Source organism: Actinomadura fibrosa, from assembly GCF_900659615.1.
In the GTDB taxonomy this organism is placed as follows: domain Bacteria; phylum Actinomycetota; class Actinomycetes; order Streptosporangiales; family Streptosporangiaceae; genus Spirillospora; species Spirillospora fibrosa.
Genome location: NZ_CAACUY010000005.1, coordinates 1 through 53,744 on the forward strand (window position 1 = coordinate 1; position 53,744 = coordinate 53,744).

Genomic DNA, 53,744 nt, shown 5'->3' on the forward strand with positions numbered 1-53,744 from the left:
CTCCGCTCCGCGCTGGCGGCCTTCGAGCGGCTCGGCGCGGCGCCGTGGGCCGCACGGGTCCGCGCCGAGCTGCGCGCCACGGGCGAGACCGCGCCCGCTCCGCCCCCGGACGGCGACCCGCTCGGCCGGCTCACCCCGCAGGAGCTCCAGATCGTCCGGCTGGCGGCGGCCGGGGCGAGCAACCGAGACATCGCCGCGCGGCTGTTCCTCAGCCACCGGACGGTCGAGTACCACCTCTACAAGGCCTATCCCAAGCTCGGCGTCGCCTCCCGCGCCGAGCTGGCCCGCTTCGCCGCCCCGTGAGCACCACCCCGTGAGCACTACGGTGGCGCCACGGATTCGGGCCCGCGCCACCGCCACCTAGCTTCGTGATCACTGGAACCACCGATCAGGGAGCACGCGATGAGCAGAGTGATCGTCTTCGACGCGCCGGGCGGGCCGCTGCGGCTCGCGGAGGTACCCGAACCGCAGGCCGGCCCCGGCGAGGTGCGGGTCAGGGTCAGGGCCGCCGGCGTCCAGCCCTTCGACGTGGCCGTCGTCGGGGGATGGCTGCCCGCGGGCGCGGACGCCCCCTACCCGCGCACGCCGGGCAACGAGTTCGCCGGGGTCGTCGACCAAGTCGGCGCGGACGTGGCGGGCTTCACGCCCGGCGACGAGGTGCTGGGCTTCGGGCTGCTGAACGCCTACGGCGAGCACCTGGTCGTCCCGGCCGCGCAGGTCACCGCGAAGCCGCCGGAGATGCCGTGGGAGGTCGCGGGCGGTTTCAGCGCCGCGTCCCAGACGGCCCGCAACGTGATCGAGGCCCTGGAGGTCGGCGAAGGCGAGACCCTCCTGGTGCACGGCGCGGCCGGCGCGGTCGGCACCGTCGCCGTCCAGCTCGGACGGCACCGCGGCGCCACCGTGATCGGCGCGGCGCGCGAGGAGCAGCACGACTACCTGCGCTCCCTCGGCGCCCTGCCCGTCGCCTACGGCGAGGGCTTCACGGCCCGCGTCCGCGAGCTGGCCCCGGGCGGGGAGGTCCACGCGTCCCTGGACAGCGTCGGCGGAGCCGCCCTCGACGCCACCCTGGAGCTGGTGAAGGACCGCTCCCGCGTCATCACGCTGTACGACCACGACCGCGCGGCGGCGCTCGGCGTCGGCCTGAGCCCGGCGATCCGCACCGCCGAGCGGCTGGCCGAGCTCGCCGCCCTCTACGCGCGCGGCGAGCTGAGATGGCACGTGCTGCGGACCTTCCCCCTCGAACAGGCGGCCGAGGCCCACCGCTTCTACACGGCGGGCGGCATCCGCGGCAAGATCGTCCTCACCGTGGACTGACGGCGCGGGCCGCGCGCGCCGCCAGGTCGCGGATGTGCGCCACCAGCTCCGGCGGGTCGTGCACCTCGAACTCGCAGCCGAGCATGAACAGCCGCGCGGCGAGCCATTCGAGGGTGTCGGGGCGCCCGCTGAGCAGGCACCGGCCGGCACCGAGCGGCCGCACCTCGCCGGGCGCCGCGCCGAGCCGGGCCATGACGTCCGCCGCGGGCATGTGGACGGTGACCTCGGCGCTGTAGATCGGCGCCGCGGCGTACGCCTTCTCCCTGAAGTACGCGGCGGCGTCGCCTCCGGGCACCTCGCGCTCGGTGCGGCGCTGGCCGGTCGGGCGCGGCTCGTCCACGCGGTCGACGCGGAACGTCCGCCAGTCGTCGCGGTCGAGGTCGTAGGCGACGAGATACCAGCGGCGGCCCGCGGCGACGATGCGGTGCGGCTCGGCCAGCCGCCGCGAGTCGGCGCCCCCGCCGGACCGGTAGGCGAACCGGACCCGCTCGCGGTTCGCGATGGCCGCGGCGAGCACGGCCAGATGCGCCGGGTCGACGGTCGGGCCGCCGTCCGGGACCAGCGGGACGGTCGCGGCGCCGAGCACGCCGACGCGGCGCCGCAGCCGGGACGGCAGCACCTGCTCCAGCTTGGCGAGCGCGCGGGCCGAGGCCTCACCGATCCCGTCCACCGGATGTGCGGCGGCGCCGCGCAGCCCGACCGCGATCGCGACGGCCTCCTCGTCGTCCAGCAGGAGCGGCGGCATCGCGGCCCCGGCGACCAGGCGGTACCCGCCCTCGGGCCCCTTGGTCGCCTCGACGGGATAGCCCAGCTCGCGGAGCCGCTCGATGTCGCGCCGGATCGTCCGGCCGCTCACCCTCAGCCGCTCGGCCAGCTCGCCGCCCGGCCACTCGCGCGGGGTCTGCAGCAGCGACAGCAGGTTCAGCAACCGGATCGAGGAGTCCGCCATGCGCCCAGCATGCCGCAGATATAGGACGGAACCTGACCTAAAGCCCGCCCCGACCGGCGAGCAGGTCGAACCGGTGGCGCCCGAGGACCTGCTCGTCACTCTCGGGCCCGCCCAGATGCGCCTTCATCTCGGGGATGTTCACCCGACGCAGCAACTCCAGGTCGCGCTCCGCCCACGGCTCGATCCGCACGTCCACGCGTTCCTCCCTGAGGGCGGGAGCCCTGCGGATCCGGGGAGCGTCAGGAACCGACGGGGCCATGAGCAGCCATTACCCGGCAGAACGGATCGTTAACTGGTCAACGAACTCCCCTGGTCCTCGCCGGTCCGGTAAGCGGTGAGCACGTCGAAATGGCGGATGAGCGGATCGGAGTCGAGCAGCACGGCCCGCGCCGCCGGCGTGACGTGCTCGCGCTCGTACCCCTTCCCCGCAAAGCTCCTGACGGCGTCGAGGGACTCGAACAGCGTCACCGTCTCGATGCCCACCGCGTCACCATCGCTCCGGGCCAGCAGGTAGGCGCCGCGGAAGCCCTCTATACCCCGCAGGCTGGTGAGCACCTCCGTCTGGAAAACCCGGCGGTACTCCTCGGTGGTCCGCGGACCGCTGGTCCGGGCCTGCCATACTCTCGCGATCATGCTGGGCACCTTCCCGCGCCGTCTGGATCGGACCGACGACCCGAGTGTGGGCCCGCGCGCCCGTCCGGCGCTTGAAGATCCTTGCTCAGTCCGGCGCCGCCAGCAGGGCCCGCAGCGCCCGCGGCGTGCGGCCGCACTCGTCGCGGACCGTCCGGGTCAGATGGGCGTGGTCGGCGAAGCCGAGCTCGGCCGCCAGGCCCGCCAGATCGGCCCGGCCCGCCTCGATCGCCTCCAGCGCCATGTGCACGCGGACGCGGGCGCGGTACCTGGTCAACGTCATGCCGGTCTCATCCCGGAAGGTCCGGCTGAGGTGGAAGGGAGAGCATCCGAGGCGCCGGGCGACGTCCCGGAGCCCGAGCGTGCCCGGTTCCCCGGCGAGCAGTTCCTTGGCCCCGCCCGCCAACGCGCGCCGGGCCGCAGCAGTCGCCGCTCGTCCCACCGCACGTGGCGAGGACGGTGCCGCGAGGACGCGTCCTGCCAGCCGGACGGCCATCTCGGCCACCTCGAAGGAGTCGCACCGACGCGCCCTGGCCGCCAGCACGCGATGCGCGACGGCGAGATCACCCGTCACCGGAACAGGACCCCCTACCGGCGCCCCTCGATCCAGCTCGGCCATGAAGGGATCCGACATCAGCAGGGCCGTGCACGTGTCCTCGCTCCCCGGCCGATGGGCGATGCTCTGCTCCTGCGCCGGGCCGCCGAAGTAGGCGACCGTCGGGTCCGCCACGAGCGTGCGGCCGCCGACCCGCGCACGGAACACACCACGGCGCACGAACGTGAGCTGATGCCCGTCCGGGATCTCCGGATCGGACCACGACTCGGCCCGAGCGCGAATCGCTATCCGCTTGAGCGAGAACCCGTCGCCGTCCACGATCGGCGTGACCACGCGCATGCCGCGACGATACGCCGACCGGAAGGACAGCCGTGACGTTCGGACGACCTTCGCCCGGCGTCCCACCAGAGCGGCTGCGGCACGTCTACTGGATCGGCGGTGGCAGCGGCTCAGGGAAGTCCACCATCGCCCGGCGCCTTGCCGACCGGCACGGGATGCGCCTGTACGACACCGACGCCGCCATGCCCGACCACGCGCGCCGCCTCCCCGCGAACGAGGCCCCCTACCTGGCCCGATTCGCCGCCATGGACATGGACGAGCGCTGGGTGACCAGGAGCCCGCGCGAGATGCTCGACACCTTCCACTGGTACCACGGCGAGGGTTTCGACCTGATCCTCGACGACCTGCTCAGCCTGCCCGCCGACCGTCCGGTGGTCGCCGAGGGATTCCGGCTGCTCCCCGGGCTCGTCCGCCCCCTGCTCGCCGACCCGGACCACGCCGTGTGGCTGCTGCCGACGCCCCGTTTCCGCGAGGCCGTCTTCGCGGACCGCGGCGGTGCGGCCTGGAGGCTCGTCGCGAAGACCAGCGATCCGCGGCGTGCGCTGCGGAACCTGCTCAAACGCGACGCCCTGTTCACCGACCAGCTGTCCGAACAGACCCGCCGACTCGGCCTCACCACCAGCACGGTGGACTCCGCGATGACCGAGGAGACGCTCACACGACGCGTCACCGAACAGTTCAAGCTCGCCCCGTCCTGAGCACGCGTCGCGGTGCGGCGTTCTACTCGGCGGCGTCGTCGCCGAGCAGGAGGACGGTCGCGAGGATGCGGCGACGGCGGCCGGGCCGCGGCGGGTTGGCCAGCCGAGGCCGGAGCACCCGGGCGAGTTCGCGGCGCAGCTCGGCGAACTCGTCGTCGTCGAGCCACATCCCGGCGAGGCGGTAGCTCACCTGGTCGCGGAGCAGGTCGATGTCGGTCCTGGCGGCGTACCGGTCGAACGCGTCGAGGAGCCCGGCGACATAGGCCGTGAACGCCTGCCGGTGCTCGTCGGGGCTCATCGCGTCGACCTCGTCCAGGCCGATGCTCGCCGCGCTCAGCCGCAGCACGTAGGTGCGCTCGACCGTGCCGCGCACGCGCCGCTCGGCGGCCACCGCCAGCACCCCGGCGTCGGTGAGGCGGGCGATGTGCCGGTAGAGGCTGGTCGTGGGGACGTCCGCGAGCTCGGTCTTCAGCTCGTTCGTGGTCAGCGCCCGGTCGCCGAGCAGCGCCTGGACGATGCGCAGGCGGACCGGGTGCAGGAGCAGGTCGGCGGACGTCACGTTGACAAAGCTACCAGTTTCGGCAATGTTCCCACTTATGGAAATGATCGCTGAGGAACGACTCCGCTGGATGGTGGACGGCTCGGCCCGCGCCCCGCTCGACGACGCGGAGATCGAGCGGCACGTGGCTCCCGCGCTGCTCGCCATGAGCGGCGGGCCGGGCGCGGTGAACGCGGCGATGGCCGCGCTGGGCCCGGTGACCCTGCGCAGGATCACTTCGTCGCAGCCCGACCGCGCGCAGGCCGCGGTGCGCACCGGAAGCGGTGACCACCTGCTGACCGTCCAGGTGGACGCGGCCGGGCTCGTGGCCGACATGCAGCTCACCTCGGACGAGCCGTCCCCCGGCTCGTGGACCGACATCGACCGCCGGCTCGCCTCGCTCGCGGCGCGGGTGTCGTTTGCGGCGGCGACGATCGGCCCCGGCGGCACGTGCGCGCAGGTGCACGGCGTGGCCGCGGAGACGCCGAGACCGATCGGTTCCGCGTTCAAGCTGTACGTGCTCGGCGCGCTCGCCCAGGCCGCCGCTGAGGGAAAGGCGTCCTGGCAGGAACCGCTGGCGATCCGGGATGACCGCAAGAGCCTCCCGTCCGGCCGGATGCAGGACGTCCCCGCCGGCACCGCGTTCACGCTGGCGGAGTACGCCGACGCCATGATCTCCCTCAGCGACAACACCGCCACCGACCACCTGATGGGGCGGCTCGGCCGGGACGCCGTGCAGCGGCAACTCGTCCTGTTCGGGCACCGCACGCCGGAGGCGAACATCCCGTTCCCGACCACCCGGGCTTTCTTCCGGCTGAAGTTCGACTCCGCCCGCGCGGACGAGTACCTGGCCTTGCCCGAGGACCGCCGCGCCGCCGAGCTACAGGCCCTGGAGGATCTGCCGCTCCCCGATGCGCCGGAGGCTTGGAGCCGTCCCGAACGCATCGACCAGATCGAGTGGTTCGCTTCGCCGATGGACATCGTCCGGGCGTTCGCCGGCCTCTACCGCTTCGACATGCCGCAGGTCGGCCACGCGCTCTCGCTCAACGACGACGGGCTGGCTCTCGACCCCTCACAGTTCCCCACCGTCTGGTACAAGGGCGGCTCGGAACCCGGCGTGGTGACCCTGAACTACCTGGCATGCACCGCCGATGGCCGCGTGCTGGCCGTCAGCCTGATGGTGTCCGACCCGCGGACGGCGTCCAGCGGCCTGGAGATGAGCCTGAAGTGCCAGCCCATCATCCGCGGAGCGTTCGAGCTGCTCAAACAGTGCAGCGACGGCGCCGCGGCGCCCACGGACCACCATCCCTAGGTCGCACGCGGACGGCAGTGAGATCAGCCGCCCAACACCACGCCGCGTCCGCGCGGAGCACGGACCAGGCTCGCGCTCAACCGCTTGCGCGCCGCGGACCCGGCACATCGGCTCGGCCCCTTGCTCCGCAACCCCGGCAAACCCGGCGGCCCGGGCACCGACACCGTCGCGTGAGGCGGGACGATGCTCGGCAGCACCGAGTCGAAGCCGCTTCGTGAGCGCTTCGACCTGATCGGGTTCGAGTCGACGCGACCCGCGCGGCCCTCGGTGAGCGCAGGATCTCCTGGCTCGGCGTCTCGTACGGCACGGAACTGGGCGCCTCCTGCGCCCGGCTGTTCCCCCGGCGGGTGCGGGCGATGGCGCTGGACGGCGCCATCGACCACAGCCGTTCGGTGGAACGCGACGCCCTGGACGGGTCCGCCGCCACCGAGCGGCAGTTCGGCCGGTTCGCAGCGTGGTGCCGGACCACGACCGGCTGCCCGCAGCACGGCCGGAACATCGCCCGCGACGTCGACGCGCTGACCGCGCGCGCTCGTGGTCGGTACCACGGGCGATCCGGCGACAGAGTGCCGGCGATCCGTCTCGGGCAGGACGCGCGTCAGCCCAGTGCCTTCCGAAGCAGCGCCGTCAACTGGTCCTGTTCGTCGGGTGAGAGCCGTCCGACCGCCGTGCGGGCGAAGGTGAAGGCCGTGGCGAACCGCTGGTTGACCTCGTCCCCTTGGGGGGTTCGCGCGACGAGCCGCGAGCGGCGGTCCCGGGGGTTCGGCTGGCGGACCGCGAGGCCGAGCGCTTCGAGGCGCACGACGATCTGGGTGATGTTGGACGCGTCGCAGCCGAGCTCCTCGGCGAGGGCGCCCATGCCGCGCGGCTCGTCGAGCCGCCCGAGTACGCAGGCCTGCGCCGTGCTGAGCGACAGCTCGGCCGCGGCCGCCTCGTAGGCGCGGTCGTAGACGTCGACCAGGTCGAACATGGCGGCCTCGGCCTCGGACGAGGTGGTCGCGGGTTTGTTCGGCAGCGCCATGGCACCCAGTCTAGACGAGCTACTTGATTCACTCAAGTAACCGTGCTTCCATGATGCTTGATTCACTCAAGCAATCAGGAGGGCCGATGGACAGCCGAGTCGAGCACACAGTCGGCGGCACCCGCGTGGAGCAGCAGATGCGAGCGGTCGTTCTTGACCGGTTCGGCGGAATCGACGAGCTCACGTCGCGCCGGATACCGCTCCCGGAGGTCGGCGACGACGACGTCCTCATTCGGATCGAGTTCGCAGGGGCCGCGTCCTGGGACGCGGTCGAGCGGGAGGGGCACTACGACGGCGCCTTCGGCATCGCGTCGACCTTCCCCTACGTCCTCGGCTGGGACGCGGCGGGCACGGTGGCCGCGGTCGGACGCAACGTCACCCGGTTCGATGTGGGCGACCGCGTCTACGCCGCGACGATGCCGGTGCCGCGCGGCGGCTTCTACGCCGAGTACGGCGTCGTCGAGGCGGAGTTCGCGGCGCACGTGCCCGACCGGATGCCGACCGACCAGGCCGGCGCGATGGCGTGGGACGCCCTGACCGCGCTGAGCGGCCTCGATCTGCTCGACCTCCGGCCGGACGACACGCTCATGGTCTTCGGGGCCAGCGGAGGTCTCGGGCACATGGCCGTCCAGCTGGCGCGGCACAGCGGCATCCGGGTGCTCGCCGTCGCTTCCGGTGATGACGGTGTCGCCCTGGCCCGTCGCCTGGGCGCCGACCACGCCGTCAACGGCCGCGAGGTCGACGTGCTGGAGGCGGCCTCGAAGTTCGCGCCGGGCGGGCTCGATGCGGCTCTGGTCACCGCAGGGGGCGAGACCGCCGAGCGAGCTCTTCGCGCGATCAAGACGTCCGGGCGGATCGCCTGGCCGAACGGCGTCCTGCCCATGCCTGCGACGTCACCGAGCGCGACGGTGTCCCAGTACGACGGGGACCGGAGCCGCACCGCCACCGATCGGCTGAACGCGATCATCGAGGCGAGCTCCTTCGAGGTCCACGTCGCCCGGACCTTCCCGTTGGAGCGGGTCAAGGACGCGCATCGCGCCCTGACCGATCACTACGTCGGCAAGCTGGCCCTCCAGATCGGCTAAGCGCTCCGGGGGCCGTCCGCCAATCACCTCCGGTCGGCGTGTGTGTGCGTCACAGTGGCGAGATGGAGCAGACGCTACGGATGACCGTCATTGGATCCGGTGACGCCTTCGGCAGTGGAGGCCGCTTACAGACCTGCTTGCACCTGCGGGCCTCCGGTGACGAGGGAACGTTGCTCATCGACTGCGGAGCCACCGCGCTGACCGGCCTCAAACGCTACGGATGCGATCCCGCGGAAGTGGCGGTCGTCGCGGTCTCGCACCTGCACGGCGACCACTTCGCGGGACTGCCGTTCCTGATCCTGGACGGCCAGTTCCGCCGCCGGACACGGCCGCTGCACCTGGTCGGTCCGCCGGGCCTGGACGACCGCCTGCACCAGGCCATGGAGGTGCTGTTCCCCGGCTCGACCTCGGTGACGCGCCGGTTCGCCGTGCACGTCCACGAGACGCCGCCCGGCTCCGACCTCACCCTGGGCACCTGCCACGTCCAGGCCTTCGCGGTCGATCACCAGGCCGGTGCCCCCGCACTGGCGCTCCGGGTCACCCTGGCCGGCAGGACGATCGCCTACAGCGGAGACACCGCGTGGACCGACACCCTCCTCACCGTGGCCGACGGCACCGACCTGTTCGTCTGCGAGGCCTACACCGCCGACCGCGCCGTGCCCGGTCACCTGCATCTGCCCGACCTGGTCTCCCACGCCGCCCAACTGCGCTGCCGACGCCTCCTCCTGACCCACGCCGGACCCAGCGTCCTGGACCAGCCGCTCGCACCGCACCTCACCCTCGCCCACGACGGCATGACCATCGACCTCTGACAGGGCGAGGGTGGGGGCGGATGTACGGTGACCGCCGGGCGACGCGAACCCAAGATGCCCTGTCAGCGTTCTTCTGCGGCGTGCCAGATTTTGCTGTGCAGGTCGGTCCCTCTGATTACCTGAATGCGCCAGGGCTCCAGGCGGAGGACGTGCAGTTTCGGATCGCCGGGCCCGCCGCGCCAGAAGTTGCCCAGGTCGTAGCCGGCCCCCTTCGGGCTCGTGCGCCGGTACAGGTCCCACACGTGCCGCTTGACCTCCAGGTCGTCGACCCAGGCGGCGACGGCGTCGACGCTCACCGCGTTCTGCCGTGGCGTCCAGTAGGAGAACGTGGTGTGCGGGTTGCCCGCCAGATGGGCGGCCTTGACGGGCGTCTTGTAAGTGGCCAGCCAGCCCACGGGGGTGCCGTCGACGGTCTCCCAGACCGGGATCAGGACCCGTGCGCGGGGCCGTCCCTTCTTGTCGACGGTGGTCATGGTCGCGTAGACGATGTCGCCGATGTAGGCGTCGAACTGGCTCTTGATCGTCGCGAAGGACGTCACGGAGGTGGCCATCGGTCCTCTCCTTCCCTGCTCAAGCGGCGGTCGTGGTGGACTCGGCGGGGATGGCCGTGGTCGGCGGCGAGTCGTCCCGGCCGGTGGGCGCACGGAGACCGAAGGCGAGAACGATCGCGCCGAGTGCCGCCGCGGCGACCGGCACCATCAGCGCGGTGCGCAGGGCGTCCAGGCCCGAGCCGGCGGCGACGCTGACGGCGGTGACGGCCGACAGGCCGAGCGCCGTGCCGAACTGGATGGAGGTGTAGAGCAGACCGCCCGCCAGGCCGTGCTCGTCCTCCGCGACGCCGTCGGTGGCGGCCATGGTGAGCGGCCCGTACGCCAGCGAGAAGGCCAGGCCGAGCAAGAGCAGCGCGGGGAGCATGGCGAGATAGGTCCAGTCCATCCCGACGGGCAGGAACAGCGCGTACGCGACCGCCGCGAGCACGATGCCGCCGAACAGCACGCGGGCGTTGCCGAAGCGGTCCACCAGTCGCGGCGTCAGGACGGGCGCGAGGACGGTGTCGATGCCGATCACGAGCATGGCCAGGCCGGTCTGCATCGTGCTCCAGCCGCGCAGCTCCTGGAAGTACAGGGTGGCCAGGAACTGGAAGCCCGCGAACGCGGCCAGGAAGAGCAGCGCGGCCAGGTTGACGCGCACCAGCGGCGCGGTGCGCAGGATCCCGAGCCGCACCAGCGGGGACGGCGACCGCCGTTCGACCGTGGTGAACATCCCCAGCAGCGCCAGGCCCGCGGCGAACACGCCGACGGTCACGCCGGGGCCCTCGCCGGGATGTTCCAGACGGACCACCCCGTACACCGTCAGGAGCATCGCCCCGGTGATGGTGACGGCCCCGGTCAGGTCGAAGCCGCCCGATGGGCGCTCGCCGTCCGTGTCGCGGACGAGGGCCAGAGCCGCCACCAGGATCAGTGCCGACAGGACGACCGGCGCGAAGAACACCCACCGCCAGCCGAACGAGGTGAGCGCGCCGCCCGCGACCACGCCGAGCGAGAACCCGCCCGCCGCCGTCCCCGCGTAGACGCCGAGCGCCTTGTTGCGCGCGGGGCCCTCCGGGAAGTTGGACGTGACCAGCGCCAGCCCGGCGGGGGCCATGAACGCCGCCGCGACCCCCGTGACGAACCGGGCGACCAGCAGCATCCAGCCCTCGGTGGCGAGCCCGCCGAGCCCGGAGAAGACCAGGAAGACCGCCAGCCACAGCACGAACATCCGGCGGTGGCCCAGCAGGTCGGCGGCGCGCCCGCCCAGCAGCATGAACCCGCCGTAGCCCACCACGTAGGCGCTGACGACCCCGCTGAGCATCCCGGTGGAAAGGCCCAGGTCGGCGCGGATCGACGGCAGCGCCACGTTCAGCATCGCCACATCGATGCCCTCCAGGAAGATGGCACCGCACAGCACCAGCAGCACGCCCCAGGCACGCCCCGCCAGGCCGGCCGGCCCGCCGGCGGATCCAGTGACGGAATTGGACATCGGTACCCGACTCCCTCGTGTCGCGGGAACCGGCCCGGGGTGGTTCCCCACGTGCAGGCCGGTTCCCTCTTGTAACTGACAGCATCGTCGGGCACCATCGGTGACCATGGAAGACGGCACTCTCAAGTCCCTCGGTTACTGCGCGGATACCGCCGTTGACGACGACGTTCTCCAGTGGGACCAGCGCGCCGACTGCGAGGTGCGGCAGATCCTCGACCGCATCGCCGACAAGTGGTCGCTCCTGGTGATCGCGCTGCTGGACAAGCGCAGCCTGCGGTTCACCGAGCTGCGCCGCGCGATCGATGGGATAAGCCAGCGGATGATGACCCGCACCCTGCGGCATCTGGAACGCGACGGGCTGGTGAGCCGGACGGTGCACCCGACCGTCCCGCCGCGCGTGGACTACGCGCTGACACCGATGGGCGCCACCTTGCACAGCACGATCCGCGCCCTGGTCCTCTGGACCGAGGAACACCAGAACGCCATCGCCGCGGCCCGCGCCGCCTACGACAAGCGCGCCGCCGCGGAGCAGGAGGCGGCCGAACGCGAAGCGGCCGAACGCGACGCCATCGCCCGCACCGCTCTGCCGACCAGAGGCTGACCGCCTCGGTCCGGACGCCGGCTACCCCCGACCTCTGACGATGATGCTTCAGGGTTCGATTCGTGCGGCCGTGCGAACGTCGGCGCGGCCCGTGTGCAGGTAGCGGGCATGGCCTTCGCCGTCGTCTCCCAGGAACGCGACGGGCCCGTGGCCCGGCTCGGCGGGCAGCAGGGAGTCGCCTCGCCAGCCGAGCAGCTCGGTCCGGTACGGCTCGTCGCCGGCCTCCACCGCGAGGCCGAGAGGGACTCGCTCAAGCCACAGCCGTCCCTGTTCGTCCGCGCTCACCGTGGTCTGGCTCGTGCTGGACGCGTAGACGCCCGCGAGCCGCCTGGCGTCCGGGCGCACCGCGGGATCGGGCACGGGCTCGGCGGGAGACTCGATGACCCTGTCGAGGATCTCCTTCATCAGCGGCTTCCGGTCGCCGCCGTTCGTGAAGATCGCCACCGACACCTCGCGGCCGGGGTCGACCCGCAGGACGGCCGACTGCCCGATGGTGTTGCCGTTGTGGCCGAACACCGGACCGCCCGGCAGGTCGTAGAGCTCCCAGCCGAGACCCCAGGCCGTCCCCCAGCCGATGTCGGGCAGGGCGACCTGCGGCTCCCGCATGGCCCGCAGCCCCTCGTCGGCGAGATGCATCCGGACGAAGGCCAGCAGGTCGCGCGGGGTCATGGCGAGCATCGATCCGGCGGGCGCGTTCGAGCGCGCCATCGCCCAGACCGAGGCGGGCCGCCCACCCAGGTGTCCCACCGCCGCGCGATGCAGGATCGCCTCGTACGGATCACTCGCCGCGTGCGTCATCCCCAGCGGCGTGAACAGGTGGTCGCGCATGCACCGGTCGAACGGCTCGCCCCGCACGACCTCGACGATCCGCCCGAGCACGCTGTAGCCCGCGTTGTTGTAGGAGAACATCGTCCCGGGCTCGAAGAGCTGCGGGACGTCGGCCAGCAGTTCCACGTACCGCTCCAGGCAGTCGTCCCCCTTGCCGGTGTCGGTGAACACGTCCCCCTCGAACCCGGCCGTGTGGCACAGCAGCTGCCGGACGGTCACCTCGCGGAACCCGGGAAGGTACGTGTCCACCGGTGCGTCGAGCTCCACCAGCCCTTCCGCGACGAGTCCCATCACCAGCGTCGCCGTCAGCACCTTGGTGACCGACCCGATCTGGAACACCGAGTCGACCGTCGCCTCCACTCCCGTCGCGGTGCTCAGAACCCCCGCCGCCGCCTCGACCAGCCGTCCGCCGGCGTCGACGGCGACCGCCACCCCCGGCACCCCGTGCTCCTCCGCCAGCCCCGGCAGCCGCTCCCGCAGCCACCCTTCGACCTCATCGATCTCCATCCTCATCCACCCCACCGTAGACAGCGCAGCCGGTGAAACTCAGGTGACCTGATCCGTCGACGCTCGCCGGACGGCGTGCCAGGGGTGAGGAGCGGTGCCGTGTCGGCTGGGAGCGGCGGGCGCTACCGCAACTGGTCGCGGCGGCGGGTCAGGTAGGCGGTCTCGGCGGTGTTGCCCGCCAGTTCGATCGCCTTGTCGTAGGCCGCGCGCGCCTCGTCGCCGCGTCCCAGCCGGCGCAGCAGGTCGGCGCGGGTGGCGTGGTAGGCGTGATAGCCGTCCAGCGTGTCCTGGAGACGGTCGACGGCTGCCAGTGCCACCTGCGGACCGTCGAGTTCGGCGACCGCGACGGCCCGGTTCAGGGCGACGATCGGTGAGGGGTCGAGGCGGACGAGCTGGTCGTAGAGGGCGAGGATCTGCGACCAGTCGGTGTCGCGCATGTCGCGGGCGGAGGTGTGCACGGCGTTGATCGCGGCGAGGATCTGGTAGCGGCCCGGTGCGGCGCCGGCGGCGGAAGCGGCGAGGCGCTCGCGCACCAGCCGGTGCCCTTCGGCGATCAGCGCCGCGTCCCAGGCTCCGCGGTCCTGCTCGGCGAGGGCGACCAGCTCGCCGCCGGACGAGAGGCGGGCGGTGCGGCGGGCCTGGGTGAGCAGCATCAGCGCCAGGAGCCCGGCCACCTCGCCGTCGCCCGGCAGCAGGGCGCGGATCAGGCGGGTGAGGCGGATCGCCTCGGCGGTCAGGTCGTGCCGGAGGGGATCGGTGCCCGGGCCGGTCGCCAGGTAGCCCTCGTTGAACACCAGGTACAGGACGGCGAGCACGCCGGACACGCGCGTCGGCAGATCCTCGGCGGACGGCACCCGGTAGGGGATGCCGGCCGCCTTGATCTTGGCCTTGGCGCGGGTGATCCGCCGCTCCAGGGCGGTCTCGCGCACCAGGAACGCGCGGGCGATCTCCGGCACGGTCAGACCGCCGACCATGCGCAGTGTCAGCGCCACGCGGGTCTCCATCGCCAGCGCCGGATGGCAGCACGTGAAGATCAGCCGGAGGCGGTCGTCGTCGATGGCGCCGACGGACTCGGGCGGGGCGTCGTACACCATCAGAGCCTCCCTGTGCTTGTCGTCGCGCTTGTTCTCGCGACGGATCCGGTCGATGGCCTTGCGGTTGGCGGTGGTGGTCAGCCAGGCACCGGGGTTGGGCGGGACGCCGTCGGCCGGCCACCGCTGGACGGCGGTCGCGAACGCCTCGGCGGCCGCCTCCTCGGCGATGTCGAGGTCACCGAAGCGCCTGGTCAGGGAGGCGACCACCCGGGCCCACTCCTCGCGGTGGGCCCGGCTGACCGCCGCGCGGACGTCCATGTCGTTCACAGGAACGGCCGCACCTCGATCTTCCGGTCGCAGACCTTCGACGCCTCGGCGGCGAGCTTGAGCGCCACGTCCAGGTCGGGGGCCTCCCACACCCAGACGCCGGCGAGGTACTCCTTCGACTCCACGAAGGGGCCGTCGCTGAACACCGCCTGCTCGCCCCGGTTGTCGATGACCGTGGCCGCGTCGGTGTCCGCGAGCCCGCCCGCGAAGACCCAGTGGCCCTCGGCGATCAGCCGCTCGTTGAACGCGCTGATGGCCGGCTGCCTGTCGGTGCTGCCGGGGTTGTCCTTGTCGTCGATAACGGAAACCAGGTAGCGCATCTGCGGATCATCTCCTGTGGTGTCGGGGCGGCGTCTTCCGGCGCTCGATCTTCAGCAGCCACCGGGTCAGGATGCCACTGCCGTGCCCTGTGTGGTTCACCCTTCGGCTCGGCCTTCCATCGACGGCGGTCCGCCGCCCCTGGTGGGCGGCCTCACCCTGGCCACGAACGACACCGCCCCGACCCGACACCGCCTCCCGGATTTCTTCGAAGAACTTTCCGGTAGGCGCTCGTCAGCGCTCCGAGGGACCGATCCTTCTACTTGTAGTACTGCGCCCAGTACTCGACGGTGTGCTTGTGATTGAGCCAGAACATCGCGCGGTATTTCGAATGCCCTGCGTTGCTGGTGCGCAGGGTGTGGTACCGGCCGTCGCAGCGCCAGGTGTCCGCCGCGACGATCTTCCAGCCGAGGCCGGCGGGGAGCTTGTACCTGAGCTGCGCGTCCATCCTCGTGTCATTGCCCCAGCACCGGGAGTTCACCTGCATCAAGCGGGCCCCCCTGGGCCGGTCCCAGGGCCGGGTCGTCCAGTTCGTGGTCGGGGTGTGGGAGTCGTGCCGGATGGTGTGCCACGCGGGACGCCGTGCCGCCTGGGCGTCGGAGTCATGCGGCGTGCTGGTCTGAGCGGTCGGCCAGTCGATCGGGACGTTGTGCGCGTATGCGGGTGAGGGGGCCAGGAGGGAGGTACCGAGGACCGCCGCAGCGGCTCCCAGCGTCGCCAGATTCATCATCGCCACCGGAGACTCCGTTCGTTCGGCCTCGCCGGGTCGTGGCGAGGTCGTGGACGTTCCTGATCACGCTCGCGGCGGCCGGAATTGAACACAATCCCCATTTCCGCTGTTCAACGGGGTGAGTGGTTCGGGTGAGCGGACAGGGCGCGCGGGCCGGAAGCGGACACGGCGCGCCTACTGCTGATCATGTGCGGGTTGGATGGGCGCCATGGGGCGTCCGGAGAATCCTCTCGACCCGAGCGCGGGTCCGGTCGAGCAGTTCGCCTTCGCGTTGCGGAAGCTGCGCAACGAGGCGGGCCGTCCGACCTACCGCGAACTGGCGCGCCGCAGCGGGTTCTCGGCGACCGCGCTGACGGCGGCCGCGCGCGGCGACCGGTTGCCGAGCGCAGCCGTCGCGGCGGCGTTTGCCGAGGCGTGCGGCGGCGAACGGGAGGAGTGGCAGCGCCGCTGGCAGGAGGCCGCCGACGCGGTGGCGGCGGTCGAGAGCGCCACGGCGCCAGGGGCACGCCTTTCGCCATATCCAGGACTGGCCGCCTTCGAGGAGGAGGACGCGGATCGGTTCTTCGGCCGGGAATCCCTGGTCACCGATCTGGTGGAGCAGCTCGGGCAGAGCCGGTTCGTCGCGGTCGTCGGGCCGTCGGGCAGCGGGAAGTCCTCACTGCTGCGCGCGGGTGTCATCCCTGCGGTGCGTGCCGGTCTGCGTCCGGACGAGGGGCCGGTGAGCTGCGTTTCGCTGACACCGGGATCGGCGCCGATGGCCGCTCTGAAGGCCGCGCTCGCCGCGGACGGACCGGAGGCCCCCGACGAGCGGCTGGTGGTGGTCGACCAGTTCGAGGAAGTGTTCACCCTCTGCGGCGATCCCGCTGACCGCGCGGCCTTCATCGACGCGCTCCTGCCGGACGAGCACGCGGACCCGCCGATGCGGGTGATGATCGCCCTGCGCGGGGACTACTACGGCCACTGCGCCGGATACCGCCGGCTCGCCGCGGCCCTGCGCGCCGCCAGCGTGCTGGTCGCGCCGATGACCGCGGCCGAGCTGCGCGAGGCGATCGTGAAGCCGGCCGCCCGCGAGGACGTGACCGCGCAGCCCGCGCTGGTCGCCACCGTGATCGCCGAGGCCGGGGACGAGCCCGGGATGCTGCCGCTCGTCTCGCACGCCCTGCGCGAGACCTGGCTGCGGCGGCGCGGCAAGGCCCTGACGCTGGACGCCTACCAGGCCGCCGGCGGCATCCACGGGGCGATCGCGCGCACCGCCGAGGAGCTCTACGAGTCCCTGTCGGACGGGCAACGGGACCTGACCCGGCGGCTGCTGCTGCGCCTGATCGCCATCGGTGAGGACGCCCAGGTCGCGCGCCGCCCGATGCGCCGCGCCGACCTCCCCGGCGGCGAGGACGACGACCTGCGCGTCGTCCTCGATCTGCTGGCCGCAGCCCGGCTCGTCACCCTCGACCGGGACCTGGTCCAGCTGGCCCACGAAGCGCTCATCACCGCCTGGCCCCGGCTGCACGAGTGGGTGGACGGCGACCGCGACGGCATGCGGATCCACCAGCTGCTCGCCGAGGCCGCCCGGTCCTGGCGCGACCTGGACGGCGACGCCGGGGCGCTGTACCGGGGAACACGGCTGGCCACCGCCCGCGAGTGGGCCGAACGCGCCGGCACGGACCTGACGGACGTCGAGCGTGCGTTCCTGGACGCCAGCACCGCCGCCGAGGACGCCGAGCGGCAGGCCGCACGGCGGCGGGCCCGGCGGCTGCGCGTCCTGGCGACGGCCATGGCCGTGCTGCTGATCGTCGCGACCGCCGCCGGAGCCGTCGCCGAACGCCAGCGCCGCCTGGCCGACCAGCGGCTGCACCAGTCCCGGTCCCGCGAGCTCGCCGCCCAGGCCCGCGTCCTCGCACCGGCCGACCAGGAGGCGGGACTGCGGCTGGCGGCGCGGGCGTACCGGCTCGCACCGACCGTCGAAGCCCGCAGCGCCCTGCTCAGCATCGCCGGAGCACCGGGGAGCGGGATGCGGCTGATCGGCCCCGGCGAACCGGTGCACGCGATGGCTTTCAGCCCGGACGGCAGGACGCTCGCCACCGGCGGAGGCGGCCCCGTCCGGCTGTGGGACACGGTCAGCGGACGCCTTCTGACGACGTTCCGGCAGGAAGGCGTCTGGTCGCTGGCCTTCAGCGCGGACGCACGGCTGCTGGCCATCGGTGACGACGGGGGCGGGGTCAGCGTCTGGGACGTCGCCCACCGCAACCGGCGGCAGACGACCCGGCTCCTTGACGACCCGGTGGAGGCGGTGGCGTTCGATCCGACAGCGCGGATGATCGCCGCGGGTGCGGTCACCACTCATCCGGGCAGGTTCGGTCAGGTGACCGTGTGGGAGCCGGGCAACGGCCGCACGAGGACGTACCGCGGTGAGCGCACCGTCGCCCGACTCGGCGCCGAGCAGGGCGATTGGCTGCGCACCGGAAGGTCGGAGTTCCCCTTCGCGCTGTTCGCCGGTTACAGCAGGGACGGCCGGACGCAGGTCGAGACCCGGTTCACCGTGGACTCGCGCGCCGCCGAGAAGTCGCAGCCCGATACGGGCGCGGAGGTGGTGGTCAGGCGACCGGGCGCCACCGAGTGGCGCATGTACATGTCCTTCGACGGCGCATGGGCGCTGGATCCCGAGGGCCGTGTCCTCTTCGTCGGCGCGGGCACCGGCGAGATCACCGCATGGAACCTGGTCCGCCGGTCCCGCCTCGCCGCTTTCCCCGGGGTCGCCGCCGCCGTCGAGACCATGACGGTCAGCCGGGACGGTCGCATGCTCGCCACCGCCAGCGAGAACGGTGACGTCACCGTCCACGACCGCCGGCGGATGCCGCTGCTCGGCCATACCGGCACGGTCGAGTCCGTCGTCTACAGCCCCGACGGTCGCACCATCGCGTCCGCGGGCGACTCCACGGTGACGCTGTGGGACCCGGTCGGGCGCCGACCGCGCGCGGCCCTCGCCTCCACCGGCAAGAGGACGCCGGTCCGGGCCGTCGCCTACAGCCCCGACGGTCGGGTGCTCGCGACAGGGGACGAATACGGCACGGTGCGGCTGTGGGAGCCCGCGACCGGGAGAACGATCAAGACGCTCCACTCGACGGACGAGTCCGTGACGGCCTACGACCCCGAGACCATGGAACCGCTCCCGCAGGCGAGCCGGCTGACCTTCAGTTCCGACGGCGGCATGGTCGCCGCAACCTTCGATCAGGGCCGGGTCAGGTGGGACGCCCGTACGGGCACCGCCTACAAGTTGGACGAATGCTCCGAGAGCTGGGAGTTCGACCCGCGCCAGGACCGGATCATCTGCTTCGACGACCGGACCGTCGCGTCCCGGCTCCCTACCAGGACACCGCTCAAGGGGGAGCCGTACGAGTCATCGCCCGACCCTGGGGATCCCGGCTTCTTCAGCCCGGACGGGCGGTTCCTGGCCGTTCTCGGGCGACCCGAGGCGAACAGTCAGTTCCAGCTCTGGGACACCGGACGCCGCAAGAAGATCACAGCGCTGCCGCAGTTCGCGCGTCCTGCCAGGGCCGTGGCGATCGGTCCGGAGGGACGGCTGCTCGCCATCGCGGGCGCGGACAACACCATCACCCTGTGGGACCTTCACCGCGAGGAACTCTGGGCGACGCTCACGGGCGATGGCAAGACCGTCACCAGCCTCGCGTTCAGCCCCGACGGCAGCACTCTCGCATCCGGGAACGCCAGCCACATGGTCACTCTGTGGCCGCTCGACACCACCGCCACCGTCCAGGCGCTCACTTCCCCGAACTGACGGTACTTTCGCGAATCGCCCAGCGGCCCGTCAGCTGGTCTCCTCGGCAGGGATCGAACCTGCGGCTTCCGGCTTCGGAGGCCGGCGCTCTGTCCGCTGAGCTACGAGGAGGTGCCCCCGCCCCCGGGTGACGAGGGGCGGGGTGGAGACGCTGGTGGGACTCGAACCCACGTAAGACGGCTTTGCAGACCGTCGCCTGGCCACTCGGCTACAGCGCCATGAGAAGAAGAAGGGCCGCCGTTCCGGTCACGGAGGGCGGCCGTCGCGCGAGTGCGCCAGGTGTCAGCGGGCCGTCCGCCGGAGGGACCGGGTACAGGTGCCGGTGCGGTGGTCGCGGCAGCGCTGGCTCATGGTCACTCCTCCCGTGTTCGGCGTCTGGGATGAGACTGCCCGGAACGCCCGACGGTTTCAACAGGTTTTTCTCGGTGAGGTCAGCCCCGTTTCCACTCAGTGGAAAGGTGATGTTCCTGCGACCGCCTCCCGTGGCGAGGCTGGGGCGGGGACCTGCGCCCACTCACCGGGTCCCCCGCACCCCGAGGAGGAACGATGGCGCTGCTCGAACCCGGTACCTGGTCCGGGAAGATCTTCGATGGCGGCTGGACCGCCGGCGCGGGCGGCGTCTACGACGTCGTCGAGCCGGCGACCGGCGGCACGCTGGGCGTGCTCGGCCGCGCGGACGGCGCGGACGTGGCGCGGGCGGCGACGGCGGCCGCGGCGGCGCAGCTCGACTGGGCCGCCCGCCCCTACGAGGAGCGCGCGGCGATCCTGCGGCGGGCCGGGCGGCTGTTCGAGGACCACGCGGAGGAGATCCAGGGCTGGATCGTCCGGGAGGCGGGCTCGATCCCGCCGAAGGCGGAGCTGGAGACGCACTTCGTCGCGAACCTCTGCTACGAGGCGGCGGCGCTGGCCTCGCATCCGCAGGGCCTCGTGCTGCCGTCGGCGCAGCCGCGCTGGAGCCTCGCGCGGCGCCGCCCGGCCGGGGTGGTCAGCGTGATCGCGCCGTTCAACTTCCCGCTGATCCTGTCGATGCGGTCGGTGGCCCCGGCGCTGGCGCTCGGCAACGCGGTGCTGCTCAAGCCGGACCCGCGGACGGCGGTGTGCGGTGGCGTCGCGGTCGCGCGGGTGTTCGAGGAGGCGGGCCTGCCGGCCGGGCTGCTGCACGTCCTGCCCGGCGGGCTGGACGCGGGCGAGGCGGTCGTGGCGGCGCCCGAGGTGCGGGTGGTGTCGTTCACCGGCTCGACCCCGGCCGGACGCAAGATCGGCGAGGTGTGCGGGCGGCTGCTCAAGCGCGCGCACCTGGAGCTGGGCGGCAACAACGCGCTGATCGTCCTGCCGGGCGCGGACATCTCCAAGGCGGTGTCGGCGGGCGCGTGGGGCTCGTTCCTGCACCAAGGGCAGATCTGCATGACGACCGGGCGGCACCTCGTCCACGAGAGCGTGCACGAGGAGTACGTCGCGGCGCTGGCGGACAAGGCGGACAAGCTGCCGGTCGGCGACCCGGCGGCCGGGCCGGTCGCGCTCGGGCCGATCATCGACGACAAGCAGCTCGCGCACGTGGACGGGCTGGTCCGCGACACCGTCGCGGCGGGCGCGCGGCTGGCGGCCGGCGGCACGCACGAGGGCCTGTTCTACCGTCCGACGGTGCTGGCGGACGTCACGCCGTCGATGCCCGCGTACGCGCAGGAGGTGTTCGGGCCGGTGGCGCCGGTGGTGCCGTTCGCGACGGCGGACGACGCGATCGCGCTGGCCCGCGACAGCGAGTACGGGCTGTCGCTCGGCATCCTCGGCGATGTCGGCCAGGCCATGAAGATCGCCGACGCGGTCCCGACCGGGCTGGTCCACATCAACGACCAGACGGTGAACGACGAGCCGGTCATCCCGTTCGGGGGGCTCGCCGCCTCGGGCAACGGCTCGCGGTTCGGCGGCCCGGACGCCAACATCGAGGCGTTCACCGAGACGCAGTGGGTGACGATGCGCGGCGAGATCGCCCCGTACCCGTTCTGACCGGACGGCGCTCAGGGGAGGCCCCGGCTCCTCCCCTGCGCCGTCCTCAGACGTGGACGACGCAGCCGCGCTTCTCCAGCGTGCCGATGAGCGGGTCTTCGGGATGCAGGGCGGGGTTCCAGCGCAGGTCGAGCCGTTCGAGGCCCGGCAGGTCGGCGAGCCAGGCGGGTAGTTCGCGCAGGCCGTTGGCGCGCAGGTCGAGCTGGCGCAGCGACTCCAGCCGGCGGAGGGCGGGCGGTAGGGCGGTCAGAGCGTTGCGCCGCAGGTCGAGGACGCGCAGCTCGGCCAGCTCGCCGATGCCTTCGGGGAGCGCGGTGAGGCGGTTGCCGTCGAGGTGCAGCTCCCGCAGCCGTGCGAACCCGGCGATCGATTCGGGCAGCGCGGTCAGCGCGGCGTGCATGACGCGCAGTTCGCGGAGCGCGCGCAGGCTTCCGATCTGATCGGGCAGCGCCGGGAGGGGGTTGCCGCCAGCGTTGAGGTAGACGAGGGCGCCGAGTTCTCCGATGTCGTCCGGGAGGCGGGGCAGGCGCAGGTCGGCCGCGTACAGGTAGCGCAGGTGGCGCAGTTCCCCCAGGCCCTCCGGGAGCCGCGGCAGGGGGTTGCCGCTGAGGTCCAGCACGCGCAGCAGCGGCGAGCCGCCGACGGGAGGGAGCTCGGTCAGCCGGTTGTTGTCGGCGTAGAGCTCCTCCAGTGCCGGCGCGGAGGCGAGCCCTGCGGGCAACGCGCTCAGCAGGTTCTCTCCGGCGTCGAAGACGCGGAGCTTGCCCCACTCCCCCGTGAACTTCGGGAGCCGGGTCAGTCCTCGTCCGCGCGCTCGGTACTCGCCGTCGATCTCCCGCACGGCCCCGAGGGTAGACCCGTGTCCAAGGGCGTGTCTCGAAGTCGGCGCCCGTAGCGAGCGGCGTCCAGGTGCGTGCATCGTGGGGGCGGAGGAGGGAGTCGGCCCGGTGTTGGCCGTCGACCGACGACAACCCCGCGAGGTGCGTGCCTGGGCGTCGCGCAGTAGGGCAGTCGACTTCGAGACGCGCCCTAGGCGCCCGTGGCCATCTCGGCGGGACGGACGGCCGTCTCGCGCAGCCAGCGGCGCTGGCGGGCCGTGTACCGGGAGCCGGCCGGGACGGGCACGGCGGCGCTGCCGGTGTGGTCGGCCTGCTCGTCGCCGGGCTCGATCACCAGCTTCTCCTGGAGCGGCGGCCAGCGGAGCGTGATCCGGCGCCCGCACGTCGGGCACGCCCACTCCTCGCGGCCCGATGCGTCGGCCCTGACCATCAGCATCTCGTGCGCGTCCTGCAAGGCCGGCCTCCTCGACGGCCGGGTTCCGGGTCCCCGCCCCCTCGGCGGACCCTTGACCCCGGGTTCACCCCACCCCATTGCCCTTGGCGGCGTCATTAAACGGCTTCGCCCGGTTTGACCTGCGCGGACGTTCCGCGTGGCGTCCGCAGGGCGTCCCGCACGGCCGCGCCGATCTCCGCGACCGCCTCGGCGGGGCGCCGCGCGAACGAGCCCCAGCCGAGGAAGCCGTGGTCCAGCCCCGTCCCGGTGATCAGCGTCACCGGGACGCCCGCAGCCCGCAGCCGGTCCGCGTGCTCCTCGGCCTGCGGGCGCAGCCGGTCGTACTCCGCCGTGGCGATCACGGCGGGCGGCAGGCCGCGCGGGTCGGGGTCCAGGAGCGGCGACACGTCCGGACGGGTGCGGTTGGCGCCGCGCAGGTAGAGCTCCAGGACGCGGCCGACGCCGGACGGCGGGAACTCCAGCCCGTCCGGATCGGGCAGGGCGGGGGGCTCCTCCCGCAGGTCCAGCGCCGGGTAGAGCAGCACCTGGAGGACCGGCCGAGCGGGACCCGCGGCGCGCAGCCGGGACGCGGCGACCGCGGCGAGCTGCCCGCCCGCGCTGTCGCCCGCCACCCCGACGCGGGCCGGGTCCAGCCCGAGGTCGTCCGCGTGCGCCGCGACCCAGCGCATCGCGGCGACGGCGTCGTCCACCGCCGCGGGGAAGGGGTGCTCGGGCGGCCTGCGGTAGTCCACCGACACCCAGGCGACGCTGCTCGCCACCGCCAGCGCTCGGACCACCGGGTCGTAGCTCTCGATGTCGCCCAGCGCCCACCCGCCGCCGTGGAAGTACACCAGTCCCGGGACGGGCCGGTCGCTCGCGGGACGGTACGACCGTGCGGCCCGCGGCCCGGCCGGTCCGTCGACCTGGAGGTCCTCGACCACGCCGACCGGTGGGCGGGGGCATCGGGCGAGGTCGTCGGCGTGCTCGCGGCGTGCGTCGTCGATCGTCCGGCGCCGCGCGGGACCAGGCACGGCGGAATTGGGCACCGCGGAATCGGCCGCCGCCAGGCGGCCGCGCATGTACGCCAGGTACTCGGGATCGCGGCCCATGACACTCCCAGCCTGCCGGACGGTCGACGCGACGCGACGCCAGCCTACGGCGCCGGAAAACCGGTTGGAGAGGCGCGGCCCGCCCCCTACGATCGCCCGCATGGCCGGTTTCACGAAGAGCGCGGTCCAGGGGACCGCCCATGGCGCCGTGTACATCCGGCTGCGTGAGCGTCGCCCCGCCCTGGACCGTCCAGTGCGCGCCGACGCCTGATCCGGCCGCGGGCTCCCGCCCGCTGAACGCCGCGCCGCGCTCTCACCGGGCGCGGTCGCGTCGCAGTGCGCTCTCTCCGTAGCGCGTCCTTCCTCAGCGCCGCCTTTCACATGTCCAGGGCCTCCGAGCGTCCATGACCATCTCGGACGGGCCCGCGGGACATCCGGCGCGCGCTTCGGCTCGCCGTCTCCGCGTCTGAGGCCCGTCCGTCCTACCGGCCCGAGCGGCCGGACGCCAAGGACGGCGACCGTGAACCACGAATCCAGGCATCGCGCTTCCCGCACCCGGCAGGCGGCGACCGGGCGGACCGCCCGCGACCGCGCCCGCCGCGAACTCTCGCAGAACTTCCTCGTCGACTCCGACACGATCCGCCGTTACGCGCGCTCGGTCGGCGACGGGCCGGGCGGCCTCGTCGTCGAGGCGGGCGCCGGCGACGGGCGCGTCACCGCGGCCCTCGCCGCGCGCGCCGACCGTGTCGTCGCCTACGAGCTCGACCCGGTGTGGGCGGCCCGCCTCCGGGAGCGGTGCCGCGGCCTCGGCAACGTCTCCTGCGTCACCGGCGACTTCCTCCGGGCACGGCCGCCAGCCGAGACGTTCCATCTGGCCGGGAACATCCCCTTCGGTGCCACGTCCCGCATCATCGGCTGGGCCCTGGAGGCGGACGGACTCGCCTCCGCCACGCTGATCACGCAACTGGAGTACGCGCGCAAGCGCACCGGCGACTACGGCCGCTGGTCGCGGCTGACCGTCGAGACCTGGCCCGCGTTCTCGTGGCGGCTGGCGGGACGGATCCCGCGCACCCGGTTCCGTCCCGTCCCGCGCGTCGACTCCGCCGTCCTGCGCATCGACCGGCGCGACCGGCCGCTGCTGCCGCCGTCCGCGATCGGCGCCTACAGGCGGTGCGTCGAGCTGGGATTCGGCGGCAAGGGCGGGACCCTGTACGCCTCGCTCCGGCGGGAACATTCCCGGGCGCGGCTGGACGCGGCCTTCCGCGCCGCCGGGCTCACCCGGGACACCGTCGTCGCCTACGTCCACCCGGACGCGTGGATCACCCTGTACCGCGTCCTGGACGGCCTGCCCCCGCTCGCCTCTCCCCCGCTCGCCTCTCCCCCGCTCACACCTCCGGAAGGAGCGGACCGAGGGGGCCGAGGTCGAGGTTGAGGTCGCCGTCGTCGAGGTCGAAGTGGTTCTTCAGCTTGGTCATCGCCTCGTCGAGCCGCATCAGCGCCAGGCCGAGCTGCTCGACCTGCTCGTCGGTGAGGTCGCCGCCCTCGGCGCGGCGCAGCGCCTGCCGCTCCATGAGCTGGCGGATCAGCTCGACGAGGGTGAGCACGAGCTTCACGAGGTCGCGCTCCACCGTCTCGGGATCGGTGCGCAGCCGCTGCATCACCGCCGAGCCGGAGCGGGGCCTGTCGGCGGGCCTGCGGGCGGGCACGGCCCGGACGGGGCCCTCGCCGGCCGCGCCGCCCGTGCGGCCGGCGAGGATGTCCTCGGTGAACGGGTCGCCCGCCACCAGGTCGTGCACGGTGGCGTCGCCGGTGACGGGCCGCCGGTCGCGGCCGTCGCCACGGTCGCGGTCCGGGTCGCGGTACGCGGACGTCACAGCTCTTCCTCTCCCAGCAGTTCGCTCCGCACGGACGTGATCAGCGCCCGCAGCGACACCTGCACCAGATCGATGTCGGCGACCGAGATGACCAGGTCACCGGTGATGACGACGCCGCCCGACAGGAGGCGGTCGAGCAGGTCGACCAGGGCGATGCGCTCCATGGGCGCGTCGCCGCCGGTGTCCAGGACGGCCGTCACCGCGCGGTGTCCTCCGGTTCCGTCACGGGCGTGCCGTCGCCGGTGTCGATGAACGAGTACGGCGGCCACGGCCCCGTCACCTCGACGTCGATCCCGGGCAGCCGCTCCTGGATGGCGCGCGTCACCGCCAGGAACCCCTCCGCCTGGTCGTCGTCGAGCAGGTAGGCGGCGTTGAGGATCTGCAGCCCCGACCGGCCCGACAGCTTCGGGTCCTGCGGCGGATGGTGCCGCGTGGCGACGGCGTGGTCGGCGAGCTCGGCGTGGATGCCGGCGGCCTGCTCGGCCACCCGGCGTCCCGCGTCGGCGCGCCGGCGGCGCTCGTCCTGGCGGCGCCGCAGGTACGCGGTGCCCGCTCCGGCACCCGGGCGGGAGCCGGTGAGGGGCTCGGCCCTCGGCTCGAGCCCCCCACCGGGGTTCGGGTCGGCGGCCTCCGTGTCGCCGGTGCCGCCCGCCTGGAGCGCGTCCGGGCGGGCGTACGCCTTCACGCCCCACTCGGACCGGCCCGCGATGCCGTCCAGCACCTCGGTGAACCGGTCGCCCTGCGTCGTGAGAACCTCGGCGACGCGCGCGTCGTCACGGTAGATCGTGGCGATGCGCACGGGCGCGGTCGGGGCGGCGTGGGCCGCCCGGTCCACCACGTCGTGGTGGGCGCGGGCGGTGTCCTCCAGCCAGGCGAGATCCTCCAGGTTGGCGCGCAGGGCCGCCTCGCCGTAGTCGTCCAGGCGGACGGTGCTCACCAGGGCGGTGAGGCCGCCGGCGACGACGCCGCGGACGGGCGTCCCGGCGACACCGGTGGTGCCGTCGAGCGCGCCCGGGTCGAGCCCGCGGCAGACCCCGTACAGGTAGACGGCGGTATCGGTCACGAGTCGGCCTCCTTCTTCGCCCGGCCACCGCCCTTGCGCGCCGCGGCCCCCGCCGCGGCATCGCCGGTCGCACCGTCGGCGGCGCCGTCCGCCTGCGCGTCGTCGCCGGCGGAGAGGCCCGCGCGGGCCTCCAGCGCCGCGAGCCGCTCGCGCAGCATCCGGTTCTCCTCCAGCAGGTCGCGTTCGGCGCCGCCGTCCACCTGGCCGTTCGCCTTCCCCGCACCGGCCTCGTTCTGCCGGGCGCGCGAGGACAGCGACGGATCGTGCTCCCACCAGTCGATGCCCATCTCCTTCGCCCGGTCGACCGAGGCCACGAGCAGCCGCAACTTGATCGTCAGCAGCTCGATGTCCAGCAGGTTCACCCGGATGTCACCGACGATGACGATGCCCTTGTCGAGGATCCGCTCCAGCAGGTCGGCCAGGTTGGCCGACTGCTGGCCGGGCGGCCCCGCCATCGTCCGGGCGGGCGACCTGCCGCCGGTCCAGGAGATCTCACTCACGTGTCTCAGTCCCTCTCGACTCGTCCGCGGGGGTAGCGCCGGGCGCGCCGGTAGGCGACCAGGTCGCCCTCACCGTCGACCTCGGTGTCGTAGAGCGCGAGGATGTCGGCGGAGTCGGGGATGCGGTGCGTCTCCACCACCTCCACGCTGATCCGCCACCCGTCCTCGGTCCGCTCGACCCCGACGACGCTCTCGGCGCGGCGGCCGGTCATCGCGGTGACGTGCTCGACCGCGTGCTTGGCGGCCTCTGCCGCGGACATCATTCCTGCCTCCTCGCTCGCCTAGCCGCTTCTCGCACGGCCCTCGTTGAGCCTGCGGATCAGGTCCTCCTCGCGCTCCGCGGCCTCCTCCTCGGTGATCTCGCCCATGGCCACCTCGTCGGCGATCTGCTGCATCTCCGCGGCGATGCGGCCCGGGTCGTACAGCTGCGCCTCCGCCTGCTCGGTGAGGACCTCGGCGAGCCACATGACGCCCTTGACGGGGGCCAGCGGAAGCGTCACGAGTCCGCTGAACATCCCCACGTCACGCCTCCGGGACGAAGTCGTACGGGGGAAGCGGGCCGATGAGCCGGATCCGGATGCGCTCGCCGTGCTGCTCGCCGAGCTCGTCGACGGCCTTCTCCAGCTCCTCGCGCCGGTCGTTCGGGACGAGGAACGAGACGTCCAGGACGTCCTCCTCGCGGGCGGGCGACTTGCGGACGAACGCCTCCGACTTCGACGACACCGCCTCCAGCAGGGCCTGGCCGTCGTGCTCGCGGCGGCGCTCCATCGCCTGCGCGATCAGCTCGCCGAGCCGGACCCGGTCGTAGTAGACGGCGTCGGCCGCGTCCGCGGGGACCTCGCGCAGCCGGGCCGCCAGCTCGGCGATCTCCGGCTCGCCCGTCATGATCTCGCGGAGCACGGCGTCCTGGACGTAGGTGGCCTTGAGGCGCAGTTCCACCCGGCCGTCGAGCTGGTCCAGGACCTGCCCAAGGCGCTCGGAGTTGTCGGCGAGGAGCTCCTTCTCGACGGCGCCGCGGTCCGCGAGCGCCGCGCCGAAGCGGAACGGGACCACCACCACGCCGGCGTCCATCAGGGCGTTGAGCACCCGCTGGTGCGCGACGAGGTCGGCGCGCTCACCGAGCGCCCGGCCCTGCGGGAGTTCGCTGACGACCGCGGCGCAGCGGCCGCCGTCGGCGACGAGCTCGACGGGCTTGTCGTCGAGCCCGGTGACGTCCTCCGGCAGCGTGGCGTCCGCGCGCGTCACGCCGTACACGTACTGCGGCGTCGTCATTCGTCGTCCTCCTTCTTGCGCGAGGAGCGGCGGCGCGCGGTCTGCTTCTCGTCGTCCTCGTCGTCGTCGGAGTCGGACGATCCGAAGGTCTCCTTCAGCCGTTCGGAGGCGCCTTCCAGCGCGCCCCTCGTCTTCTTCTTGGCACCGGACTCCTGCATCCCGCCGACGAACTGCGGGAGGCCCTGGGAGGTGCCGTCGTGCGCGATGTCGAGCCGGTTGACGGCCTCGGCGAAGCGCAGGTAGGTGTCGACGCTCGCGACCACGATCCGCACGTCCACGGTGAGGATCTCGATCCCCACCAGCGAGACGCGCGCGTACAGGTCGATCACGAGGCCCTTCTCGAGGATCAGGTCGACCACGTCGGCGAGGCTGCTGCCGGAGCGGCCCCGTTGGACGGTCTGGCTGCCCGAGGTCTGCTGGGCGATCGGCCCAGTCATGTCATCAACTCCTCATGTGAAATCGATGTTCACGACCCCCTCTACCCGCACCGTTCCGGCTAAACAAAGCGTCTTGTTTAGGTCAAATCACTGTCAGTGAAAACGGCGTGCCCGGATGGCCGTTTCCGCCATCCGGGCACGCCGTCGCTACTTCTCGCGGTGCGCGTCAGCGCTTTTTGGCGATGCGCCTCCCGACGACGACCGCGACGCCGGCGGCCGCCACCACGGGCGCGGCCTTCAGGAACTTGCGCAGCGACATCAGGCGCGCGAGCCCGGCCACACGGCCCGGCAGCGCGACGACCTGCCCGCCGACCTGGCTCACGCCCTGCGCGACGCCTTCACCGGCGCCCTTCGCGGCCTGCCCGGCGCCCTTCGCGGCCTCGCCGGCGCCCTTCGCGGCGGTACCGGCACCCTTCGCGGCCGTGCCGGCGCCCTCGGAGGTGTCGCGGGCGGCCTTCTGCGCCGTGGCGCCGCCCGACCGCGCGGCCGAGCCGGCCTTGCCGACGCTGTTCTTGATCTGATCGGACCCGCTGCCGGGCACCGAGGGGGTTTCCATCGCTGTTTCCTTCCGGGGGGATTTCCACTTTTCCTTGTCAGCCGCGCAGCCGCGGCAGCACCTCACGGGCATAGAAGTCGAAGAAGCCGTCCTGCTCAGGGCCTATCTGGGTGACGAACACGTCGTCGTACCCCGCGTCGGCGTACTCCTGGAGGGCCTGCACGTGCCGTGCGGGGTCGGGGCCGCACGGCACCTGCTCGCCCACCATCTCCTCGGTCACCAGCTCCGAGAGCTGCCGGAACTGCCGCGGGGACGGCAGCAGCTGGGCCGCCTCGCCGGGCAGCAGGTCGTTCGGCCACAGCCGGTGCGCCGTGCGGCGCGCCGCGGCCTCGTCCTCGGCCCAGCACACCTTCAGGCCGCCCTGCGTGCGCTTGCCCTCGCCGCCGGAGTCGCGGAACAGCTTCACGAGGTCCGCGTCCGGCATCATCGAGATGAACCCGTCGGCGATGCGCCCGGCGAGTTCGGTGGCCTTGTCCCCGAAGCCCGACATGTAGATCGGCGGCGGCTCGTCCGGGACGGTGTAGAGCCGCGCGGTATCGACGCGGTAGTGCTCGCCGCGGTGCGTGACGAGCTCGCCGGTGAACAGCCGCCGCATCACCGCGACGGCCTCCTCCAGCATCGCCAGCCGCTCGGCGGCGGGCGGCCACCGCGAGTCGAGGATGTGCTCGTTGAGCGCCTCGCCCGTGCCGACGCCCAGCGTGAACCGGCCGCCGGTGAGCACCGCCGAGGTCGCGGCGGCCTGCGCCACGACCGCCGGGTGGGTGCGCAGCAGCGGGCAGGTCACCGCCGTGCCGATCGGCAGCGACGTCACCTGCGCGATCGCCCCGATGACCGTCCAGACGAACGGCGCCTGGCCCTGCACGTCCAGCCAGGGATGGAAGTGGTCGGAGATCCACAGCGCCTCGAAGCCGGCCCGCTCCGCCGCCTGCGCCTGCCGGACGAGTTCCGCCGGTCCGTGCTCCTCGCAGGACAGGAAGTACCCGAACCTCGTCATCGACGCCTCCCGTGTCCGGACGTGCCGGGCTCTCCGGTCTGGATGCCCGTAGGTCCCTTCGCGGCTTACCCGGCTCGCCACCGGCAAACATGACCATGGTTTCCGGCGGTGCGTCCGGGACCGATTTGATCCAGGACGTCCGGCCACGCGACCCTTGCCGTGTCGTCCCGCGCCTCCCCCCGGGTGCTTGGCCTCGACCGCTCTGACCGCCTCCACCGCTTCCGGAAGGGCCTGCGATGATCCGGCGCCCGGTCCGCCCCGCCGTCGTGGCCGCGGCGGCGGTCCCGGTGGCGCTCGCGCTCCTGGTCGCCGTGGCCGTCACCGTCGGCCTCGGCTCGTCCGGCGCGCCGCCGTCCGGCGCCGTCCCGCCCGCGCGCGTCCTGTCCCGCTACGAGACGGCGGCGCGCGGCAACACGATCGACCGCGACTGCGGTTACAGCACCCCGCTTCCCGGACGCCCGCGCCGCAGCCTCTGGCTGTTCTGCGACTCCGCCTGGAAGGGCACCCGTCCTGGCCTCTGGCTCGGCGCGACCGCCGCCACCGCTCCGATCGTGCCCGGCCGGGTCCCGACCGCGCTGACCGAGCTTCCTGCACCGGGCGCACCTGGGCGCCCGCCTTCCGCGCCCGCCCGCGAGGACGGACCGCCCCAGGGCATGCTGAGCCCGCCGTCCGGCCTCGTCCTGCCGGGCGGCGCGCCCTGCCAGGTGCCCGGGACGGCCTACAGCGCCTCATGGGTGTCCGGTGCCGCCAGACCGCCGGGGACGGACGAGGTACTGCTTACCTTCACCGACGTGTGCGTCCAGGGCACGACCATCAGCACGCAAGGCTTCGGGCTCGTCACCTACCGGCCCGCCGACAACACCCTCCACGGCCGCATCCGCCTCTTCTCCGCCCCCGCCGGGCTGCCGTTCCAGCAGAACCTCGGCTCACCGGTCTTCAGGAACGGTCACCTGTACCTGTTCGGGTCCGTCTGCGACACCTCCGCGTTCGGCGGCTGCCGGGGCGGCCGCGTGACCCTCGCGCGCGTCCGCGCCAGCGCGGACGCCTGGCGCGACCCCGGGGCCTACGAGTACTGGACGCCCGGCGGCTGGACCAGGGACGCCGGGCAGGCCCGGACGGTCGTCTACGGTGCCGCCCCGACGGGCGTCCACATCGAGGACTTCTCGGCCCTCGGCAAGGGTTTGGTGCTCGTCGAGCAGCGGGGGCTGGCCGCCGAGTTCCGGGTCTGGCGGGCGCCCGCTCCCGAAGGCCCCTGGCACGCCGTCCGGGACGGCAAACTACCCTGCGCAGGCGGAAGCGGCATCGACCAGTGCCGGGCGCTCATCGGCCATCCGGAACTCAGCACCCGTGAGGCCCTGCTCCTGTCGTACTACAACCCGGCCGACCGCCACATCAGCGTCCGCGCCGTCCCCTGGTGACCTCGCGAGGTATGGTTAGCGAACGATCATTCACAAACGGGAGGCACCATGGCCGCCGGACGGCCGTTCACCGCGTCGGTCTTCATCGCCACGAGCCTGGACGGGTACATCGCCCGCGCCGACGGCGACATCGAATGGCTCACCAGCCGCGGCGAGAAGGCGGGCGACACCGGCTACGACGACTTCGCCGCCGGCGTCGACACGCTCGTCATCGGGCGGGGCACCTATGAGAAGGTCCTCACGTTCGGGGAGTGGCCCTACGAGGGCAAGCGCGTGGCGGTCCTCAGCACGCGGCTCCCCGAGGACGCCGACCCACGCGTCACCGTCCACCGCGACCTCGGCGCGCTCATGCGGGACCTCACCGGGCACGGCGCCCGCCGCGTCTACGTCGACGGCGGCCAGGTGATCCAGGCGTTCCTGCGCGCGGGGCTGCTCGACGACCTGACGATCACCACCGTTCCCGTCCTGCTGGGCGGCGGCCTCCCGCTGTTCGGCGCGCTGGACGGCGACGTCGGCCTCGTCCACCGCTCGACGCGCGTCCTCGGCGCGGGGCTCGTCCAGTCGTCCTACACCGTGGAGGGCACGGCGGCGGGTGCCGGAGCGTGAGCGGGCGCCGGTGGGGCGATCGTCATACGGTCCACAGGCGGCGCTTGCGGTAGCGAGGTTCCCACCGCAGCCGGTTGAGCTCGCGCAGCGAGTCGGGCAGGGCGGTCAGGAACCGGCTGCGCTCGATCGGCGCGATCCCGTCCACGATCCACGGCACGAACGTCTCCGGTCCCGCCGCGCACTGCCGCCGCCGGACGGCCTCGGCGTAGTCCCGCCAGTCGTCGGGGCCGAGGACCGAGCGCGCCAGCCGCAGCGCGCCCGTCTCCTCGTGCCGCATGTGGACGTCCAGCGCCGTCCGCAGCGCGTGGACGGCGCCCGCGAGGTCGCCGCCGTCCTCCAGTGCCGTGTCGTCCAGCGCCGCGTCCACCGCGACGAGCAGCGACGCGACGCGGGCGTGCTCGGCCTCCATCTCCCGCAGGACGGCGAGGTCGGCGGGCCGCACCGCGGCCGCGCAGGCGACGCGCGGCCACAGTTCGGCGTCCTCCACCTCGTGGTGCAGGTGGAGCTGCTGCTTGAAGTTCTCCCAGCCCTCCCGGACGTGCGGCGCGCGGGCCTTGCCCGCCGCGACGGCCGCCGCGAGGCGCTCCAGGTCGCGGCGGAAGGCGTCGTGCGCCGCGTGAAGGACCGTGAGGTCGGCCGCTTCCGGGAGCATGGTCGCTGATGTCGTCACATAAGTAATGAGGGAGCGGGAGCGGCTTTTGTGACGCCGGGCGGCGGCGCCGTGGCGCAGCTCACATCCGGCGGCGGATCGGCGGGGGGTCAGGGGCGGGCGAGCGTCCGGCCGACGACGACGCTGAGGACCCGGACGCCGTGCGTGGAGCCGGGGGCGATGCCGCTGAGGTCCTGGACGCGGCGGAGGCGGTAGTCCAGCGTCCGCGGATGGACGCTCAGGGCCGACGCCGTGCGCAGCCGGTTCATGTCGTTGCGGTAGTAGGCGTCCAGCGTGGCGACGAGGTCCGGTCCGGCGGACAGCGCGTCCCCGATCTCCCGCAGCCATTTCTCCGCCTCGGGGACGTGGGCGACGCCGAGCTCCAGGAAGACGTCGGGCAGGGCGTGCAGGCGGCACGGCACGTCTTGCAGTGGCGCCGCGCGGCTGACGCGGCGGGCGTGGGCGGCGGTGCGGGCGAGGGATCCGGTGGCGCCGTCGCCGACACCGACCGCGCAGGGCCGTCCCACCGCGTCGGCGAAGTCGCGCACCAGCGCGAGCGCGCGGTCCTCCGCCCCGCACACCGCCGCCAGGGCCTGGCCCGGCGCCTTCCCCGGAGTCTCGGGTCCATGGACGGGCAGCAGCGCCACCATCTCGTCCGGGACGTCCCATCTGACCGGTGCTCCGTGGCGCTGGAGCAGGGCCTCGGTGACAGCTCTGCGCCGCCGTCTGGACGGATGCGGGCGCTTCGGCACGCGGACCACCGCCACCAGGTAGCGCGGGTGGAGGGGCATCGCGACGGCCTCGGCGAACTGCGCCGCGGCCGGGTCGTCGGTGAGCAGGGCCTCGGCGAGCATCCGGACGCGGCCGGCGAAGGACAACCGGCGGTGCTGGCCCGCCAGGTAGCCCGCCATGTAGGCGTTGGAGCCCCGCGTCCCCTGCGGGCCGAACCACCTCATCAGGCACATGAGGTCGCCGCCGTCGTCCGGGCCGGCCGGCTCGTGGATCTCGCGCAGCATCAGCCGGGTGTGCGCGACGATCAGCTGCTTGTGCGCGGGCAGCGGCAGCCCCAGCTCCGCGCGCCGCTCCCCGACCGACGCCATGTACGCGAGGTCGCCGTCGGTCAGGGGGACGGCGTCCGAGGCGAGCTCGATCGTCCTGCGCCTCAGCCAGACCGAGTAGTCCATCGCCTCCACCCGCGACCGCGCATCGCGTTCCAGCAGGCGGTAGTCCTCGACCTCGCTCCGATAGACGCCGACCGCGGCCCGCGCGTTGGCCTCCACGCGACCGCTGAGCTCGGCGATGAGACTTCCCATGTCCGGCCTCCTCGTCTGTGACCGGGCCCCCCGGCGCTCCGGCGGGGCGCCTCCCGGCCTCTGATCTCAGGTCCTATTCGCCGCCGCGGCCGCCGCGGATCACCGGCACCGCGCCTTGATCAGGTGGCGCCGTCGGGGGCGCCGCGACCCCGCAGGTGGCGGGCGATGGCCGCGTCGATTCCGTCCAGGACGATCGCGAGGCCGCCCTCGAACGCCTCACGCGCGGCCCGCTCCAGATAGGGGACGTCCTCGGCGGGAGCACCGTCGGCCTGCGTGTCGGTGGCCTCGTCGAAAGTCTGGGTGGAGGCGCCCTCGGTGTCGAGCCAGGCGACCTTCGGGTAGCGCTCGGCGAAGTCGGGGGCGAGCTCCAGCAGCACCTGGGTGCGGGAGAACCACCACTGGTCCTCCGTCAGCCCGGTGGCGCGGACCGCCTCCCGCGACTCGGCGACCGTCTGGGCGGCGCCGCGCACCACGCTGGACAGCGTCGAAACGGCGCGCCTCACCGCGGGCGCCGGGAGGCCCGTCGCGGACAGGACGCCGAGCAGCGTCTCCAGCACGCCGTACTCGTTCGGCCCCAGCACGGGACGGGCCTGCGAGACCTGGAGCATCCACGGATGCCGCAGGTAGAACGCCCAGGAGTCCTCGGCCCAGGACGTGACCGCCGCGCGCCAGCCGAGCTCGGTCGGGTAGGACGCGGGCAATTCCGCGAGCGCGCGGTCGTACATGAGGTCGACCAGCTCGTTCTTGCCGGGGACGTAGGTGTACAGGGCCATCGCCGTGCGCCCGAGCCGCTCCCCCACGGCGCGCATCGACAGCGCCGCCATGCCCTCCGCATCGGCGACCGCGATGGCCGTCGCCACGATGACGTCCACGCTCAGGCCCGGTTTCGGACCCGGCCCGGACGGGCGGCGACCGGTCTCCGCGCCCCACAGCAGGTCCATCGAGCGGCGCGCGTCCCCCTGCCCGGCGAAGACGACCACGGCATGACTCCTTATGGCATAAACTAATCCGCGAACACGATCGTTTTACGCGCTAAGCCTACGGTGGAGGAACACGATGACCCAGCCGGCGACACGCAGGGCCGCCGACAGCCACGACGTCATCGAGGTGCGCGGCGCGCGCGAGAACAACCTCGCCGACATCGCGCTCGACATCCCCAAGCGCCGCCTCACGGTCTTCACCGGCGTCTCCGGGTCGGGCAAGTCCTCGCTGGTGTTCGGCACGATCGCGGCCGAGTCGCAGCGCCTGATCAACGAGACCTACACCGCGTTCGTCCAGTCGTTCATGCCGAGCCTCGGCCGCCCCGACGTCGACTCCCTGCGCAACCTGAGCGCGGCGATCGTCGTCGACCAGGAGCGGATGGGCGCCAACTCCCGCTCGACCGTCGGGACGGCGACCGACGCCTACGCCATGCTGCGGATCGTCTTCAGCCGCCTCGGCGACCCGTGCGCGGGCCCGTCCACCGCGTTCAGCTTCAACAGCGCCGAGGGCATGTGCCCCGAGTGCGAGGGCCTCGGCCGGACGACCCGCATCGACGTCGACGAGCTGGTCGACCGCGACCGGTCGCTCAACGAAGGCGCGATCACCGTCCCGAACTTCGGCGTCGACTCCTGGTACTGGAAGGTCATCGCGCACTCCGGCCTCGTCGACCCCGACGTCAGGCTCCGTGACTACACGCCCGAGCAGTGGCAGGACCTCCTCCACAAGCCCGCCACGAAGATCAAGGCGAACGGGCTGAACACCACCTACGAAGGCCTCGTCGTCAAGGTGCGGCGGCTCCTCCTGAGCAAGGACAGGGAGTCGATGCAGCCGCACATCCGCGCGTTCGTGGACCGCGCGGTCACCTTCTCGACCTGCCCGGCCTGCGGCGGCGCCCGGCTCGCGCCCGCCGCGCTGGCCAGCCGGATCGGCGGCCTGAACATCGCCGACTGCGCGGCGATGCAGATCAGTGACCTGGCCGCCTGGGTCCGCGGGCTGGACGAACCGTCGGTGGCGCCGCTGCTCGCCACGCTGCGCGAGACGCTGGAGGCCCTCGTCGAGATCGGGCTCGGCTATCTCAGCCTCGACCGCGAGTCGGCCAGCCTCTCGGGCGGCGAGGCGCAGCGGGTGAAGATGGTCCGCCATCTCGGGTCCGCGCTCACCGACGTCACCTACGTGTTCGACGAGCCGACCGCCGGGCTGCACCCGCACGACGTCCAGCGGATGAACGACCTGCTCCTGCGGCTGCGCGACAAGGGCAACACCGTCCTGGTGGTGGAGCACAAGCCGGAGACCATCGCGATCGCCGACCACGTCGTCGACCTCGGCCCCGGCGCCGGAACGGCGGGCGGCACCATCTGCTTCGAGGGCACCGTCGAAGGGCTGCGGGCGTCCGGCACCCTCACCGGCCGCCACCTCGACCACCGGGCGCGGCTCCGCGGCGACCTCCGCCGGCCGACCGGGCATCTCGCCATCAAGGGCGCCGACCTGCACAACCTCAAGAACGTGGACGTCGAGATCCCGCTCGGCGTCCTCACCGTCGTCACCGGGGTCGCCGGGTCCGGCAAGAGCTCGCTGATCCACGGGTCGCTGCCCGGCCGCGACGGCGTCGTCGTGGTCGACCAGTCCCCGATCCGCGGTTCCCGCCGCAGCAATCCCGCCACGTACACCGGCCTGCTCGACGCCGTCAGGACGGAGTTCGCCAAGGCCAACGGCGTCAAGGCGGCCCTGTTCAGCGCGAACTCCGAGGGCGCGTGCCCCGGCTGCAAGGGCATCGGGCTCGTCTACACCGACCTGGCCATGATGGCCGGGGTCGCGTCCGTCTGCGAGCGGTGCGAGGGGCGCCGCTACACCGACGAGGTCCTCGCCTACACGCTCCGCGGCAAGAACATCAGCGAGGTCCTCGCCATGCCGGTCGCCGAGGCGCGCGAGTTCTTCACCGCCGGGCCGTCCCGCGCCGTGCTCGACCGCCTCGCCGACGTCGGCCTCGGCTACCTCGGCCTCGGCCAGCCGCTCACCACGCTGTCCGGCGGCGAGCGGCAGCGCCTCAAGCTCGCCATCCACATGGCGGAGAAGGCCGCCACCTACGTCCTGGACGAACCCACCACCGGCCTGCACCTCGCCGACGTCGACCAGCTTCTCGCCCTGCTCGACCGGCTCGCCGACTCCGGCAACACCGTCATCGTCATCGAGCACCACCAGGCCGTCATGGCCCACGCCGACTGGATCATCGACCTCGGCCCCGGCGCCGGCCATGACGGCGGCGAGGTCGTCTTCACCGGCACCCCCGCCGACCTGGTCGCGCACAGCGACACGCTCACCGCCCGCCACCTGCGCGACTACGTCTCCGCACCCTGATCCGCCCTCGACCCTGCTCCCGAACAGCCCATCCCGATCGCTGGAGGTCCCCATGTCGCGGGCACTGCCCGTCCGCCGCGTCCACGTCGTCCGCGCCGGGAACGTCACACCGCACATGCGGCGGGTCGTCCTCGGCGGGGACGACCTCGCCGACCTCGTCCTGGACGGTCCCGACCAGCAGGTGAAGCTGTACTTTCCGAAGCCGGGCCAGCGCGAGCCGCGCCTCCCCGAGCCGGGGGACGACGGCGACTGGGCGGGCTGGTACCAGCGCCTGGTCGCCCTCCCCGAGGACGAGCGGCCCTGGGCCCGCAGCTACACGCTCCGCGCCCACGACCCGGCCGAGCACACCGTCACCGTCGACTTCGTCCTCCACCCCAACGCCGGACCCGCGACCAGATGGGCGGCGGCGGCCGCGCCCGGTGCCGCGCTCGGCATGTTCGGGCCCTCCCCCGACTTCGCCCGGCGGGTCCCGCTCACGGCGTCGTTCGCGTCCGCCCGCCAGGTGCTTCTGGCCGGAGACGAGACCGCCGTCCCCGCGCTCGGCACCCTCGCCGAGGCACTCCCCGAAGGGCTGCCCACCGTCGCCTACATCGAGACCGCAGGCCCCGAAGACGAGGTCGCCTTCCCCACCCGCGGCGACCTGACCGTCCACTGGCTGCACCGTGGTGACACACCCGCAGGGCGGGCCGGGCTGCTCGGCGCCGCGGTCCGCGCCGCCGACCTCCGGCCGGACGGCCTCTTCGCCTGGCTCGCCGGGGAGGCGGGCGCCGTCCGCGATCTACGGCGCCACCTCGTCGGCGACCGCGGCGTCCCGAAGAACCGGATCGACTTCGCCGGATACTGGCGGCTCGACCTCACCCAGGACGACGCGCCCACCGACGCCGACATGGCGGAAGCGAGAGAGCGCCTAGCCGACGCCGCAGAAGCCGAAACGACCAAGACCAGCGCGCTCTAGACACCGGGACCCCCGCCCAGCCCTCACCTTGCCATCGCCCGCTCGACCGTCCGGAACGAGAGGGAGCCTGGTCGACCTCGCCACCTCCGGTCTGGCGCGGACGGGACGTGCGTCAGCGGGAGACGGACAAGGTCGCCAGGTAGTGCGGGTTGGTCATGATGCCGAGGATGTTGCCGAAGGGATCGACGACGGAGGCGGTGACGAAGCGGTCACCGCGGGCGATGCGCGGCTGATGCTCCTTCGCGCCCATCGACAGCAGCTTCGCGAGCGTCCCGTCCAGGTCGTCGACGTGCCAGTAGAGGATCGCGCCGCCCACGCCGGACGCCTCGCCGTCGGGCGCGAAGCGACGGTGGACCAGGCCGAGTTCGTGCTCGTGGTCGCCGACGCGGAACTCGCAGTAGGCGGGGGCGCCGTCGGGCCCGGGACGCTCGAAGTAAGGGGCGATGCCGAGCAACTCCGTGTACCAGCGCTTCGCGGCGTCGAGGTCGTCCGTCCAGAAGTTCGTGGTGGCGGGTCCGCGCAACATGGGGTGCTCCTTCTCGTTCGGTGCCGATGCCCATGACGCTAGGGCGCCACTAGGTCATTGAACGTCCTAGTAGGACGTGAGAATGAGATCCATGCGCGATCCCTCCGGACGGCTGCTGCGGCTGCTGTCCCTCCTCCAGACCCCGCGCGAGTGGTCGGGCACCGAGCTGTCCGAGCGCCTCGGCGTCACCGCCCGCACCATCAGGCGGGACATCGACCGGTTGCGCGAGCTGGGCTATCCCGTGCGCGCGACCCACGGCAACACCGGCGGCTACCGGCTGACCGCCGGCGCCGGGATGCCGCCGCTGCTGCTGGACGACGAGGAGGCCGTCGCCATCGCCATCGGCTTGCGCGCCGCCGAGGCGATCTCCATCGCCGGCATCGAGGAGACCGCGCCGCGCGCGCTGGCCAAGCTGGAGCAGGTCCTCCCCCACCGGCTGCGGCGCCGCGTGACCGAGCTGGCGCAAGGCGCCGTCACCCTGCCCCCGCAGGACGGCGGCGTCCCGGCCGCCGACCCCGGCACGCTCGCCGTGCTCGCCGCCGCCTGCGCCCGGCGCGAGAAGATCCGCTTCGCCTACACACGAGCCGACGGGGACGAGTCGCGGCGGCTGGTGGAGCCGCACCGGCTCGTGGCCGCGGGACGCCGCTGGTACCTGGTCGCCCACGACGAGGCCCGCGCGGCCCCGCGGCTGTTCCGCGCGGAAAGGATCACCGAACCGTTCCCGACCGGCGTCCGCGCCCCGGAACGCGAGCTGCCCGGTGGCGCGGACGCGGCGTCCTGGGCGATGGACTCGCTGGCGGGCGGCTCCGGCACGATCCGGGCCAGGCTGCGGCTGCACCTGCCGATCGAGGAGGCGGCGCCGCTGGTCACGGCGTGGCAAGGCGTCCTGGAAGCGGTCGACGACACGTCCTGCCTGCTGCACACGCGGTCCGACTCGATGCGCTTCCTCGCCTACCGGATCACGCTGCTGAACGTCGACTACACGCTCCTCGACCCGCCCGAACTGGCCGACCACCTGGCCACCATCGCCGACCGAGCCACCCGAGCCATCCACCCGTTCAAAACCCCATGACCACCGCACGCCACCGGAACACCTGATCCCTTGACCGCCCCGAACCGCCCGGGCATCCAGGATCCGTGACAATCGCGCGCCATCCGCTCGTCCGGACATTACGCGGCGAGCACCTGCCCGGGGCCGTGATGCTCCCGCGCCGCCCGGAGGGTCCGGGCGGCCATGGCAGCCGTCCGTGCATCGAGTCCGTGAGAAGCCCGCGTCGACCACCTGCCCGGGCCTGCGCCGCCTCGGGTGGCTGGGTCCAGGGCCCTCGCGCGCCGTTCGTTCGTCGAGTGCGTGAGGATTGCGCGGCGAACGCCTGTCCGGAGGCCGGTGACACTCACGCGGGGCCCGGGCGTTGGTCAGCGTCGATGAGTGGGGGCGGGGTCGTTGCATCGTTGGCCGGGTGCGGGTCGTCTGGATTGTCGGGGTCGTCGCGTAGGCCGGGGGCTAGGGCGATCGTGACCGCGACGGATGCCGCGGCCATGGCGGTCATCGCCGTCGCGGCCGAGGTCCACTGCGCGACGGCACCGGCGAGGCCCGCGCCGACGCCCTGCATCGCGAGCATGCCGGACGAGTGCAGGCCGAGCGCGTGCCCGCTCAGACCGTCGGGGGTGAGGGCCATCAGCCGGTCCTGGAGCAGCAGCGTCGCGGAGTAGCCGACGCAGGCGAGCACCACGGCCGCGACCGCGAGCGGCAGCGGCGGATGCCACGCGAAGATCAGGAACGGGGCGGCCAGCAGCAGCCGGAGCGGGGCGTCGAGCCGCCGCCTCCAGTGCGGCGGGACGAACCGCCCGGTCAGGACGTCGCCCGCGAGCATGCCGAGCGCGCTGAAGGCGAACAGCAGGCCCGCGTGGTCGGGCGCGTAGGGGACGTAGAGGGACTCGCAGCCGACGATCAGGCCGTTGGGCACCCAGAGCGCGAGGTAGACGTAGCGGCGGGGCGGCGACGACCACAGCCGGGCGTTGTCGCGCCAGGTGTCGGCGGGCGACGGGCGCCCGGTCGCGCGGGGCGGGCGGGCGGCGAGGCCCCACCGGGCGACCGCCGCGGTCGCGAGGTACAGGGCCGCGCCGGTCAGCAGCGTGCCGCGCGGAGACAGGACGGCGACGAGCACGCCGCCGACCGCGAAGCCGGCGATCTGCATGAGGCCCGCCGACATGTTGAGCACCGAGCGTCCGAGCAGGTAGCCGTCGCGGGCGAGCAGCTCGTTGAGCAGGCCGTAGCGCACGCCGCCGCCCAGCGACGCGGTCACCCCCAGGCCGAGCAGGACGGCGAAGACCGCCCAGATGGGCAGGCCCGGGACGGCCTGGACGGCGGTGGCCGCGCCGAAGAGCAGCGCCAGGCCGGTCAGCGCGGTGCGCGGCGGCAGCCGATCGGCCGCCGACAGCAGCGTCGTCGCGCCGACGAGCTGGGCGAGGGACGGTCCGAACATGGCGAGGGAGGACAGCAGCGGCGAGCCGGTCGAGGTGTAGACGAGGAGGCCGAGGCCCAGGCCGCTCACGGTCTGGGCCGCCGTCTGCCCGGCGGACACCAGGAAGAGCGGGGTGAACTCCGGGGTGCCGAAGAGTTCTCGGTACGTGCGCATGGACGGGAGTGTCCGGCCCGTCGTCCGGCGGGCGTTAGAGTTTCGCGGGAGGGCGAAACATGGGCTGGTGGCAGGTCAGTGCGGACACGCTCGCGGGGAGCCGGTTCGTCGTCTCGCCGCTGGCGGAGACGATCGCGGCGCTGAAGGCGCTGGAGCAGGGGACGGCCGCGTACCCGTCCGAGCGGGAGTGGCTCGACGCCCACCTGCCCGCCTACCGGGAGCGGCTGGCGGACGACCCGGTCACGGCCCTCACCATCCGCGCCGCCCTCGGCGCCAGGACCAGGTGGAACGCCGACTACCTCACGCCCACGCCGGACCACGGGGGCGACGCCACGTTCGAGGAGGAGCTCGCGGCCGTCCGGGAAACGCCGCCCGAGGCCGCCCGCGAGCATCTGACCGTGTCGCTCGGGGGCCCGCTCCCGCCCGAGCTGCACCGCTCCGACCTGCCCGAGCGCACCGCCGGGCTGCTGGAGTGGGTGTGGACGCGCGCGGTGCTCCCCTCCTGGCCGCGGCGCCGGCGGATCATCGAGGCCGACGTCGTCGCGCGCACGGCGCAGCTCACCCGCGGCGGCTGGGCGCGTGCCCTGGACGACATGCGGCCCGGCATGCGGTGGCTCGGCGGCAGCCGCTTGCAGATCAACGCCCGCGACTATCCGCCGCGCGATCTCGGCACGGCCCGGTTGATGTTCGTCCCCGTCACGCCGCGCACCGGCTGGGTGTCCTGGGACGACGCCGGACGCCGGTTCGCCGTGGTCTACCCGTGCTCGGGGGCCCTGGTCGAGGCGGGCGGCGCGGCGCCCGAGGCGCTGGCCAGGCTTCTCGGTCCCGGCCGCGCCAGTGTGCTCGTCCTGCTCGGCTCGCCGAAGAGCACGACGCAGCTGGTGGCGCTCACCGGGCAGGGGCTCGGGTCGGTGGGCCGCCATCTGAAGGTCCTGCTGGACGCGCGGCTGGTGGGGCGGCGGAGGGCGGGCCGGTCCGTCCTGTACTACCGGACGGCCGCGGGCGACGTCCTGGTGGCGGCCCAGCGGGACTGACACGCCGTAGGTCATGACGCTGTGTTACGTGCCGATCACTTCAGGAAAGGAACTCCGAGGTAGGGGCTCGGCTGGGCACTATCGCTGGAGGTCGGATGGCATCGCCGCTCGCGTCCGCGCATGCCGCCCGCGTCAGGGCGGGCCGTGGACGCCGCGACGCCGCGCGGGACCGGCGCGCGATCGGGTCCGGTGAGCGGTGAGGACGTCCTGGCAGCGCGTCCTGGACGCCGCCGGCCTGGACGGCGGGCTGCGCGCCGACTACACCGCGGCGGGCCGGATGATGGCCCGCCGGTATCCCGACTTCTACTCGGCGATACGCCTGCTGCTGCCGGCCGCGCGGCAGCCGCCGCTCCTCGCCGTCTGCGCGCTCGGCATCCGCGGCGACGAGCTGGCGGACGAGCCCGCCCACCGGCGCGATCCCGTCCGGTTCCACTCCTGGGCCGACCAGGTCCGGGCCGGCCTCGTGACGGGCGGGTCCGACCAGCCGCACATCCGGGCGTTCCTGCACGCCGCCGACCGGTGCGGCATCGCGCACGCCGACGTCCGCGCCCACCTCGCAGGGCAGGCGGAGCGGCTGCTGATCACCGAGTACGCCACCGAGCAGGACCACGACGACCACATCGACCGCGTCGTCCTGCCGATGGGCCGGATGATGGTCCCGGTGTTCAGCGCGGACGCGGCCCGGCACCGCGCGGTGCTGCGGCCCGCCATGGACGCCGGCCAGCGCACCGACGACCTGGTCGACCTGCACGCCGACCTGCGCGGCGGGCTGCTGACCGTCCCGCGGACCGAGCTGCTGCGCTTCGGGGTCACGCGCGAGGACCTGCTGGCGGCGCGCGACACCCCGGCCGTGCGGGCGCTGGTCGCGCACCGGTGCGCCAGGGCCCGCGCCGTCCTACGGACGGCCACCGCGGCGGCCGGGCGCCTCGACGCGGGCGACCGGCGGCTCTGGGAGCTGACCCTGCTGTACTTCGGGCATCTGCTGGACGCCGTCGAGCGCCGCGGCGCCGCCCTCGACCGCCACCCGCTGCGCTACGTCCGCGCGTCGCCGGTGCCGCTGCTGCGGGCGGCCTGGCGCGTGATGCACGCGTCTCGGCAGGTTCCCCCAGCGGACACGGCCACGTAGGTCCCCTGGGGGCTTCAGTCACCGCCGCCCGGTGGTCCAGGCCGCTCCGGCTCCTGGACGGCGGCCAGGTAGGCGTAGATCGCGTCGCGGTTGCGGGCGAGGCACTCGATGCGCTGCTGGAGCCGCTCGGCCTCGCGGCGCAGCAGCGCGGCGGTGTCGGCGGTGAGGCAGTCCGGGTGCGGGTGGATCGCGTCGGGCCGGTCGAGGAACGGCAGGATCCTGCGGATGATCTCGGTGGTGAGGCCGGAGTCGAGCAGCCCGCGGATCTGCTGGACGCGCCACACGGCCGGTTCGTCGTACTGCCGGTAGCCGTTGGCGGCGCGCCGCGGGTGCAGCAAATCCTGCTCCTCGTAGTAGCGCAGCATGCGCGCCGGGACGCCCGTCCGCCGCGCGAGCTCGCCGATGCGCACGGCCACCGCCTCCCGTGAGCCACATCACATTTGCGTTCACATTAATGTGAGAGTTCGACCATGGTCGCATGTCGACAGCCCCGGCGACGAGCCCGGCGACCGCCTCCGCGCCGGACCGGCTCCCCTGGCCCGGCCTGCTCGCACTGTTCGCCGCGGCCTTCACCGCGGTGATGACCGAGCTGCTCCCGGCGGGGCTGCTGCCGCGGATGAGCGGCGCGCTGGACGTGCCCGAGGCGCGGATCGGGTTCCTCGTCACCGGCTACGCGGCCGCGTCCTGCGTCGCGGCGATCCCCGTCACCGCCCTCCTCCGCGGGCTGCCGCGCCGGCCGGTGCTGCTCGGCGTGCTCGCCGGGTTCGCGCTCTGCAACGCCGTCACCGCGCTCTCCTCGTCCTACGCCGTGACGTTCGCGGCGCGGCTCCTCGCGGGCGTCATGGGCGGGACGATGTGGGCGATGCTCGCCGGGTACGCCGCCCGGATGGTGCCGCCGGAGCGGCGCGGGCGGGCGATCGCGATCGTGCTGGCGGGCATCACCGTGGCGCTCTCCTTCGGCATCCCCGCCGGGACGGCCGCCGCGTCCCTCGCGGGCTGGCGGGCGGCCTTCGGCGCCCTCGCCGCCGGCGGAGCGGTCCTGGCGGCATGGGTGCGGTGGAAGGTCCCGGACTTCCCGGGCGAGGACGCCGCCGAGCGCGTGCCGCTGCGCCGGATCGCCGTGCTGCCGGGCATCCTCGCCGTCCTGTCGGTGACGCTGCTGCTGGTGCTGGGCCACCAGGCGATGTACACCTACATGGCGCCGTTCACCGAGGACTCCGGCTTCGGGCGCACCGGGCTCGTCCTGTTCGTGTTCGGGCTCTCCACGGTCGCGGGGATCTGGCTGACCGGCGTCCTGATCGACCGTTTCCTGCGGGCGACGCTCGCCGCCTCGCTGGCCCTGCTCGCCGCGTCCATGGTCGCCTTGGGGTGTGCAGGGGACGTCCCCGGCGTGCTGCTGGCTGCGGTCGCGGTGTGGGGGGCGGCCTTCGGCGGCGCGCCGACCCTGATACAGACCGCGCTGGTGGACGCGTCGGGCCCGGTCCACGCGGACGTCGCGACGTCCATGCAGACCACCGTCTACAACATGGCGATCGCGGCCGGGTCGCTGATCGGCGGGGTGCTGCTGGAGGGCTCAGGGTCCGGCGTCCTGCCCTGGACGACGCTCCCCCTGGTCACCGCGGCGCTCGCCGTCGTGGTGCTCGCGCGCCGCCACGCCTTCCCCGCCGACCGCTGAGCGGGCTCGTCACGCCTGCGCCCGGCCCAGTTCCGCGAGACGGGTCAGGGCGGGCAGGGCCTGGGCGATCGCCTGCCGCTGCGCGCCGGTCAGCTGGGCGAACAGCGGGGCGAGGTGCCGCGTCCGGTCCTCGTGGCGCGCCCGCCCGATCCGCCGTCCCGCCTCGGTGATGTGGACGAGGACGGCGCGCCCGTCGCGCGGGTCGGGCCGCCGCTCCACCAGCCCGTCCCGCTCCAGCCGGGTGACGAGCTGGGTGATGGCGGGCTGGCTGACCTGCTCGGTCCGGGTGAGATCGGACAGCCGCATCGGCCCGTCCGCGGACGCGAGCGTGTCCAGGACCGACAGGGTCGTGAACGACAGCTTCTCCAGCACCGGCAGCCGGATGTAGAACCGGTTGAAGTCCTCGATCGCCCTGGTGAAGGCGTCCACGTCCAGGTCATCGCGCACGGCGGAGAATATATCGCGAACTTATGTAATTCCCGGACGACCCGCGGCACCGGGACGCCCCTCGGATTCACGCCTACTTGCCGCTGTCCTCGGCAAGCGTGTGCGCGACGAGGGCGTTGGCGTGCCCGTGCCCCATGCCGTGCTCGGTCTTGAGCCAGGAGACGAGCTCCATGTGGCGCGTCAGCGGAGAGGAGCGGATGAGCTCCTTCCACTCCGCGATCGGGCGGCCGTACTTCTTCTCGATCGACGGGAAGTAGCTGGCGGGGCCTTTCACCTGGTCGGTCATGTCCGGCCTGCTCCGTTCTGTTCGCGGGGCTCGCATTCTCGTCCCCGGCCCGGCGTCCAGGCAAAACGGCGCCACCCTCCCGGACCTGCCACACCGCTCCATCCCCGCATCAACATCTTGTTGACAACAGGTTGTTGATATTGCAGGGTTGCCGCCATGGACGCCGATCATGGTCATGCCGCCGCCGAGGCGGACGCGCGCAGGACGTTGCTGGACGCCGGGGCCGCGTCGCTCCCCCGGCCGCCCTGGTTGCACGGGAGCCAGCCGCCTTCGGCGACCGACCTGGTCCGGTTCGCGGCGTGGCGCGCCGGGCGCGATGACGACGAGGCCGCCGTGCTGGCGGGGCTGGCCCTCCTGGCCGCCGCCCGGGCGGAGGTGGACCAGACGGAGGCCGCGCTGATGTTCCTCGCGCGCTCGCAGGGCCTGTCGTGGCCGCGGATCGCCCGCGCGTTGGGCCTGGCGTCCGCTCAGGCCGCGCAGCAGCGGTTCGGCCGGGTGACCGACCGCGTCGAGCACCGCCGAGGAGACGCGACGTGACCCGCCCCTCCGACCCCGAGGACCTGGCGCTGCACGGCGTCCGGGTGCTGGGCTTCCCGACGCCGTCCCGCATCGCGGTCCGGTACGGCCTTCCCGCCGGCGCGGTCGAGGAAGCGCTGCTGGATTTCGAGGCCAGGGGCTGGACCCGCAGGTCGAGCTTCGCCGGCAGCTCGGGATGGTCGCTGACCGACGCGGGCCGCGCGGAGAACGAGAGGCGGCTGTCGGACGAGCTTGACCGGGCGGGCGCGCGGGCCGAGGTCACCGCCGTCCACGCCGCCTTCCTGCCCCTGAACCGGCGCCTCGGCGCGGCCTGCACCGACTGGCAGATCCGGCCGACGCGGCTCGACCCCATGGCCTTCAACGACCACACCGACTGGCGCTGGGACGAGCGGGTGCTGCGGACGCTGGCGAGCGTCGGGACGTCCTTCGCCGACCTGTGCGGCCGGCTCACCGCGTGCCTGGCGCGTTTCGACGGCTACGCCGAGCGCTACGCGGAGGCGCTGCGCAAGGCGGAGGCGGGGCAGCGCTCCTGGGTGGACGGCCACGACCGGGACTCCTGCCACCTGCTGTGGATCCAGTTCCACGAGGACCTCCTCGCCACCCTGGGGATACCGCGAGGCTCCGACACCTAGCCGGCCGCGTTGGGGCGGGCGTCGCTTCAGGCGCCGTCGGCCGCGGCGGCGAGCGCGGCTTCGTAGGCGGCCTGCATGCGCGCGGTGACGGTGGGACCGTCCGGTGCAGGGCGGTGGCGGGCCTGCGGGCCGAGGTGGGTCTCGCGGAGCTCGTCCATGAACGCCTCCAGGGCCGGTTGGCCGCCCGCGGCGAGCACCTCCCCGCGCGCGGCGAACTCGTCGGCGACCGGGAGGTGGCGGGTCCCCCACGCGCCGAGCTGGACGAGCACGGGCACGAGCTCGATCGCCTGCTCGGTCAGGCTGTAGACGACCTTCTGCTTGTGCGAGGGGTCAGCGGCCTTGGTGAGCAGGCCGCGTTCCACGAGCACGGCGAGGCGGTCGGCGAGGATGTTGGAGGAGATCCGCTCCGGTCCGGCGAGCAGCTCGCGGAAGTGCCGGGCGCCGGTGAAGACGACGTCGCGCAGGACGAGCAGCGTCCAGCGGTCACCGAAGATCTCCAGCGACAGGTTGATCGGGCAGCCCGACCGCATCCCCTTCCGCACCGCACTCCCTCCCGAACCGGTTGCGTTTCCGAACCAGTGTCTCCTAGGCTGCGACCAGTTGCAAAACGAGAGCGGTTTGAGGAGGAGCGGATGCCGATCGGGGAACCGCCCGAGGTCGTCTCGCGCGAGGAGTGGCTCGCCGCCCGCACCAGGCTGCTGGCCGAGGAGAAGGAACTCCTCCGGGCACGCGACCGGGTCAACGCCGCCCGCCGCAGGCTGCCGATGGTCCGGGTGGACAAGCCGTACACGTTCGAGGGGCCGGACGGGACCGTCGGCCTGCCCGACCTGTTCGAGGGCCGCTCCCAGCTCGTGATGCACCACTTCATGTGGGCCTACGACATCGACGCGGACGGCAACGAGCACCCGCGCGACACCGGCTGCACCAGTTGCTCCACCCAGGCCGACGTGATCCCGCGGCTGCGCCAGCTCCACGTCCGCGACACCACGCTCGTCGCGGTGTCTCGCGCCCCGTACGGCAAGCTCGCCGCGTTCCGCGAGCGGATGGGCTGGACGTTCCCCTGGTACTCCTCGGCGGGCAGTGACTTCAACTACGACTTCCACGCCACCGTGGACGACCGGGTCGCGCCGGTGCTGCTCAACTACCGCACCGAGGAGGACCTCGCGGCGGCGGGAAAGCCCTGGACGGAGGCCATGCGCGGCGACTGGCCGGGCATCAGCGCCTTCCTGCGCGACGGCGACGCCGTCTACCACACCTACTCCACCTTCGGGCGCGGCATCGAGTTCACCTGGGCGGGCAGCCCGTATCTCGACCTGACCGCGCTCGGCCGCCAGGAGGAGTGGGAGCGGCCCCGGGGACGCGCCGTCCCCCTCGGCCTGCACGCGGGCGGCCCCGCGCTCCGCTTCCCCGACGAGTACGGCGTCTGACCGGCGCGGCCGACCGGCTCTCGATGTTGCGCGCCGGGTAATCGCGGGACGACCATTGGCGCAGGCATCGGGTGAAGGCGAGGCGGCCATGGCACGGATCTACCGATCGACGGCGCTCGGGCGTCTCCGCGACCGCATCATCACGTCCCTGCTCCGCAAGGGCGTCGGACCGCCCGGGCTCTACTTACTGACCGTCCCGGGACGCAAGACCGGGATCCCGCGGACGACCCCGGTCGCCCCGCACGAGGACGGCGGGACCCGCTGGCTCGTCGCCCCGTACGGCCCGGACGGCTGGGCGAGGAACGCGCGGGCGGCGGGACGGGTCACGCTGACCCGCGGCCGCACCGTGGAGTCGTTCACGGTGGTCGAGTTGGGACCGGAGGAGGCCGCGCCCGTCCTCAAGCGCTACCTGGCCGAGCACCCGCGCACCGTGGGCCCCTACTTCGACGTGAGCGCGGACGCCGACCTGAAGGACTTCGCGGCCGAGGCCGCCCGGCACCCGGTGTTCCTGCTCCGGACCGTCTGAAGCAGGCGACCCCTCGGGCTGGTGATTGTCACGCCTGGGAATCCGGCGGTGTCTTCACGTGGAACAGCAACGTTCCAGGAGGACACCATGGCGCTACGCGTCCCGAAGGCCGAGCTCCCAGCGGAGCTCAAGGAGAAGATGATCGAGCAGCTCGGCGCCGTGCCGGAGAACGTCGAGGTGCTCTGGCACAGCCCCCCGGTCGCCCAGGACAACCTGGAGTTCGGCGCCAGGATCGGCGCGTGGGACGCGGTCGACGCGGCCCTCAAGTCGTTCGCTCACATGGTCGTCGCGGCGCGGGTCGGCTGCGGCTGGTGCTTGGACGTCGGCTACTTCCAGGCGCACAACCAGGGCTTGGACGTGTCGAAGGCGAGCCAGGTGCCGCGCTGGCGGGAGTCGGAGGCGTTCACGCCGCTGGAGCGGGATGTGATGGAGTATGCCGAGGCGATGACGGACACGCCGCCGACCGTCACCGACGCGATGTACGCGGGCCTGCTCGACCGGCTCGGCCCGGCGGCGATGGTCGAGCTCACCGCGTTCGTCGCCTACGTCAACCTCGCGACCAGGGCCAACGTCGCGAACGGGGTCGAGTCGCAGGGCTTCTCCGCCGTGTGCGAGGTCCCGCTGGCGGCGCGTCCGGCCGCGGCGCGCTCCGGGCCGTCCGGCGCGGTGTCGCCGGCATGAGCGAGGATCCGTTCGTCGTCCATCGCAGCCTGCTGTTCACCGTCGCCTACGAGATGCTCGGGTCGGCGGCCGACGCCGAGGACGTCCTGCAGGATGCGTGGCTGCGGTGGGCCGACGTCGACGCCTCGCAGGTGCGGGACCCGCGGGCTTACCTGGTCCGGGTCGTCACCCGGCAGGCGCTGAACCGGCTGCGGACGGTGGCGCGCAGGCGCGAGGACTACGTCGGCGAGTGGCTGCCCGAGCCGCTGCTGACCAGCCCCGACGTCGCCGAGGACGTCGAGCTCGCCGAGAGCGTCTCGATCGCGATGCTGACCGTCCTGGAGACGCTCGGGCCGACGGAGCGGGCGGTGTTCGTGCTCCGGGAGGTCTTCGACATGCCGTACGGGGAGATCGGGGAGGCCGTCGGGAAGTCGGCGGCCGCGGTGCGCCAGATCATCCGGCGGGCCCGGGAGCACGTGGCGGCCCGGCGGCCGCGGGTGCGGGTGAGCCGGTCCGAGCAGCAGGCCGTGCTGGAGCGGTTCCTGGCCGCGGTGCGGACCGGCCGGTTGCAGGAGCTGATGGAGGTGATGGCGCCGGACGTGGTCCTGGTCGCCGACGGCGGCGGGGTCGCGGCCGCGGCGCTGGCGCCGGTCCACGGGGCCGAGCGGGTCGCGGCGGTCCTCGCGCGCGCCGACCGGGCGCCGGAGGCGTTCGAGACGGCGACGGTGTGGCTCAACGGCGCCCCCGCGGGCCGTTTCGAGATCGACGGCGAGCCGACCGCGGTGAGCGTCGTGGTGGACGGCGGGCGCATCACCCACGTCTACCTGATGAGGAACCCGCGGAAGCTCACCCGGCTCAACGCCCAGGCCGACCTGGCACGGTAGTCGCGGCCGTGGCGCGAAGCGTGTGTTCCGGACGGCGGGACCGTCCGGAACAACACGCGAACGAGTCGGTCGGTGTGAGGTGACCTGCGGTGGTAACGCCCTCAGCGGCGGCGACCACTCATGGTTGTGCGACGAAAAGAACGGGAACCGACGATGGGGCGGTCGCAGGACGGACGTCCTGCGACCGATCCCGACCCGAGGCTGTGCGGCGTCGATTCGAGCCCCTTCACCGCCTTTTATCTCCGCCATGTCGATGACGTACTGCGTTTCGTGGTGCGGCGCGTAGCCGACCCGCATGTGGCCGCGGATCTCACGGTGGCCGGCCGGCGGCTGCTCGACGCGGACGACATCGGTCATTTCGAAGAACGCATCGACGCGGCGGAAGGGGCCCGCCGCGTCCACATGGAGATGGCCGCCCTGCACGCCGGCGAACGCGCCGTGCTGGAGCTGATCGCGGTCGACGGCCTCACGGTGACCGAGGCCGCCGCCGCAGAGCAGACGCAGCCGACCGCGCCGAGAGCGGCGGCCCGATGGCGCAGGCCGGCGCGCATCGCGGTCACTGCCGTCGCGGTGAGCGGCCTCTGCGCCGCGATCCCGGCGACCGTAACGACAACATCGTGCCCGCTCCCGGATTCGTCGACCAATCCACGTCCCCGGGTTCCAGGACGGTCGCGGTGATCCATCCCGACAAGCAACCCGCCGGATCCACGCTCGTTTTCGGCATGGTCCGCACGTCCAAGGACGGTTGGATGATGGGCATCAACGTCCAGAAGCCGCCGAGAACAGATCTCTGCGCCGTTCTCGGATCCGGGTGACCGGGTGAGGTGACCGCGAGTGCGGTCACCTCACCTCCGGTCAGGCGCCGACGTAGTCGGCGAGGTGGCGGCCGGTGAGGGTGGAGCGGGCGGCGACGAGGTCGGCGGGGGTGCCCTGGTAGACGACGGTGCCGCCGTCGTGGCCCGCGCCGGGGCCGAGGTCGATGATCCAGTCGGCGTGGGCCATGACGGCCTGGTGGTGCTCGATGACGACGACGGAGGTGCCGGAGTCGACGAGCCGGTCCAGCAGGCCGAGGAGCTGCTCGACGTCGGCGAGGTGCAGGCCGGTGGTGGGTTCGTCCAGGACGTAGACACCGCCCTTGTCGGCCATGTGCGTGGCGAGCTTGAGGCGCTGCCGCTCGCCGCCGGACAGCGTGGTGAGCGGCTGGCCGATGCCCAGGTAGCCGAGCCCCACGTCGGAGAGCCGGCCGAGGATGCGGTGCGCTGCGGGCGTGCGCGCGTCCCCGGAGCCGAAGAACTCCTCGGCCTCGTCCACCGGCATCGCGAGCACCTCGCTGATGTCGCGGCCGCCGAGCCTGTACTCCAGCACCGCCGCCTGGAACCGCTTGCCCTCGCAGTCCTCGCAGGGCGCGGCGACGCCCGCCATCGTCACCAGGTCGGTGTAGATGACGCCGGCGCCGTTGCAGGTGGGGCAGGCGCCCTCGGAGTTGGCGCTGAACAGGGCCGGCTTCACGCCGTTGGCCTTGGCGAACGCCTTGCGGATCGGGTCCAGCAGCCCGGTGTAGGTGGCCGGGTTGCTGCGCCGCGACCCCTTGATCGCGCCCTGGTCGATCAGGACGACGCCGTCGCGGCCGGGCAGCGACCCGTGGATCAGCGAGCTCTTCCCGGACCCGGCGACGCCGGTGACGACGGTCAGGACGCCGAGCGGGATGTCGACGTCCACGTCCCGGAGGTTGTGGGCGTTCGCGCCGCGGATCTCTAGCTTCCCGGTGGGCCGGCGGACGGTCTCCTTCAGGGTGGCGCGGTCGTCGAGGTGGCGGCCGGTGATCGTGCCGGACGCCCGCAGCCCTTCGACGGTGCCCTCGAAGCAGATGGTGCCACCCGCCGTTCCCGCGCCGGGGCCGAGGTCGACGACGTGGTCGGCGATCGCGATGGTCTCCGGCTTGTGCTCCACGACCAGGACGGTGTTGCCCTTGTCGCGGAGTTGCAGCAGCAGCTCGTTCATCCGCTGGATGTCGTGCGGGTGCAGGCCGATGCTGGGCTCGTCGAACACGTAGGTGACGTCGGTCAGCGACGACCCGAGGTGGCGGATCATCTTGACGCGCTGCGCCTCGCCGCCCGACAGCGTGCCGGACGGCCGTTCGAGCGAGAGGTAGCCCAGCCCGATGTCCGAGAACGAGTCCAGGGTCTGCCGCAGCGCGGTGAGCAGCGGCGCGACCGACGGCTCGTCCAGGCCGCGGACCCACTCGGCCAGATCGCTGATCTGCATCGCGCAGGCGTCCGCGATGCTGATCCCGTCGATCTTGGACGAGCGGGCGCCCTCGCTGAGCCGGGTGCCGTCGCACTCCGGGCAGGTGGTGAAGGTGACCGCGCGGTCGACGAACGCGCGGATGTGCGGCTGGAGCGACTCCCTGTCCTTGGACAGGAACGACTTCTGGATCTTGGGGATCAGGCCCTCGTAGGTCAGGTTGACGCCCTCGACCTTCACCTTGGTCGGCTCCCGGTAGAGGAAGTCCTGCATCTCCTGCTCGGTGAACTTGCCGATCGGCTTGTTCGGGTCGAGGAAGCCCGACTCGGCGTAGACGCGCACCGTCCAGAAGCTGTCGGACTTCCAGCCGGGGATGGTGAACGCGCCCTCGG

60 protein-coding genes, 2 tRNA genes and 1 pseudogene (1 of these 63 running past the window's edge) are annotated in these 53,744 nt (G+C 73.1%); 26 read left to right on the forward strand and 37 right to left on the reverse strand.

Going from position 1 to position 53,744, the window contains the following annotated elements; genetic code table 11:
* Both E1300_RS03255 and E1300_RS03260 read left to right on the forward strand, forming a co-directional pair.
* Window positions 1–303, forward strand: a 303-nt coding sequence (locus E1300_RS03255; protein ID WP_131755359.1) for a helix-turn-helix domain-containing protein, incomplete at its 5' end; no start/stop codon positions are given.
* A gap of 99 nt (window positions 304–402) precedes the next feature.
* On the forward strand, window positions 403–1,314 hold the full coding sequence (locus E1300_RS03260; protein WP_131755360.1) for a quinone oxidoreductase family protein: 912 nt from the start codon (window positions 403–405) through the stop codon (window positions 1,312–1,314).
* Here E1300_RS03260 and E1300_RS03265 read toward each other — a convergent pair.
* The 4 genes from E1300_RS03265 to E1300_RS03280 all read right to left on the reverse strand — a co-directional run bounded on the left by E1300_RS03265 (window position 1,301) and on the right by E1300_RS03280 (window position 3,788).
* The gene (locus E1300_RS03265) at window positions 1,301–2,263 is read right to left on the reverse strand and encodes a helix-turn-helix transcriptional regulator (protein WP_131755361.1); all 963 of its coding nucleotides are present in this window, start codon (window positions 2,261–2,263) and stop codon (window positions 1,301–1,303) included. The genes E1300_RS03260 and E1300_RS03265 overlap by 14 nt on opposite strands.
* A gap of 37 nt (window positions 2,264–2,300) precedes the next feature.
* Window positions 2,301–2,459, reverse strand: a complete 159-nt coding sequence (locus E1300_RS03270) for a hypothetical protein (RefSeq protein WP_207399450.1) — start codon at window positions 2,457–2,459, stop codon at window positions 2,301–2,303.
* A gap of 92 nt (window positions 2,460–2,551) precedes the next feature.
* Entirely contained in the window at window positions 2,552–2,896 is a 345-nt protein-coding gene (locus E1300_RS03275; protein ID WP_131755362.1) for an antibiotic biosynthesis monooxygenase, read from the reverse strand.
* Between the two features lie 85 nt (window positions 2,897–2,981).
* Window positions 2,982–3,788 (reverse strand): helix-turn-helix transcriptional regulator, encoded by an 807-nt coding sequence (locus E1300_RS03280; protein ID WP_131755363.1) that lies wholly within the window; start codon window positions 3,786–3,788, stop codon window positions 2,982–2,984.
* A 32-nt stretch (window positions 3,789–3,820) separates the two neighbouring features.
* Between E1300_RS03280 and E1300_RS03285 the strand changes: the two genes are divergently transcribed.
* Entirely contained in the window at window positions 3,821–4,486 is a 666-nt protein-coding gene (locus tag E1300_RS03285) for a shikimate kinase (protein ID WP_131755364.1), read from the forward strand.
* Between the two features lie 22 nt (window positions 4,487–4,508).
* On the opposite strand, the gene E1300_RS03290 is transcribed toward E1300_RS03285, so the two are convergent.
* The gene (locus E1300_RS03290; RefSeq protein WP_131755365.1) at window positions 4,509–5,045 is read right to left on the reverse strand and encodes a helix-turn-helix domain-containing protein; all 537 of its coding nucleotides are present in this window, start codon (window positions 5,043–5,045) and stop codon (window positions 4,509–4,511) included.
* A 43-nt stretch (window positions 5,046–5,088) separates the two neighbouring features.
* Between E1300_RS03290 and E1300_RS03295 the strand changes: the two genes are divergently transcribed.
* A complete protein-coding gene (locus E1300_RS03295; RefSeq protein WP_207399451.1) occupies window positions 5,089–6,336 on the forward strand; it encodes a serine hydrolase in 1,248 nt (415 codons plus the stop codon).
* 257 nt (window positions 6,337–6,593) lie between these two features.
* Window positions 6,594–6,821: pseudogene (locus tag E1300_RS52130) on the forward strand (alpha/beta fold hydrolase); the annotation flags it as partial.
* Window positions 6,822–6,934: 113 nt separating this feature from the next.
* Here the strand turns inward: E1300_RS52130 and E1300_RS03305 are convergent.
* Entirely contained in the window at window positions 6,935–7,357 is a 423-nt protein-coding gene (locus tag E1300_RS03305; RefSeq protein WP_131755367.1) for a MarR family winged helix-turn-helix transcriptional regulator, read from the reverse strand.
* Between the two features lie 86 nt (window positions 7,358–7,443).
* Here E1300_RS03305 and E1300_RS03310 point away from each other — a divergent pair, with 86 nt between their 5' ends.
* A complete protein-coding gene (locus tag E1300_RS03310; RefSeq protein ID WP_242618919.1) occupies window positions 7,444–8,442 on the forward strand; it encodes a quinone oxidoreductase family protein in 999 nt (332 codons plus the stop codon).
* Between the two features lie 80 nt (window positions 8,443–8,522).
* Entirely contained in the window at window positions 8,523–9,254 is a 732-nt protein-coding gene (locus E1300_RS03315) for an MBL fold metallo-hydrolase (RefSeq protein ID WP_278045338.1), read from the forward strand.
* Between the two features lie 62 nt (window positions 9,255–9,316).
* Here the strand turns inward: E1300_RS03315 and E1300_RS03320 are convergent, their stop codons facing one another.
* Together E1300_RS03320 and E1300_RS03325 are read right to left on the reverse strand one after the other, a co-directional pair.
* Entirely contained in the window at window positions 9,317–9,805 is a 489-nt protein-coding gene (locus E1300_RS03320; RefSeq protein ID WP_131755369.1) for a pyridoxamine 5'-phosphate oxidase family protein, read from the reverse strand.
* A gap of 19 nt (window positions 9,806–9,824) precedes the next feature.
* A complete protein-coding gene (locus tag E1300_RS03325; protein WP_131755370.1) occupies window positions 9,825–11,273 on the reverse strand; it encodes an MFS transporter in 1,449 nt (482 codons plus the stop codon).
* Window positions 11,274–11,379: 106 nt separating this feature from the next.
* On the opposite strand from E1300_RS03325, the gene E1300_RS03330 reads away from it, so the two are divergent.
* Window positions 11,380–11,874: a winged helix-turn-helix transcriptional regulator gene (locus tag E1300_RS03330; RefSeq protein ID WP_207399452.1), complete on the forward strand. Its 495-nt coding sequence runs from the start codon at window positions 11,380–11,382 to the stop codon at window positions 11,872–11,874.
* 48 nt (window positions 11,875–11,922) lie between these two features.
* Here E1300_RS03330 and E1300_RS03335 read toward each other — a convergent pair whose 3' ends face one another.
* From E1300_RS03335 to E1300_RS03350, 4 genes are all read right to left on the reverse strand, one after another.
* Window positions 11,923–13,215, reverse strand: a complete 1,293-nt coding sequence (locus E1300_RS03335) for a serine hydrolase domain-containing protein (protein ID WP_242618920.1) — start codon at window positions 13,213–13,215, stop codon at window positions 11,923–11,925.
* A 116-nt stretch (window positions 13,216–13,331) separates the two neighbouring features.
* Entirely contained in the window at window positions 13,332–14,561 is a 1,230-nt protein-coding gene (locus E1300_RS03340) for an RNA polymerase sigma factor (RefSeq protein WP_131755486.1), read from the reverse strand.
* 5 nt (window positions 14,562–14,566) lie between these two features.
* The gene (locus E1300_RS03345) at window positions 14,567–14,890 is read right to left on the reverse strand and encodes a YciI family protein (protein ID WP_131755372.1); all 324 of its coding nucleotides are present in this window, start codon (window positions 14,888–14,890) and stop codon (window positions 14,567–14,569) included.
* A 257-nt stretch (window positions 14,891–15,147) separates the two neighbouring features.
* Window positions 15,148–15,624, reverse strand: a complete 477-nt coding sequence (locus E1300_RS03350) for a hypothetical protein (RefSeq protein ID WP_131755373.1) — start codon at window positions 15,622–15,624, stop codon at window positions 15,148–15,150.
* Between the two features lie 202 nt (window positions 15,625–15,826).
* Here E1300_RS03350 and E1300_RS03355 point away from each other — a divergent pair, with 202 nt between their 5' ends.
* A complete protein-coding gene (locus E1300_RS03355) occupies window positions 15,827–19,411 on the forward strand; it encodes an nSTAND1 domain-containing NTPase (protein WP_131755374.1) in 3,585 nt (1,194 codons plus the stop codon).
* Window positions 19,412–19,446: 35 nt separating this feature from the next.
* Here the strand turns inward: E1300_RS03355 and E1300_RS03360 are convergent.
* Window positions 19,447–19,522 (reverse strand) — tRNA-Arg (locus tag E1300_RS03360).
* Between the two features lie 32 nt (window positions 19,523–19,554).
* Window positions 19,555–19,629 (reverse strand) — tRNA-Cys (locus tag E1300_RS03365).
* A 328-nt stretch (window positions 19,630–19,957) separates the two neighbouring features.
* Here E1300_RS03365 and E1300_RS03370 point away from each other — a divergent pair.
* The gene (locus tag E1300_RS03370) at window positions 19,958–21,415 is read left to right on the forward strand and encodes a benzaldehyde dehydrogenase (RefSeq protein ID WP_131755375.1); all 1,458 of its coding nucleotides are present in this window, start codon (window positions 19,958–19,960) and stop codon (window positions 21,413–21,415) included.
* A gap of 46 nt (window positions 21,416–21,461) precedes the next feature.
* Here E1300_RS03370 and E1300_RS03375 read toward each other — a convergent pair whose 3' ends face one another.
* The 3 genes from E1300_RS03375 to E1300_RS03385 form a co-directional block, all read right to left on the reverse strand.
* A complete protein-coding gene (locus tag E1300_RS03375) occupies window positions 21,462–22,256 on the reverse strand; it encodes a leucine-rich repeat domain-containing protein (protein WP_165502658.1) in 795 nt (264 codons plus the stop codon).
* Between the two features lie 188 nt (window positions 22,257–22,444).
* Window positions 22,445–22,708 (reverse strand): hypothetical protein, encoded by a 264-nt coding sequence (locus E1300_RS49790; protein ID WP_165502659.1) that lies wholly within the window; start codon window positions 22,706–22,708, stop codon window positions 22,445–22,447.
* 95 nt (window positions 22,709–22,803) lie between these two features.
* On the reverse strand, window positions 22,804–23,796 hold the full coding sequence (locus E1300_RS03385; RefSeq protein WP_242618921.1) for an alpha/beta hydrolase: 993 nt from the start codon (window positions 23,794–23,796) through the stop codon (window positions 22,804–22,806).
* Window positions 23,797–24,256: 460 nt separating this feature from the next.
* On the opposite strand from E1300_RS03385, the gene erm reads away from it, so the two are divergent.
* Window positions 24,257–25,168, forward strand: coding sequence for an ErmE/ErmH/ErmO/ErmR family 23S rRNA (adenine(2058)-N(6))-methyltransferase (gene erm, locus E1300_RS03390; protein ID WP_131755378.1), 912 nt, complete (start codon window positions 24,257–24,259; stop codon window positions 25,166–25,168).
* On the opposite strand, the gene E1300_RS52135 is transcribed toward erm, so the two are convergent.
* The 10 genes from E1300_RS52135 to E1300_RS03440 all read right to left on the reverse strand — a co-directional run bounded on the left by E1300_RS52135 (window position 25,122) and on the right by E1300_RS03440 (window position 30,432).
* On the reverse strand, window positions 25,122–25,610 hold the full coding sequence (locus E1300_RS52135; RefSeq protein WP_242618922.1) for a gas vesicle protein K: 489 nt from the start codon (window positions 25,608–25,610) through the stop codon (window positions 25,122–25,124). The genes erm and E1300_RS52135 overlap by 47 nt on opposite strands.
* Entirely contained in the window at window positions 25,607–25,810 is a 204-nt protein-coding gene (locus tag E1300_RS03400; RefSeq protein WP_242618923.1) for a gas vesicle protein, read from the reverse strand. The genes E1300_RS52135 and E1300_RS03400 overlap by 4 nt, the downstream gene beginning before the upstream one ends.
* Complete coding sequence (locus E1300_RS03405; protein WP_131755379.1) at window positions 25,807–26,673, reverse strand: GvpL/GvpF family gas vesicle protein; 867 nt, start codon at window positions 26,671–26,673, stop codon at window positions 25,807–25,809. Before E1300_RS03405 ends, E1300_RS03400 begins: the two co-directional genes overlap by 4 nt.
* Complete coding sequence (locus E1300_RS03410) at window positions 26,670–27,173, reverse strand: gas vesicle protein (protein WP_442316417.1); 504 nt, start codon at window positions 27,171–27,173, stop codon at window positions 26,670–26,672. Before E1300_RS03410 ends, E1300_RS03405 begins: the two co-directional genes overlap by 4 nt.
* A 5-nt stretch (window positions 27,174–27,178) precedes the next feature.
* On the reverse strand, window positions 27,179–27,436 hold the full coding sequence (gvpO, locus tag E1300_RS03415) for a gas vesicle protein GvpO (protein ID WP_131755380.1): 258 nt from the start codon (window positions 27,434–27,436) through the stop codon (window positions 27,179–27,181).
* 18 nt (window positions 27,437–27,454) lie between these two features.
* Complete coding sequence (locus E1300_RS03420; RefSeq protein ID WP_207399453.1) at window positions 27,455–27,688, reverse strand: gas vesicle protein GvpG; 234 nt, start codon at window positions 27,686–27,688, stop codon at window positions 27,455–27,457.
* Between the two features lie 7 nt (window positions 27,689–27,695).
* Window positions 27,696–28,445, reverse strand: coding sequence for a GvpL/GvpF family gas vesicle protein (locus E1300_RS03425; protein WP_131755382.1), 750 nt, complete (start codon window positions 28,443–28,445; stop codon window positions 27,696–27,698).
* On the reverse strand, window positions 28,442–28,882 hold the full coding sequence (gene gvpJ, locus E1300_RS03430) for a gas vesicle protein GvpJ (protein WP_131755383.1): 441 nt from the start codon (window positions 28,880–28,882) through the stop codon (window positions 28,442–28,444). Before gvpJ ends, E1300_RS03425 begins: the two co-directional genes overlap by 4 nt.
* Before the next feature lie 166 nt (window positions 28,883–29,048).
* The gene (locus tag E1300_RS49795) at window positions 29,049–29,438 is read right to left on the reverse strand and encodes a hypothetical protein (protein ID WP_165502660.1); all 390 of its coding nucleotides are present in this window, start codon (window positions 29,436–29,438) and stop codon (window positions 29,049–29,051) included.
* 37 nt (window positions 29,439–29,475) lie between these two features.
* Window positions 29,476–30,432 carry an LLM class F420-dependent oxidoreductase gene (locus E1300_RS03440; protein WP_131755385.1) on the reverse strand — a complete coding sequence of 319 codons (957 nt, stop codon included), beginning with the start codon at window positions 30,430–30,432 and terminating at the stop codon, window positions 29,476–29,478.
* A 236-nt stretch (window positions 30,433–30,668) separates the two neighbouring features.
* Here E1300_RS03440 and E1300_RS03445 point away from each other — a divergent pair, with 236 nt between their 5' ends.
* Both E1300_RS03445 and E1300_RS03450 read left to right on the forward strand, forming a co-directional pair.
* Window positions 30,669–31,850: a glycoside hydrolase family 183 protein gene (locus E1300_RS03445; RefSeq protein WP_131755386.1), complete on the forward strand. Its 1,182-nt coding sequence runs from the start codon at window positions 30,669–30,671 to the stop codon at window positions 31,848–31,850.
* Between the two features lie 48 nt (window positions 31,851–31,898).
* Window positions 31,899–32,456, forward strand: coding sequence for a dihydrofolate reductase family protein (locus E1300_RS03450; protein ID WP_131755387.1), 558 nt, complete (start codon window positions 31,899–31,901; stop codon window positions 32,454–32,456).
* Between the two features lie 22 nt (window positions 32,457–32,478).
* On the opposite strand, the gene E1300_RS03455 is transcribed toward E1300_RS03450, so the two are convergent.
* The 3 genes from E1300_RS03455 to E1300_RS03465 all read right to left on the reverse strand — a co-directional run bounded on the left by E1300_RS03455 (window position 32,479) and on the right by E1300_RS03465 (window position 35,398).
* Complete coding sequence (locus E1300_RS03455) at window positions 32,479–33,108, reverse strand: hemerythrin domain-containing protein (RefSeq protein WP_131755388.1); 630 nt, start codon at window positions 33,106–33,108, stop codon at window positions 32,479–32,481.
* Window positions 33,109–33,215: 107 nt separating this feature from the next.
* Window positions 33,216–34,418: a PucR family transcriptional regulator gene (locus E1300_RS03460; protein WP_131755389.1), complete on the reverse strand. Its 1,203-nt coding sequence runs from the start codon at window positions 34,416–34,418 to the stop codon at window positions 33,216–33,218.
* A gap of 119 nt (window positions 34,419–34,537) precedes the next feature.
* On the reverse strand, window positions 34,538–35,398 hold the full coding sequence (locus E1300_RS03465; protein ID WP_131755390.1) for a TetR/AcrR family transcriptional regulator: 861 nt from the start codon (window positions 35,396–35,398) through the stop codon (window positions 34,538–34,540).
* 76 nt (window positions 35,399–35,474) lie between these two features.
* Between E1300_RS03465 and E1300_RS03470 the strand changes: the two genes are divergently transcribed.
* Both E1300_RS03470 and E1300_RS03475 read left to right on the forward strand, forming a co-directional pair.
* On the forward strand, window positions 35,475–37,754 hold the full coding sequence (locus tag E1300_RS03470; RefSeq protein WP_131755391.1) for an ATP-binding cassette domain-containing protein: 2,280 nt from the start codon (window positions 35,475–35,477) through the stop codon (window positions 37,752–37,754).
* Between the two features lie 52 nt (window positions 37,755–37,806).
* Complete coding sequence (locus tag E1300_RS03475; protein ID WP_131755392.1) at window positions 37,807–38,709, forward strand: siderophore-interacting protein; 903 nt, start codon at window positions 37,807–37,809, stop codon at window positions 38,707–38,709.
* 112 nt (window positions 38,710–38,821) lie between these two features.
* Here E1300_RS03475 and E1300_RS03480 read toward each other — a convergent pair whose 3' ends face one another.
* Complete coding sequence (locus E1300_RS03480; RefSeq protein ID WP_131755393.1) at window positions 38,822–39,235, reverse strand: VOC family protein; 414 nt, start codon at window positions 39,233–39,235, stop codon at window positions 38,822–38,824.
* A 91-nt stretch (window positions 39,236–39,326) separates the two neighbouring features.
* On the opposite strand from E1300_RS03480, the gene E1300_RS03485 reads away from it, so the two are divergent.
* Window positions 39,327–40,307, forward strand: a complete 981-nt coding sequence (locus E1300_RS03485) for a helix-turn-helix transcriptional regulator (protein WP_131755394.1) — start codon at window positions 39,327–39,329, stop codon at window positions 40,305–40,307.
* A gap of 322 nt (window positions 40,308–40,629) precedes the next feature.
* Here the strand turns inward: E1300_RS03485 and E1300_RS03490 are convergent, their stop codons facing one another.
* Window positions 40,630–41,874 (reverse strand): MFS transporter, encoded by a 1,245-nt coding sequence (locus tag E1300_RS03490; protein WP_207399454.1) that lies wholly within the window; start codon window positions 41,872–41,874, stop codon window positions 40,630–40,632.
* A 59-nt stretch (window positions 41,875–41,933) separates the two neighbouring features.
* On the opposite strand from E1300_RS03490, the gene E1300_RS03495 reads away from it, so the two are divergent.
* Window positions 41,934–42,908: a helix-turn-helix domain-containing protein gene (locus tag E1300_RS03495; RefSeq protein WP_131755395.1), complete on the forward strand. Its 975-nt coding sequence runs from the start codon at window positions 41,934–41,936 to the stop codon at window positions 42,906–42,908.
* A 196-nt stretch (window positions 42,909–43,104) separates the two neighbouring features.
* A complete protein-coding gene (locus E1300_RS03500) occupies window positions 43,105–44,034 on the forward strand; it encodes a phytoene/squalene synthase family protein (protein ID WP_131755396.1) in 930 nt (309 codons plus the stop codon).
* Window positions 44,035–44,048: 14 nt separating this feature from the next.
* Here the strand turns inward: E1300_RS03500 and E1300_RS03505 are convergent, their stop codons facing one another.
* Window positions 44,049–44,444, reverse strand: a complete 396-nt coding sequence (locus E1300_RS03505) for a MerR family transcriptional regulator (protein ID WP_131755397.1) — start codon at window positions 44,442–44,444, stop codon at window positions 44,049–44,051.
* Window positions 44,445–44,512: 68 nt separating this feature from the next.
* On the opposite strand from E1300_RS03505, the gene E1300_RS03510 reads away from it, so the two are divergent.
* Window positions 44,513–45,709 carry an MFS transporter gene (locus E1300_RS03510; protein WP_131755398.1) on the forward strand — a complete coding sequence of 399 codons (1,197 nt, stop codon included), beginning with the start codon at window positions 44,513–44,515 and terminating at the stop codon, window positions 45,707–45,709.
* Window positions 45,710–45,718: 9 nt separating this feature from the next.
* Here E1300_RS03510 and E1300_RS03515 read toward each other — a convergent pair whose 3' ends face one another.
* Both E1300_RS03515 and E1300_RS03520 read right to left on the reverse strand, forming a co-directional pair.
* Complete coding sequence (locus E1300_RS03515) at window positions 45,719–46,156, reverse strand: MarR family winged helix-turn-helix transcriptional regulator (protein ID WP_165502661.1); 438 nt, start codon at window positions 46,154–46,156, stop codon at window positions 45,719–45,721.
* Between the two features lie 73 nt (window positions 46,157–46,229).
* Entirely contained in the window at window positions 46,230–46,442 is a 213-nt protein-coding gene (locus E1300_RS03520; RefSeq protein ID WP_131755400.1) for a DUF4287 domain-containing protein, read from the reverse strand.
* A gap of 156 nt (window positions 46,443–46,598) precedes the next feature.
* Between E1300_RS03520 and E1300_RS03525 the strand changes: the two genes are divergently transcribed.
* Together E1300_RS03525 and E1300_RS03530 are read left to right on the forward strand one after the other, a co-directional pair.
* Window positions 46,599–46,979 (forward strand): hypothetical protein, encoded by a 381-nt coding sequence (locus tag E1300_RS03525; RefSeq protein ID WP_131755401.1) that lies wholly within the window; start codon window positions 46,599–46,601, stop codon window positions 46,977–46,979.
* Window positions 46,976–47,611, forward strand: coding sequence for a transcriptional regulator (locus E1300_RS03530; RefSeq protein ID WP_131755402.1), 636 nt, complete (start codon window positions 46,976–46,978; stop codon window positions 47,609–47,611). Before E1300_RS03525 ends, E1300_RS03530 begins: the two co-directional genes overlap by 4 nt.
* Window positions 47,612–47,637: 26 nt before the next feature.
* Here E1300_RS03530 and E1300_RS03535 read toward each other — a convergent pair whose 3' ends face one another.
* Window positions 47,638–48,153, reverse strand: a complete 516-nt coding sequence (locus E1300_RS03535; protein ID WP_207399455.1) for a winged helix-turn-helix transcriptional regulator — start codon at window positions 48,151–48,153, stop codon at window positions 47,638–47,640.
* Between the two features lie 90 nt (window positions 48,154–48,243).
* Between E1300_RS03535 and E1300_RS03540 the strand changes: the two genes are divergently transcribed.
* The 5 genes from E1300_RS03540 (at window position 48,244) to E1300_RS03560 (ending at window position 51,786) form a co-directional block, all read left to right on the forward strand.
* Window positions 48,244–49,038 carry a DUF899 domain-containing protein gene (locus tag E1300_RS03540; RefSeq protein WP_131755403.1) on the forward strand — a complete coding sequence of 265 codons (795 nt, stop codon included), beginning with the start codon at window positions 48,244–48,246 and terminating at the stop codon, window positions 49,036–49,038.
* A gap of 88 nt (window positions 49,039–49,126) precedes the next feature.
* Window positions 49,127–49,564, forward strand: coding sequence for a nitroreductase family deazaflavin-dependent oxidoreductase (locus E1300_RS03545; protein ID WP_131755404.1), 438 nt, complete (start codon window positions 49,127–49,129; stop codon window positions 49,562–49,564).
* Between the two features lie 87 nt (window positions 49,565–49,651).
* Window positions 49,652–50,245, forward strand: coding sequence for a carboxymuconolactone decarboxylase family protein (locus tag E1300_RS03550; RefSeq protein WP_131755405.1), 594 nt, complete (start codon window positions 49,652–49,654; stop codon window positions 50,243–50,245).
* Window positions 50,242–51,108, forward strand: a complete 867-nt coding sequence (locus E1300_RS03555) for an RNA polymerase sigma-70 factor (RefSeq protein ID WP_131755406.1) — start codon at window positions 50,242–50,244, stop codon at window positions 51,106–51,108. The genes E1300_RS03550 and E1300_RS03555 overlap by 4 nt, the downstream gene beginning before the upstream one ends.
* A 153-nt stretch (window positions 51,109–51,261) precedes the next feature.
* Window positions 51,262–51,786, forward strand: a complete 525-nt coding sequence (locus E1300_RS03560) for an RNA polymerase sigma factor (protein WP_131755407.1) — start codon at window positions 51,262–51,264, stop codon at window positions 51,784–51,786.
* 177 nt (window positions 51,787–51,963) lie between these two features.
* On the opposite strand, the gene E1300_RS03565 is transcribed toward E1300_RS03560, so the two are convergent.
* Window positions 51,964–53,744, reverse strand: the 3' portion of a protein-coding gene (locus E1300_RS03565; protein WP_131755408.1) for an ATP-binding cassette domain-containing protein. It continues 604 nt past the right edge of the window; only the last 1,781 of its 2,385 coding nucleotides appear in the window; its start codon lies beyond the right edge, outside the window; it ends in the stop codon at window positions 51,964–51,966.

Bases quoted from the DNA above. Each gene is read 5' to 3' on its own strand.
- E1300_RS03260 (WP_131755360.1), top strand. From the start codon at position 403: ATGAGCAGAGTGATCGTCTTCGACGCGCCGGGCGGGCCGCTGCGGCTC.
- E1300_RS03265 (WP_131755361.1), bottom strand. From the start codon at position 2,263: ATGGCGGACTCCTCGATCCGGTTGCTGAACCTGCTGTCGCTGCTGCAG.
- E1300_RS03275 (WP_131755362.1), bottom strand. From the start codon at position 2,896: ATGATCGCGAGAGTATGGCAGGCCCGGACCAGCGGTCCGCGGACCACC.
- E1300_RS03280 (WP_131755363.1), bottom strand. From the start codon at position 3,788: ATGCGCGTGGTCACGCCGATCGTGGACGGCGACGGGTTCTCGCTCAAG.
- E1300_RS03295 (WP_207399451.1), top strand. From the start codon at position 5,089: ATGATCGCTGAGGAACGACTCCGCTGGATGGTGGACGGCTCGGCCCGC.
- E1300_RS03305 (WP_131755367.1), bottom strand. From the start codon at position 7,357: ATGGCGCTGCCGAACAAACCCGCGACCACCTCGTCCGAGGCCGAGGCC.
- E1300_RS03310 (WP_242618919.1), top strand. From the start codon at position 7,444: ATGGACAGCCGAGTCGAGCACACAGTCGGCGGCACCCGCGTGGAGCAG.
- E1300_RS03315 (WP_278045338.1), top strand. From the start codon at position 8,523: ATGACCGTCATTGGATCCGGTGACGCCTTCGGCAGTGGAGGCCGCTTA.
- E1300_RS03320 (WP_131755369.1), bottom strand. From the start codon at position 9,805: ATGGCCACCTCCGTGACGTCCTTCGCGACGATCAAGAGCCAGTTCGAC.
- E1300_RS03325 (WP_131755370.1), bottom strand. From the start codon at position 11,273: ATGTCCAATTCCGTCACTGGATCCGCCGGCGGGCCGGCCGGCCTGGCG.
- E1300_RS03330 (WP_207399452.1), top strand. From the start codon at position 11,380: ATGGAAGACGGCACTCTCAAGTCCCTCGGTTACTGCGCGGATACCGCC.
- E1300_RS03335 (WP_242618920.1), bottom strand. From the start codon at position 13,215: ATGAGGATGGAGATCGATGAGGTCGAAGGGTGGCTGCGGGAGCGGCTG.
- E1300_RS03340 (WP_131755486.1), bottom strand. From the start codon at position 14,561: ATGGACGTCCGCGCGGCGGTCAGCCGGGCCCACCGCGAGGAGTGGGCC.
- E1300_RS03345 (WP_131755372.1), bottom strand. From the start codon at position 14,890: ATGCGCTACCTGGTTTCCGTTATCGACGACAAGGACAACCCCGGCAGC.
- E1300_RS03355 (WP_131755374.1), top strand. From the start codon at position 15,827: ATGGGGCGTCCGGAGAATCCTCTCGACCCGAGCGCGGGTCCGGTCGAG.
- E1300_RS03370 (WP_131755375.1), top strand. From the start codon at position 19,958: ATGGCGCTGCTCGAACCCGGTACCTGGTCCGGGAAGATCTTCGATGGC.
- E1300_RS03385 (WP_242618921.1), bottom strand. From the start codon at position 23,796: ATGGGCCGCGATCCCGAGTACCTGGCGTACATGCGCGGCCGCCTGGCG.
- gvpO (WP_131755380.1), bottom strand. From the start codon at position 27,436: ATGATGTCCGCGGCAGAGGCCGCCAAGCACGCGGTCGAGCACGTCACC.
- E1300_RS03420 (WP_207399453.1), bottom strand. From the start codon at position 27,688: ATGTTCAGCGGACTCGTGACGCTTCCGCTGGCCCCCGTCAAGGGCGTC.
- E1300_RS03425 (WP_131755382.1), bottom strand. From the start codon at position 28,445: ATGACGACGCCGCAGTACGTGTACGGCGTGACGCGCGCGGACGCCACG.
- gvpJ (WP_131755383.1), bottom strand. From the start codon at position 28,882: ATGACTGGGCCGATCGCCCAGCAGACCTCGGGCAGCCAGACCGTCCAA.
- E1300_RS49795 (WP_165502660.1), bottom strand. From the start codon at position 29,438: ATGGAAACCCCCTCGGTGCCCGGCAGCGGGTCCGATCAGATCAAGAAC.
- E1300_RS03440 (WP_131755385.1), bottom strand. From the start codon at position 30,432: ATGACGAGGTTCGGGTACTTCCTGTCCTGCGAGGAGCACGGACCGGCG.
- E1300_RS03445 (WP_131755386.1), top strand. From the start codon at position 30,669: ATGATCCGGCGCCCGGTCCGCCCCGCCGTCGTGGCCGCGGCGGCGGTC.
- E1300_RS03450 (WP_131755387.1), top strand. From the start codon at position 31,899: ATGGCCGCCGGACGGCCGTTCACCGCGTCGGTCTTCATCGCCACGAGC.
- E1300_RS03455 (WP_131755388.1), bottom strand. From the start codon at position 33,108: ATGCTCCCGGAAGCGGCCGACCTCACGGTCCTTCACGCGGCGCACGAC.
- E1300_RS03460 (WP_131755389.1), bottom strand. From the start codon at position 34,418: ATGGGAAGTCTCATCGCCGAGCTCAGCGGTCGCGTGGAGGCCAACGCG.
- E1300_RS03470 (WP_131755391.1), top strand. From the start codon at position 35,475: ATGACCCAGCCGGCGACACGCAGGGCCGCCGACAGCCACGACGTCATC.
- E1300_RS03475 (WP_131755392.1), top strand. From the start codon at position 37,807: ATGTCGCGGGCACTGCCCGTCCGCCGCGTCCACGTCGTCCGCGCCGGG.
- E1300_RS03480 (WP_131755393.1), bottom strand. From the start codon at position 39,235: ATGTTGCGCGGACCCGCCACCACGAACTTCTGGACGGACGACCTCGAC.
- E1300_RS03485 (WP_131755394.1), top strand. From the start codon at position 39,327: ATGCGCGATCCCTCCGGACGGCTGCTGCGGCTGCTGTCCCTCCTCCAG.
- E1300_RS03490 (WP_207399454.1), bottom strand. From the start codon at position 41,874: ATGCGCACGTACCGAGAACTCTTCGGCACCCCGGAGTTCACCCCGCTC.
- E1300_RS03495 (WP_131755395.1), top strand. From the start codon at position 41,934: ATGGGCTGGTGGCAGGTCAGTGCGGACACGCTCGCGGGGAGCCGGTTC.
- E1300_RS03510 (WP_131755398.1), top strand. From the start codon at position 44,513: ATGTCGACAGCCCCGGCGACGAGCCCGGCGACCGCCTCCGCGCCGGAC.
- E1300_RS03520 (WP_131755400.1), bottom strand. From the start codon at position 46,442: ATGACCGACCAGGTGAAAGGCCCCGCCAGCTACTTCCCGTCGATCGAG.
- E1300_RS03525 (WP_131755401.1), top strand. From the start codon at position 46,599: ATGGACGCCGATCATGGTCATGCCGCCGCCGAGGCGGACGCGCGCAGG.
- E1300_RS03540 (WP_131755403.1), top strand. From the start codon at position 48,244: ATGCCGATCGGGGAACCGCCCGAGGTCGTCTCGCGCGAGGAGTGGCTC.
- E1300_RS03545 (WP_131755404.1), top strand. From the start codon at position 49,127: ATGGCACGGATCTACCGATCGACGGCGCTCGGGCGTCTCCGCGACCGC.
- E1300_RS03550 (WP_131755405.1), top strand. From the start codon at position 49,652: ATGGCGCTACGCGTCCCGAAGGCCGAGCTCCCAGCGGAGCTCAAGGAG.
- E1300_RS03555 (WP_131755406.1), top strand. From the start codon at position 50,242: ATGAGCGAGGATCCGTTCGTCGTCCATCGCAGCCTGCTGTTCACCGTC.
- E1300_RS03560 (WP_131755407.1), top strand. From the start codon at position 51,262: ATGGGGCGGTCGCAGGACGGACGTCCTGCGACCGATCCCGACCCGAGG.